This window comes from Streptomyces sp. NPDC041124 (assembly GCF_055592385.1).
The window spans coordinates 300,024-356,861 of the sequence record NZ_JBVIYR010000001.1; the positions used below are offsets into that span (position 1 = coordinate 300,024).

Sequence of the window (56,838 nt, forward strand, 5' to 3'; positions counted from 1 at the left end):
TCGGCCTTGATTGGACTGGTCATCGTGTTCGTCCCCCGGGGGGTTGGAGAGTTGAGCGCAGCACAGATACCGGCAGGTTCTGTGGTTTGGGGGAACTTTCGCCAAGACGGTCAACGCGCGTCAAGGGCGGAAGACATAGGGATCTCCCTACCGTCCATATTTTGAGCAAAAATTGCAAAGATTGACACCTGCGCGCGCTTGACACACTCGGGGACGAACCGGCAATTCGGACATTTAGGCGCACCATTTTGTTTACATGTCCGAAACGTGTTTCCGTGCACACCGATATCCGAACGGCTCTACCCGCTTCCCGTGAACCGTCGGGGGCGCAACGGCTCGCGACGGCGCACCCCGCCGCGCACCCGTACCATGGAGTGAGGCCGAGGCATGTACAGCCCGGCAGGGCCCGCACACCACAGACGCTCGTGCGGGGCATTCCTCAGCACTCCGGGAGTACGCCTTTTATGGCACCGTCCGCAACACGCCACGACATCCGCAACGTCGCCATCGTCGCTCACGTCGACCACGGTAAGACCACCATCGTCGACGGCATGCTCAAGCAGGCCGGCGCCTTCGCCGCGCACCAGCTCGACCAGGTCGACGACCGCATGATGGACTCCAACGACCTGGAGCGTGAGAAGGGCATCACGATCCTCGCCAAGAACACGGCGGTGAAGTACCACCCCAAGGACGGCGGGGAGCCCATCACGATCAACATCATCGACACCCCCGGCCACGCCGACTTCGGCGGCGAGGTCGAGCGCGGCCTGTCGATGGTCGACGGTGTGGTGCTGCTGGTGGACGCCTCCGAGGGCCCGCTGCCGCAGACCCGCTTCGTGCTGCGCAAGGCGCTGCAGCAGCGGCTGCCGATCATCCTGTGCATCAACAAGACGGACCGTCCGGACGCCCGCATCGACGAGGTCGTCAACGAGACCTACGACCTCTTCCTCGACCTGGACGCCGACGAGGAGCAGATCGAGTTCCCGATCGTCTACGCCTGCGGCCGCGACGGCGTCGCCTCGCTGACCAAGCCGGACGACGGCACGGTCCCCTCCGACTCCACCAGCCTGGAGCCGTTCTTCTCGACGATCCTGGAGCACATCCCGGCTCCCACCTACGACGAGGACGCCCCCCTCCAGGCCCACGTCACCAACCTCGACGCCGACAACTTCCTCGGCCGCATCGCCCTGCTCCGCGTCCACCAGGGCGAGCTGAAGAAGGGCCAGACGGTCGCCTGGATGAAGCGCGACGGCACCGTCAGCAACGTGCGCATCTCCGAGCTGATGATGACCGAGGCGCTCACCCGAAAGCCCGCGGAGAAGGCCGGCCCCGGTGACATCTGCGCCGTCGCCGGCATCCCCGAGATCATGATCGGCGAGACCCTGGCCGACCCGGAGAACCCCGTCGCGCTGCCGCTGATCACGGTGGACGAGCCGGCGATCTCCATGACCATCGGCACCAACACCTCCCCGCTGGTCGGCCGCGGCGGCACCGGCAAGGGCGCGAACAACAAGGCGGCCGTCAAGGACCGCAAGGTCACCGCCCGCCAGGTCAAGGACCGCCTGGACCGCGAGCTGATCGGCAACGTCTCGCTCCGCGTCCTGGACACCGACCGCCCCGACGCCTGGGAGGTGCAGGGCCGCGGCGAGCTGGCGCTGGCCATCCTGGTCGAGCAGATGCGCCGTGAGGGCTTCGAGCTCACGATCGGCAAGCCGCAGGTGGTCACCAAGCTCGTCGACGGCAAGGTCTACGAGCCGGTCGAGCGCATGACCATCGACGTCCCCGAGGAGCACATGGGCGCGGTCACGCAGCTCATGGGCGTCCGCAAGGGCCGGATGGACAACATGTCCAACCACGGCTCCGGCTGGGTGCGCATGGAGTTCGTGGTGCCCTCCCGCGGCCTGATCGGCTTCCGTACGGAGTTCCTCACCCAGACCCGCGGCACGGGCATCGGCCACTCCATCCACGAGGGCCACGAGCCCTGGTTCGGGACGCTCACGACCCGCAACAACGGCTCCCTGGTCGCCGACCGCGCCGGTGCGGTCACCGCGTTCGCGATGACCAACCTCCAGGAGCGGGGCGTGCTGTTCACCGACCCCGGCACCGAGGTGTACGAGGGCATGATCGTCGGTGAGAACTCCCGCTCCGACGACATGGACGTCAACATCACCAAGGAGAAGAAGCTCACCAACATGCGGTCGTCCTCGGCCGACTCGTTCGAGGCGATCGTTCCCCCGCGCAAGCTGTCGCTGGAGCAGTCCCTGGAGTTCTGCCGCGACGACGAGTGCGTGGAGGTCACCCCGGAGGCCATCCGCATCCGCAAGGTGAACCTGGACGCCCGCGAGCGCGCCCGCGCCACGAGCCGCGCCAAGCACGGCTGACCCCGGCACGTACGCATGAGGCGGCGGCCCACCCCCGGCGGGGGTGGGCCGCTTCCGTACGCACCCGGGGCGTCAGTCCCCGGCCGGCGACCCGGAGGCCGTGGCGGCCGGTGAGCCCGACGGGCCCTGCGCGGACTTCTTCAGGAAGCCGATGTCCTGGAACACCGGCGTGCGCAGGCCGAAGGCGCCGGCGTTGGCCAGGTTCCTGCGGACCGCGGTGAGCTCGGGGCGCTGGAAGAGGGGGATCGAGCCGGCCGCCGCCCAGATGCGGGAGTCGGCCTTGCGGATCAGGGCGTGGCGCTCGGCGTCGTCGAGGGTGCCGATCGCCTGGTCGAAGAGCTGGTCGACCTGGTCGGTGCCGACGCGGGTGTAGTTCTGCTCCACGTTCAGGGAGCCGTCGGCCCCGACGACCGGCTTGGAGTAGACGGGACGGGCGTCGGTGGCGGGGAAGGCGGTCGCGGGCCACGAGTACAGGGCGAGGTCGTACTCGCCGGAGGCGATGTGGTCCTTGAAGTAGCTGTCGTCGTCGACCTTGGAGACGTCGGTGCGGATGCCGATCCTCTCCAGCATCGCCGAGATCCGGCCGGCCACGGTGGACAGCGTGTCCGACCCCGGCCCCGACGGCAGGACGAAGCGGAGGGTGAGCGCCTTGCCGTTCTTGGCGACGGGTGCGTTGTCGGCGCGGGCCGGGGCCGCGGTGCCCTTGGGGGCGTAGGCGCCGGGCGCGCTGCCCTGGTTGAGCTGCTGGGTGCCGGGGCCGGAGTCGCGGGGGGCCTTGTTGTCGCCGTCGTCCCCGTCGTCGTCCTGGCCGACGATGTACGTGCCGTCGTCGCCGCCCTCGGAGTCGGTCCCGCCGTCCTCGTCGCCGCCGTCCTCGTCGCTGCCGTCCTCGTCGCCGCCGGAACCCTCGTCGTTCTCGGAGCCCGCCGCCTTCTCCTCCTCCTTCTTCTTCTCCTCGACCGGGCCCCCCTGCACCCAGCCGGCGTCCGCGAGCAGCGCCCGGGCCTCCTTGGCGTCCTGCTCGCCGAGGGCACCGCTGCCGTCGGCGTAGGCGGCCTGGCCGGCCAGCGCCAGGTGGCTGCCGACGGGCTCGGCGGGCAGGCCCAGCGGCTTCAGTACGGCCGCGGCGATGGCGTCCCGGTCCAGGGCTCGGGCCACGGCCCTGCGGACCCGCTCGTCGGCGAGGGGGCCGTCGGCGCCGTTGAGGGCGAGCTGGGTGTAGGCGGGCTCCAGGGACGTGCGCACCTCGAAGCCCGCGAGGGCCTTCTGCTGGCGTGCGTACTTCTCGGCCTTCTTGCGGAGCTTCTTGCGGGCGGAGATCTCCTCGCCGGCGGCGTCCTCGTCGGAGCCGTTGGCGACCGCCCAGGAGCGCAGCGCGTCCGCGGCGGAGCGGTCCGCGCCGGGGCCCATGAGAGGAGGGCTCCCGCTCTCGCCGCGCGCGGGCGCGGCGGCGGCGCTGACACGGCCGGCCGCGGTGGCGTCGATCTCGGCCAGGTCGAGGGTGCCGGCGCTGAGCGCGGAGATCCGCTTGTCGCGGGGCACCGAGCGCAGCACGATCGTCGAGAGCTTCGCCGGGTCCCCCCACCAGCGGGTGTTGCGGGTGAGGGTCACCTCGTCCTCGTCTGTGTCGATCTTCTCCACCGTGAAGGGGCCGGCGGTGACCTTCAGCTCCTTGCGCGCCCCGTCGTTGAAGGAGTCCGGGGTGCCCATGACCTCCTTGGGGTAGAGCGGGGTGAACAGCGACTTCCAGTCGGCGTAGGGGCGGTCGAAGGTGACCTTGACCTCGAGGTCGTTCCTGCCCCGCTCGATCTTCCCGATGCGGTCGTAGCCCGCGTTGCGGGCGGTCCAGTAGGCGGTGTCCCTGCCGGACAGGGCGCGCCACTGGGCCGCGAAGTCGGCGGCGCCGATCTCGCGGCCGTCGCTCCAGACGGCCTGCTGGTCGAGCTGGTAGAGGACCACCTGTTTGGGCTCGGTGTCGACGACCCTGGCGGACTCCAGGTAGTCGGGGTTGGGCACCACCCGGCCGTTGCCGTCCGTCCGGTACAGGGAGGGCAGGACGGCCTGGGCGATCCGGGAGGTGGTGGAGTCGGCGTCCGCCTGGAAGGTGTTCAGGGTGGCCGGGACGGTGTCCACGGCCCAGCGCAGGGTGCCCCCGTCGGCGAGCTTCGCCCGGTCGGCGCGCGCGATGTCCGCCCCGGCGAGCGGCTCGCCCGCGGGGTCGTGGTCGGAGCCGCATCCGGCCAGCGCGGGTACCGCGAGGATGCCGGCGGTGAGGAGGGCGACCGAGCGCGGAGCCGCGCGGGGGCCGACGCCGTCGTGGGACATCTCTGAGTACCTCCGGGAAGCCGCGGGCGTTACGATCACTTTTGGTGGTATTTGGAGCTCATCCGATGTATGCGGCCCACTGAAGAGGAAAGGGTTCAGCAACTCAGGGCGACACGACGGCCATGGGTGGCAAGCCCACCCGTGCGGCGCAACGCACCGGACGATGCACCCGTACGCCTCGGCCAATCGATGCACATCCCTTCACAGCGCAAGGTGTGACGCGCGACACTCTCAGGCGCATGAGCGTTGCCGCCTTGGGCCCGAAGGACCCGTGGAAGTGAGGTCACGTCATGTCCGTGCACGACGAACTGACAGCCGTCCAGCGCTGTCTCGACGACCTGGTCCGGTCGGTGGGGCGCCTGGAGAAGCAGATGGGCAGCCGCGGCCTGGAGATGCGCCGCGTCCGCTCCGACACCGATCACCTGCGCGAGAGCATCGCGCTGCTGCGGGAGACGGCGGTCACCACCGCGGCCCCCCAGAAGCGGCCCGACCTGGTGACCATCTCCGACACGCCGTACGACCCCTCGCTGTGGGTGGACACGGACGACGAAGGGCTCGGTGCCCGCGGCCGTCACGCCCCCTGACCACCGCCGATCGCGGCGCCCTGACCCCTACCGGAGTGGACACGTGGCCACTGGCACGGAACCCCCTGCCACCGAACCCCATCCCCCGACCGGCGGTGTGCGCACCGGCACGCGCGCCGCGATCACCGCCCCGCACCTGCGGACCGACCGCTGGTGGCTGGCCCCGGCCGCCACCGCGGCCGGACTGCTCGCCTTCGTCGTCTACTCGGCCTGGCGGGCCCTGGCCAACGCCGACTACTACGCGGCCCCCTACGTCTCGCCGTTCTACTCGCCGTGCCTGGCGGAGAACTGCGAGCCGATGAAGGCCGGACCCAACTGGGAGCTCTTCGGCAGCTGGTGGGGCCTCTCACCGGCGATCATCATCCTGATCTTCCCGCTCGGCTTCCGCCTGACCTGCTACTACTACCGCAAGGCCTACTACCGGGGCTTCTGGGCGTCCCCGCCGGCCTGCGCGGTGGCCGAACCGCACGCGACGTACACCGGGGAGACCCGCTTCCCGCTGATCCTGCAGAACATCCACCGGTACTTCTTCTACGCGGCGCTGCTGGTCGCCTGCGTCCTGACCTACGACACCGTGCTCGCCTTCCGGGACGAGAACTACCACTGGGGCCACATGGGGCTCGGCACCCTGGTGTTCCTGATCAACATCGCCCTCATCTGGGCGTACACGATCTCCTGCCACTCCTGCCGGCACATCGTCGGCGGGAAGCTGAAGCACTTCTCCAAGCACCCGGTGCGCTACCGGATGTGGCAGTGGGTCGGCCGGCTGAACGCCCGGCACATGCAGCTCGCCTGGGCGTCGCTGCTGAGCGTGGCGGTCGCCGACCTCTACGTCTACCTCGTCGCGACCGGTGTCTTCGACGATCCGCGCTTCTTCTAGCTGGGGGCCTTCACCATGTCCGTGGTCGACCGACAGGAGTGGGACGTCGTCGTGGTCGGGGCCGGCGGCGCGGGCCTGCGCGCCGCCGTCGAGGCACGCGAGCGGGGCGCCCGTACGGCCGTGATCTGCAAGTCGCTGTTCGGCAAGGCGCACACCGTGATGGCCGAGGGCGGCATCGCGGCGGCGATGGGCAACGTCAACTCCGGCGACAACTGGCAGGTGCACTTCCGCGACACCATGCGCGGGGGCAAGTTCCTCAACCAGTGGCGGATGGCCGAGCTGCACGCCCAGGAGGCGCCGCAGCGGGTGTGGGAGCTGGAGACCTGGGGCGCGCTGTTCGACCGGACGAAGGACGGCCGGATCTCGCAGCGCAACTTCGGCGGCCACGAGTACCCGCGCCTGGCCCATGTGGGCGACCGCACGGGCCTCGAACTGATCCGCACCCTCCAGCAGAAGGTCGTCGCCCTCCAGCAGGAGGACTTCCGGGAGACCGGGGACTACGAGTCCCGGCTGAAGGTCTTCCAGGAGTGCACGGTCACCCGCGTGCTGAAGGAGGGGCCCCGGGTCTCCGGCGTCTTCGGCTACGAGCGGGAGACCGGACGCTTCTTCGTCCTCCAGGCGCCCGCCGTGGTGATCGCGACCGGCGGGATCGGCAAGTCGTTCAAGGTGACGTCCAACTCGTGGGAGTACACCGGGGACGGGCACGCGCTGGCGCTGCTGGCCGGGGCGCCGCTGCTGAACATGGAGTTCGTGCAGTTCCACCCGACCGGCATGGTCTGGCCGCCCTCGGTGAAGGGCATCCTCGTCACCGAGTCGGTGCGCGGGGACGGCGGGGTGCTGCGCAACTCCGAGGGCAGGCGGTTCATGTTCGACTACGTCCCGGACGTCTTCAAGGACAAGTACGCCGAGTCCGAGGAGGAGGGCGACCGCTGGTACGAGGACCCGGACCACAACCGGCGCCCGCCCGAACTGCTCCCCCGCGACGAGGTGGCCCGCGCCATCAACGCGGAGGTCAAGGCGGGCCGCGGCTCCCCGCACGGCGGGGTCTTCCTGGACGTCTCCACGCGCATGCCCGCCGAGGTCGTCAAGCGCCGGCTGCCGTCGATGTACCACCAGTTCAAGGAGCTGGCGGACGTCGACATCACGGCGGAGGCCATGGAGGTCGGGCCGACCTGCCACTACGTGATGGGCGGCATCGCCGTCGACTCCGACACCGCCGCGGCACGCGGCGTGCCGGGGCTGTTCGCGGCCGGTGAGGTCGCCGGCGGCATGCACGGCTCCAACCGGCTCGGCGGCAACTCGCTCTCCGACCTGCTGGTGTTCGGGCGCCGGGCCGGCCGGCACGCGGCCGAGTACGCGAGCGCCGCGGGCGACGCGCGGCCCCGGGTGGACGACGTACAGGTCGACACGGCCGCCGCGGAGGCGCTGCGCCCCTTCTCGGCGGAGGGGGAGCCGCCGGCCGAGGGCCCGCCGGAGAACCCGTACACCGTGCACCAGGAGCTCCAGCAGACGATGAACGACCTGGTCGGGATCATCCGCCGCGCGCCCGAGATGGAGCAGGCCCTCGACAAGCTCGCCGAGCTGCGGGTGCGGGCCGGCCGCGCCGGGGTCGAGGGGCACCGGCAGTTCAATCCGGGCTGGCACCTCGCCCTCGACCTCAGGAACATGCTGCTGGTCAGCGAGTGCGTGGCCCGGGCCGCGCTGGAACGCACCGAGTCGCGCGGCGGGCACACCCGCGAGGACCACCCCGGCATGGACCGCGCCTGGCGGGGCGTCAACCTGCTGTGCGCGCTCGCCGACCCCGGGGACGCTCTCCCGGTCGGCGAGGCGGCACCCGGCCGGATCGCCCTCACCCGGGAGACCACCGAACCCATCCGCCCCGACCTGCTCGCCCTCTTCGAGAAGGAGGAGCTGGTCAAGTACCTAGCCGAAGAGGAGCTCCACGAGTGAGCAGCTACGAGGCCCGCTTCAAGGTGTGGCGGGGGGACGTGCGGGGCGGCGGCCTGGAGGACTTCCGGGTCGAGGTGAACGACGGCGAGGTGGTGCTCGACATCATCCACCGCCTCCAGGCCACCCAGGCCCCCGACCTCGCCGTGCGCTGGAACTGCAAGGCCGGCAAGTGCGGCTCGTGCTCGGCGGAGATCAACGGGCGTCCCCGGCTGCTGTGCATGACCCGCATGTCGGTCTTCGAGCGGGACGAGACGGTCACCGTGACCCCGCTGCGGGCCTTCCCGGTGGTCCGCGACCTGGTGACCGACGTCGGCTTCAACTACACCAAGGCCCGGCAGGTGCCGGCGTTCGTGCCGCCGGAGGGGGTCGGGGCGGGCGAGTACCGGATGATGCAGGAGGACGTGGACCGCCCGCAGGAGTTCCGCAAGTGCATCGAGTGCTTCCTGTGCCAGGACGTCTGCCACGTGGTCCGCGACCACGAGGAGAACAAGCCGGCCTTCGCCGGGCCGCGCTTCCTGATGCGGGTCGCGGAGCTCGACATGCATCCGCTGGACGCCGCCGGGGAGTCCGGCCTGGACCGGGGGCGCACGGCCCAGGACGAACACGGTCTCGGCTACTGCAACATCACCAAGTGCTGCACGGAGGTATGCCCCGAAGGCATCAAGATCACGGACAACGCGCTGATCCCGCTGAAGGAACGGGCGGTGGACCGCAAGTACGACCCGCTGGTGTGGCTGGGGTCGAAGATCAGGAGGCGGTAGGGCGCAGCCAGCCCTCCCGGTACTCCTTCCAGTTCGTCTCCGTCGCCGCGAAGTCGATGTACGGGGCGACGCCGAACAGTTCACGGTCGGGGTCGGTGCGCGAGAGGCCGAGTCGGGCGCCGCGGACGGCGGCGGCGACGGTCTCGGCGTGGCCCCAGTGGCTGAAGTTGCTCTCGTAGTAGAAGGGCAGGCCCATCAGCAGGTGGGTGGTGGGCGGGGTGACCTCCAGGGCGAGGGAGGTCTGCTGGGCCACGTAGCCGCCGTAGGTGCTCTCCAGGGGCCGTGCGGTGTCGTACGACATCACGGCGATCTGGTCGACGCGCCGGGCCACCTGGCCGAAGAACTTCTGGGACCACCACTTGGGGTGGTCGGCGAAGAGACCGGCGACGGAGTGCAGACCCGGGAGCGGGTCGATCTGGTGGGCGGCGACGCTGAGTCGCGCGTCCTCGGCACGGGTGAGGGCGCGCAGGTCGTCGAGGAGGGTGAGGTAGTCCGGGTCGCCGGAGTGCAGCGGCTCCAGGTCGAGGTGCACGCCGTCGTAGCCGGTGTCCAGGACCTGACCGGCGCTGCGGACGACTTCCGCGCGGGTGGCGGCGCGGTCCAGGTGCAGCCCTTCGGGGCCTCCGTTGGCGAGGACGTCGCCGAGGAAGGCCTGGACCCGGACGCCGGGGAGCTCGCGGTGCACGGAGTCGATGAACCAGCGGGCGCGCGGGTAGGCCGACTTCGGCAGGGTGCCGTCGTGCTCCAGCGGGCCGGAGTGGACGTAGAGGTCTCGGATGCCGGTGCCCTGCAGGCGGCGGGCGAGGGCGGTGACGTCGGCGTCCTTCTTCCGCCCGTCGACCCAGGCGTGCCCGAGCCACATGGCGTCCCGGTCACGGCTGTACGTCCCCTCCGCCGGGTCCCCCGAGTAGTTGATCCGCAGGGCGGTCTCGACGGCGAGGACCGGCACGACCAGGAGCAGGACGAGGGTGAGCGCGGTGAGCCTGACCCGGCGGACCCAGGGTCTGCGGCGCTTGCCGGGGTGCCCGCCGGGGACCGCGGGTGGCGCACCCCCGGCCGGCGCTCCGGTCGTGGGCTCCGCGGACCCCTGCGCCGCGTCGGGCGTCGGTTCCCGGGGCGGGGCGTCCGGCGTGTCCGCCGGTTCCTGTGCGTCCGACGTGTCCGCCGGTTCCTGTGCGTCCGCGCGGTCCATGTCGGCGCCCCTCACCGGCCGACTCCCGCCGTCGGCCCCGTAGTCGATGTTGCGGGGGAGGACGAGGGGAACGGGTGTTCCGGTTGCGGTCAACCGGCGGCCGGTGGCCGCCGTATGTGCCGGTGACCGTCGAGGGGGAAGGCGGGCGGCGCCGCGGGGAGCACACCGGACAGGACGAAGCCGCTCTTCTCCGCGACCCGGCAGGAGGCCGTGTTGTCGACCTGGTGCAGCAGCTCCAGGCGGACCAGGCCCTTCCGGGCGAAGGTGGCGAACGCCCAGTCGGTCAGGGCCGCCAGGGCGCGCGGAGCCACTCCCCTGCCCCGTGCGTGGGCCGCCGTCCAGTAGCCGACCTCGGCCGAGGCGGAGCCCTTGGCCGGGCCCTTGAGGACGACGTTGCCCGCCGGCCGGGCGTCGGCCGCGCCCGTCTCCTCCACGGCGAACGCGAACCGCTCACCCGTCTCCCAGCCCCGCCGCTGCTCGGCCACCCAGCGTTCCGCGCTCGCCGTGTCGTGCACGGGCGCGGCCGCCCAGCGGCGCAGGGCCTCGTCGGCGTACAGTTCGGCCAGGGCTGCCGCGTCGTCCGGCGTCCAGGGGCGCAGGGTGAGCGGGCCGGCCGTCAGACGCAGCGGGCGGGTGTTCGGGGTGCCGGGCATGGCGTGAGCGTACGCGCCGGTGGCCGGCCTGCCGTCAGAACAGGCTCAGCAGGGCCTCCGCGGGGTCGGTGAGGGCGGTGTCGGTGCCGGGGAGGGGCAGTTCGAACCAGACCGTCTTGCCCCGGTGCGTACGGCGGGAGCCCCAGGCGGCGCTGAGCAGCCCGACGAGCTGGAGTCCCCGGCCGCCCTCGTCGGTGTCACGGGCCCGCCGCCGGCGCGGCTGGACCAGGCCGGAGTCCCAGACCTCGCAGACCAGGGAGCGGTCGAGGAGCAGCCGGAGCCGGATCTCGCCCTCGCCGTACCGCAGGGCGTTGGTGACCAGTTCGCTGACCAGGAGCTCCGTGGTGTCGACCAGGGGCTCCATGTCCCAGGCGAGCAGCCGCGCCCGGGCGAACTCCCGGGCCCGGCCCACGCTGCGGGGCTCGCGGGGCAGGGTCCAGTCGCCCACGGAGTCGGCGGGCAGCCCCTGGACGCGGGCCATCAGCAGAGCGATGTCGTCCTCGCCGTGGTGGGTGTCGAGGGTGTTGAGGACGTGGTCGCAGACGTCCTCCAGGGGGGCGGAGGGGTCCGTGAGGGCACCCACGAAGGCCTGCAGGCCCTCGTCGAGGGGGTGATCGCGGCTTTCGACCAGTCCATCCGTGTAGAGCGCGAGCAGGGCGCCTTCGGGCAGTTCGACCTCCACCTCCTCGAAGGGCTCCCCGCCGACGCCGAGCGGCATGCCGGGCGGCACGTCCAGCATCAGCGCGCTCTCACCCGGTTCGACCAGGACGGGCGGTAGATGGCCCGCGTTGGCGAAGGTGCAGCGCCTGGTCACCGAGTCGTAGACGGCGTAGACGCAGGTCGCCAGGTAGACCTCGGAGAGGTCCGCCTCGCGGGGGCGGCGGGCGGCTCGGGTGGCCTGCTGGACGCCTCCCGCGAAGGCCGGGGTGCCGAGGCCCCGGGCGATCTCGTCCAACTGGGAGAGCACCTCGGCGGGTTCCAGGTCGAGCTGGGCCAGGGTGCGTATGGCGGTGCGCAGTTCGCCCATGGCGACGGCCGCGCGCAGTCCGCGTCCCATGACGTCGCCGACGACCAGCGCGGTGCGGTGGCCCGGCAGTTCGATGACGTCGAACCAGTCGCCGCCGACCTCGCTGGGCCGTCCCGTCGCCGCGTTGCCCGGCAGGTAGCGGCAGGCGATGTCGAGGCCGGAGGCCTCCGGGTCGCCGGGCGGGAGCAGGGACCGCTGGAGTATCAGCGCGCGTTCGTGCTCGCGCCGGTACAGACGGGCGTTGTCGATGCAGACGGCGGCCCGGGCGGCCAGTTCGACGGCGAGTTCGCGGTCGCGGTCGCCGAACGGCTCGCTGCCCTTGGTGCGGGCGAACTGGGCGAGGCCCACCACGGTGTCGTGGGCGACCATCGGCACGGCGAGCGTGGACTGCACCAGGCCGCCGTCGTCGCCGGGCACCTTCTGCGGGCGGGCGGTGCGCAGGGCGTCCGCGCAGGGCGAGTTGAACGGGTAGTGGTGGACGGCGCCCAGCTTGACGGGCTCCCCGGTGCCGCTGAACGGCGCGTCGGAGACCGCGCTGGCGAAGGCGACCCTGCGCACTTCGGCGCTGCCGTCGGCGAGCCCCGGCGGGGTCTCGTCACCGGCCAGCAGCCCTTGGTACAGGTCGACGGTGGCGAGGTCGCAGAAGCCGGGGACGACGACGTCGAGCAGTTCGCGGGCGGTGGTCTCCAGGTCCAGGGAGTTGCCGATCCGGGCGCCCGCCTCGTTGAGGAGGGCGAGATTGCGCCGTGCGGCGGCGGCCTCGCGGGCGGCGGCACGGCGGGCGGTGATGTCCGTTCCGAGCCAGGCGACGCCGATGGGCCGGCCGCTCCCGCTGTGCACGCGGTAGAGGTTGACGGACCAGTGGCGGCGCTCGTCGGAGCCCGGGACGAAGCCCGTGACGTGCATGTCCGTGATGGAGTCGCCGGACTCCAGGACCCGGCGCAGGGTCGCCGCGACCCGCTCGGCCTCCCCGCGCGGCAGGTAGTCGTGCACGCCCTTGCCGCGGTGGTCGTCGACGGTGCCGCCGAAGACGGAGGCGAACCGCTGGTTGGCGCGGCGGACCCGCAGGTCGGGGTCGATCAGCAGGAAACCGAACGGAGATTGGCCGAATATGGCCTGCGAGGCGGCGAGGTCGGTCTCGATACGGCGCAGGGTGCGCACGTCGACGACGATGCAGACGGCGGCCTTCTCACCCTCCTCGGTGCGGGTCGGCATGACGTAGACCTCGGCGAGGCCCTCCCGGTCCCGAGCGTCCGCCGCCGACGACTCCGGCAGCCGGAAGGGCACCACACCGGTCCACTCCCGGCCGTCGAGGATCTCGGCCATCTTGCGCTGGCCCCGCTCCCGGCGGACCGGTTCGATGAACGCCTCTATGGGGTCCAGGCCGACGGCGCGCTCCGCGGGGATACCGAAGATCTGCTCGGCGCGCAGGCTCCACTGGTCGACCAGCCCGTCCGGGCCGATGGAGAAGGAGGCGACCTTGATGTAGTCGTACATGGAGCCGGGCGGACTGCTCTGCCACATCCCGTCGCCGGACGGAGCATCGCCTGGGACGGGGCCGTCGACGGCCCCTCTCCTCGCGCCGCCCGACGAGTCCTCGGACCCCGTGGCCTTCGCTGGTATCTCGCTCACGCGAACCGTCCCCTCCAGCTCACCGCGTCCGGCACCGGTCACCGGGGGCGGCTGCCCACAGTATCCAGCACTACGGCGCCGCACAACACGGTGTTCACGATCACAGCACGGTCCCGATGCTTTTCGGTCCGCGCCGTGAGAACACTCCCAGTCTTCTAACCAGCGGACACGTCGTCGAATCCCCCTCGTCGGCAACCACCACGGGCCCGAACCGGTCACTCGACGGAAGGCCCCGGTGCGTACACCGGCGCACGGCCGTGCGAGGGCTCATCCGGGCAGCGTGAGTTCGAACCACACGGTCTTGCCGCCGGCCCCCGGGCGGGTGCCCCAGCGGCGGGAGGCGGAGGCCAGGAGCTGCAGTCCGCGCCCGTCCTCGTCCTCGGGCCGTGCGGCGCGTGCGCGCGGGGGCCGCGGAAGCGGGTCGGAGACCTCGACCAGGAGGACTTCGGCGTGGGGGGCGGGGCGCACCAGGCGGACGCCGATGGGCGCGGTGGCGTGTTGCAGGGCGTTGGTGACGAGTTCGCTGACCAGCAGGGCCGCGAGGTCACCGACGCTGTCGAGGTCCCACAGGCGCAGCTGGTCCCGGACGGCGGAGCGGGCGGCGCGCACGGCCCCCGGGTCGGCGGAGAAGGTCCACGCGGCCCATTCGCCGTCGGTGCCGGTCACGCGGACCACCTCCCGCCGGGGAGTGAGGGAGCGAGGGGAGCGAGGGAAACCACCCATGTCCCTTTTCATGGGGTCAATGGGCACATACCCGGTATCCCGGACGGAGTACCGCGGACGACGGCGCATCGTGGTGTGCGCGGCACGGAAAGGCGCCCACACGTCGTCATGCCCGCGCCCCCGCGCCGGAATCGCGCCTCAGATGACCTCGTGCGCTCCGAGGTGGGCCAGGGTGTCGCGGACGGCGGGCACGTCGTGGTCGAGCCAGTCGACGTCCCAGATCCGGTCGGGGGTGAGCCAGCACAGTTCGTCATGGTCCTCGAGGGGGCGGGGCGGAGCGGATCCGGGGCGCAGGCGGGCGGTCCACACCTGCATCACGTACGGCGTCCGCAGCGGCCACTCGCCCGGTACGCGGCCCGTCGCCTCTGCGTCGACGCCGAGTTCCTCGCGCAACTCCCGTACGACGGCCGCGTCCGGGGCCTCCTCCGGTTCGACCTTGCCGCCGGGCAGCTCCCAGCGCCCGGCCAGTTCGGCGGGCGCGCTCCTGCGGGCGGCGAGCAGCCGGCCCTCGTGCCACAGGGCGGCACCCACCACCACGATCCGCTCACTCATGCGCCGGAGCCTACGGGAGGCGGTCAGCCGGACGGCGTTCCGCTCTGACTGATCCGCTCGACCCAGTAGAGCTGTCTGTGCCCGCGCCCGTCGAGGCTGTCCGCGATGCGTTCCGCCTCGGCGCGGGTCGCGTACCTGCCCACCCGGTAGCGATTGCCGTTGTCGTCCTGACGCACGACGAGCCAGGGGAGAGTCACCGTGCTGTCGTTCATCGCTCCCCTCCGCTGCCCGCCCGCGGTCCGCGTCGCGCCCCGCCCGATAAGGAAACTCCAGTCCGCATATGCCCGAGCGTACGCCTTACCTTCACTGAGCGAATACGCCTTTTCACAAAGAGGCACGCAACCGGCCAGGACGCGGGGGGCGCACGGGGGCGGACGCGCCGTGCGCGGGGGTCTGCGTATCCGGTCAGCGGCCTGCCACCGGGTGCGCTCCGCTCCGGGGGCGACCTGCGAGAACGGCCAGATTGCTACGGCGGCGGAGCTCCGGTGCCCCGCGGGGCACGCCGGAGCGGAGCCGGGCGCGGGGCGCGGAAAGGAGCGCGCGGGAGTGATGGGGCGGGAGTGCGGTGCGGGGTGAGGAGCGCGAGGGCCGGAACCGCGCTATCTCACCGGCAGGTGGTAGGCGGCCCGGTAGCGGTCGGCGGGGATGACCACGTCGGCGGTCTCCACCGGGCGGCCCGAGGCGAAGTAGGTGCGCTGGATGACCAGGACCACATGTCCGGGGACACCGCCGAGCAGCACCAGCTCCTCGGCGAGGCCGGGGCGGGCGCCGACCTCCTCCGTGACGTTGTCCACGACCACGTCGATGGCGCGCATGCGCTCGACGACGCCCATGCCGCCGAGCGGGCCCTCCTCGGGCAGCATCACGGGGGTCCGGCCGGTCAGGGCGAGCGGCTCCCAGGAGGTGGAGAGCATCATCGGCTCACCGGCCTCGCGGAAGAGGTACCGGGTGCGCATCACGCGGTCGCCGGGCTGGATCCCGAGCCGCTCCGCGAGGGCGGCACAGGCGTCCGTCTGCTCGCTGCCGGACTCCCAGGTGCCGCGGACGCCCGTGTCGGCCTGCTCCTGGCGGAACGGCGTGGCGCCGCGCTCCGGGCGGAACCCGGAGCGGGCGACCCTGCGCGGCACGGGACGCTCGCGCACGTACGTGCCCGAGCCGGAGCGGCCCTCCACGAGCCCCTCCGCCATCAGCACCTTGCGCGCCTCCAGCGCGACCGTGTCCGAGACGCCGTACTCCTCGCGGATCCTCGCCTGGGAGGGGAGCCGGGTGTGCGGGGGCAGCCTTCCGTCGACGATCTGCTTGCGGAGATCACCCGCGACGCGCAGGTACGCCGGCTGCTCACCGAATGTCACGGGCCACTCCCATCAGGTTGTACAGACAGCTACAGCGTGGCAACCGTAGGTTGTGCCAGGCAAGTGAAGGCCAAGGATTCACTCGATGTGATGACATCCGCCGGGTGAGGGCTTTACGCAGGCACTTTCTCCCCGCTATGGAGCGCGTCACACCTTCATGTCACCGCTTTCGGGGGCGTCTTCCCCCTCCTCCTCGTAGCGCGGCGGGGAGGTGGCCAGGCCCAGAGCCTTGCGTGCGGTGACCGATCGCTGCGGATCGATGAGGGTCAGTCCCCGGTCGGAGTGCTCGTAGTAGGCGTCCGCGTCGGCCGCGTCGGCGGCCCGCGCCCACGCCTTCTCCGCCTCGGCCAGTCCGGCGGCGAGTTCGCCCAGCGGCTCGTCCGCTCCGGCGGGCCAGTCGTGCGCGCGCAGCATCCGGGTCTGCTCGGCGAGCGCCGTCGCGACCTCGTCCGCCCAGGCCGTGTGCCCCGGCAGGTCGTCCTCCGCGAGCTCGTCGCCCGGCGCGTCGTCCAGGGCCGCGTTGAGCACCCCGGCGGCCTTCAGATAGGCCACCTGGTGCTCGTCCAGCGTGGTCTCGTCCCGGCGCAGCGAGCCGGTGAGGCGGGACCGGCCGTCCCGCTCGCCGAGGACGCAGGTGATCCCGCGGTCGCCGAAGCGCCAGCTCTCCCCGGTCGGGATGTAGTAGTACACGTCGACGGTGTCGGGCAGCGCCCAGCGGTCCATGACGTAGCCCTCCACCAGGTCGTAACACCGCTCGTCGGCCGTGTCGGTGAGGGAGTCCTCGCCGGGGTAGGCGCCGCCGGGCAGGGTGACGACGGCGAAGACCTCCCCGTCGTGCTCCCGCGCGCAAGGCACCTTGGTGGCCTCGTCGGCCCAGCCCTCCAGCCCGGTGGGCGAGTTGAAGCAGTCGCCCTCGCGCAGCGCGAGGACGCTCTCGGCGCGCGCTCCGTCCTTCACGCCCTCCCAGAAGTCGGCCGCGGCCCCGGTGGCGAGCATCAGCGTCCACAGGGCGAGCCCGACCGACGACAGCACGGCGCCCGCGACGGCCATCCCCCGGCCGCGCTCCCCGCGCCGCTTGACCTGCCGCAGCGCGATCAGTCCCAGCACCAGCCCGACGGCCGGCACGAAGCACAGCACGCCGAGGACCAGGGCGGCGACGGCGACCCCGTTGACCGCGGCGGGCGGCCGGGGACCGTAGGGGCCGTAGAGCCCGTAGGGCGCGAACCCGGGCTGTCCCCCGTAGGGGTGGTGCGGCGGCGGCTGGGCGCCCTGGGGCGGGCCTGCGGGGTGCGGGCCCGGGGGGTACGGGCCCGAGGGGTCCTGCGGGCCGTGGGAGTGCGGGGGCCCGTAGGGCGGAGGTATGGACACGAGCCGCATCGTAAGCGCCGGGTCACGGGTCTCACCCCCGGGGATGCCTCCCCCGGGGGTGAGCGTGCCGGTCGGCGGGGCGGGTCCGGGTCAGAACTGCAGGGCCCACCCGTTGACGCGGCCGGTGTCCCACGTGGCGTTGTCGCTGACGCGCAGCTTCCAGACGCCGTTCGCGGCCTCCGCGGAGGCGTTGACGGTGTAGGTGGTCCTGATGTCGTCCGCGCTGCCGCCGGTGCCGTACGACTTCAGCGTGTACGCCGTGCCGTCGGGGGCGATCAGCTGGACCTGGAGGTCACCGATGTAGGTGTGGGTGATGTCCACCTCGACGGACAGGTTCGAGGGCGCGTTGCCCGAGACGCCGGAGACGGTCACCGGGGACTCGACGGTGGCGCGGTCCGCGATGGTGTAGTCGGTGGTGTTCTCGAAGCGGTCACCGGTCGGGGGCGTGTCGTCCCCCTCGCCCGTGAACAGCAGGCGGTTGGGCGATCCGCTGCCCGGGTTGCCGACGACGCCGGTGGTGGCGGCTGAGGTCAGCGCGGCGGAGACCTGGGCGGGGGTGGCGGAGGGGTTGGCGGCCAGGTGGAGGGCGGCGGCGCCGGCGACGTGCGGGCTCGCCATGGACGTACCGGAGATGGTGTTGGTGGCCGTGTCGCTGGTGCGCCAGGCGGAGGTGATGGAGGAGCCGGGCGCGAACAGGTCCACCACCGTGCCGTAGTTGGAGTAGCTGGCGCGGGCGTCGCCGGAGGTGGTGGCGCCGACGGTGATCGCCTCGGTGACGCGGGCCGGGGACTTGGTGCCGGCGTTGGTGGACTCGTTGCCGGCCGCGACGACGAAGGTGACGCCGGAGGCGACGGCGTTGCGGACCGCCGTGTCGAGGGCGCTGTCGGCGCCGCCGCCGAGGGACATGTTGGCCACGGCCGGCTTGACCGCGTTGCGCGCCACCCAGTCGATGCCTGCGACGACCTGGGCGGTGGTACCGGAGCCGGAGTTGTTGAGCACCCGGACGCCGACGACCTTCGCCTTCTTCGCCACACCGTAGGAGCTGCCCGCGACGGTGCCGGCGACATGGGTGCCGTGGCCGTGGCCGTCCTGGGAGGTGTTGTCGTTGTCGATGGCGTCGTAGCCGTCGGAGGCACGGCCGCCGAAGTCGCTGTGGCTGACGCGGACGCCGGTGTCGATGACGTACGCCGTCACGCCCTGGCCGGCCGAATCCGGGTAGGTGTAGGAGCTGTTGAGCGGAAGGTTCCGCTGGTCGATCCGGTCCAGGCCCCAGGAGGGCGGGCTGGGCTGGGTGCCGGTGACGTGGAAGGTGCGGTTCTGGACCACGGAGGCGACGGCCGGGTCGGCGGCCAGACGCTTCGCCTCGGTCTCGGAGGCCTCGACCTCGTAGCCGTTGAGGGCCTTGGTGTACGTGCGCTCGATCTCGGCGCCGTGCTTCGCGGCGACGGCCCGGCCCTCGGCGGTGCCGGATCGGGCCTCGTCCGCCTTCAGGGTCACGATGTAGCTGCCGGCGACCGCGTTCGCGTCGCCCGCGTACTGGATGCGGCCTTCGGGGGCGGCCGGGGCCGCGCCCGCGGGGAGAGCGGAGACGAGACCCGCGACGAGCGCCACGGAGGCCGCGGCACCGAGGGTGGCCAGTCTTCGCCGGGGATGACGCATCACTGCCATATGAGGGTTCCTCCTCAGTCGGTGGTGCGTGTGCTGTGGGGGGTGGTGCGGTCGACGCACGTGCCGCGCGTGTGGCGGCACCGACCAGTCGCTGACGCGATCATGTCAATGTCGGCGGCCGGGTCCGTGCGTCAGCCGAAAGATTGAGGGTTCCACAGGAATTGCACAAGGGCCCCTGCACGACGTAATGGTCCACACCCGCGACAACCGGCCTCACCGGCGCCTGCGGGAGGAAGCCGGGAGCGGCGGCACACCCGCCTCACGGACCCCGCCCGCCCCAGGGACCGCGCCGGGCCCAGGGATCCCGCCCGCCCCGGAGGCTCCGCCGGGCCCACCACCGAGGCGACGACGCCCGCCCCGCCGCCCGGAACGGGAACAGCTCGGGCATCCGGCCGGCCGCGCGGGGCACCGCGGTCCTCGCCGCGTCCCCCGTGCCGCTCCGCGCGCCGCGCGCCGCCCGCCGCCCGCGGACATGGCCGAACTCCCTTGGGTGCCCCCGCGGTGCGGGCCTCGACGCCCGCACCTGACCGAGACCGGGTCGAGACCGGGCCGGCGGGCGGGGTCACGCGGCGGGACGCCGCGGTCGTGACCGTCCTACGGCCGGCCGGGGCGGCCGCCGTCGCCCGGCGACCGCCCGAGCAGGTGCCGGCCACGCGGTGTCAGCCGGTGGGTGACGTGCGCTCCGGCGCGTTCGCTGGCGACGAGTCCGGCGTTCCGCAACACGGTCAGGTGACCGCTGACCGACGACGCCGGAAGGGCGAGGCATGCCGCCACGCCTCCCGTGGTGCGGGTGGTCGCCAGGGCCGTGAGCACCCGTGCGCGGTTCGCCCCGAGCAGCCGTGCTAGGGCGGCCTCGTGGCGGGCTCCGTTCGGGACCCCGTGCGGGTGGTCGGTGTGCAGGGGGTACACCACGACGGGAGGCAGCCGGGGGTCGGCGATCGCCACGGGCCGCGTGTGGCAGAAGAAGGACGGGATCAGGCTCAGCCCGCGCCCCTGCAGGCGAAGGGTGACGTCCTTGGGGTAGGCGGCGCTGAGCACCGGCTCCCGCCACACGAAGGGCGTGAACGAGGCGAACACCGCCCCGAGTCCCCCTTCGAGCGCTTCCATCCGGCGCGCCCGGTCGGCCGCGCCGGCGGCCTCGACCTCGCTCCAGTCGGGTGCGAGCAGGCCGCCGTGGACCGTGGAGACGGCGGTCGCGACGTCGTCGAGCACCGCGCGGTCACCGGCGGCCAGGCGTCGGGTCCAGGCGGGCAGGGCCCTGTGGCGCGACGCCTCGCGCACCTCACGCTCCAGCCGGGCCCGCGAGGTCTCGCGCAGCACGCGCAGCCCGGCGGCGAGCCCCTCCTCCGACTCGGCGGGGGTGAGGAAGTCCGGCCAGTAGGAGGCGTCGGACGGGGCGAGATCGTGCAGCAGGCGGAACGCGTCCCGCACGTCCGGCCGTCGGGCACGCTCACGCACCCGGCTGCGCCAGTGGCGCAGCCGCGCCGGGAGCCGGTCCACCGGGGTGGTCAGCACGTGCAGCCCGAGGACGGCCTCCCACATCGGGTCCGGTGAGCGGGCGAAGCGCACGCGGAGGAAGTCGGCGGGGGTGAAGTGGATGCGCAGCGTTCCGGCCATGTCCGGGATGAAACAGCGTCCGGGCGTCCGGCGGAACCCCGCCCCCGGCTTCCCGCAGCCGGACTGCCTGCGCTTTTCGGCTGGCACGGAAAAGCTCCCCGGCTCTGGCATGGACACGCTCATACACTCGCTCCGCGACGCGATCCATCCCGCGTGCGCACGCGTCCTGCGGCCGCCGCTCTCCCGAGCCGCCGGCCCACCCTCCCCGGAAGGGCCCCGTGCCATGTCATTCAGACGCCTTCTGTCCGTCCTCCTCACCAGCGCCCTCGGGGCCATGGGCCTGGTCGGCCTCACCGCCGCACCGGCGCAGGCGGCACCCAACTTCAAGGCGCCCTACCCCTGCGGCCAGCAGTGGACCTACAGCCATCACTCCGCCGAGGTCCGCCTCGCCCTGGACTTCGTACGCTCCGACGGGGGCGCCACCTCGGGAGCCCCCGTGCTGGCCTCGGCCTCCGGCACGGCCTACCGCTACTACGAGGCCGGCGGTGCCGGCAACTACGTGGTCGTCGACCACGGCGGCGGCTGGAAGACGTACTACTTCCACCTGTCCGCCTACTCCATCAGCCACGGCCAGGGCGTGTCCCAGGGCCAGCGGATCGGCACGACCGGCTCCACCGGCGCGAGCAGCGGGGCCCACCTCCACTACGAGCAGCTCTACAACGGCGTCGGGCAGACCATCCGGATCAACGGCGCGTCCCTCTCCCCGTACCCCGGCTCGTACTACCAGAAGTACCTGACCAGCGACAACGGCTGCTCCGGCGGCGGCACCTACTGGGTCGACACCTTCGCCGACGCACCCGGCTACGCCTCGCCCACCAGCACCACCCGGACGGGCACGCTCTACGCGGGCACCCACTACGTGTTCTGCAAGGTCTGGGGCCGGGAGATCCGCGACGCCGCCGGCAACTACAACCACTGGTGGCTGCGCACCGACCTCGACGTCGGCCCCGGGAACCAGTACGTCTCCGCGTACTACCTCTCACGGTGGGGCAACGACCAGGCCCGGGACAACAACGGAACCGTCATCCGCGACTGCTGACCCCGGCCGGCGCCGACGCGGGCACCGCCTCCACGACGCCCCGCCGCCCAGTGGTGCACCCCAACTCGCCGTGTAGCGACGGAGATACACTCCTGCGACGAAAAGGATCACGGGGGGTGATCGAGGTGGCGGAGGCGCTCGCGGAACCCGGCCTGCCGCGCCGGTGGCTGCCGCGCGGCAGGCGCGGCCGGCTGTTGCCGGCATCCGCGCTGGTGCTCGTGCTCGCGGGTACCGGGCTCGGTACGCGGGCGGCGGACACGTGGCCGTGGCCCGAGGACCGCTACTGCTGGGGCGCGTGGGAGGAGGACAGCGGTCCGGGCTTCCTCGCCGACGATGACGACGTGTCACGCGGCGGCAGCGAGACGCTGCCCACCCGCGAGCGCCCGGCCGGCAGCTGCGAGATCACCATATCCCAGGCGTACACGAGCAGTTACGACGGCGACGAGGTCACGATCGACCAGACGGTGTCCGTCGAGTACGGTCCGGTCCCAAAGGCCCCCGAGGCCCGGCTCGCGATGATCCAGGACCGTTTCCTGGGCGGTGACGTGGTCCCGCTCCCGGACGGCCTGCCGGGCACGGTGAACGGGCGCGGCGGCCTGCTGGTGCTCCCCGAGTCCTGCGATGCGCGAGACGGCAGGCCGACCGTCGTCACTCTCCGCGCGTCCGGCACGTACACCAGCGGCTCCTCGTACACGCGGAGCGATCCGGCCGGTCTGGGCGGCGCCCGGCAGGCGGCGGTGCTGCTCGTCGAGGCGGCCAACCGGGGGATGACGGCAGCCGGTTGCGCACCGGACGAGCCGCTGAGGGTCAGCTCGCCGCTCTACGACGTACCGGGCAGCAGGGAGCGCGTCCTCGGCGCCTCCGGCGACGTCTGCGGCATCCGTGGCCTGAGCCTCGGCATGGAGGACGTCGAGGACCAGATCGGCGCGGTCACCCGCGACCTCCAGACGTGCAGTGTCCGGGGCGATCGCGACGGCGCACCGTACCTGGACCTGGCGATGGTCGCACAGCCCCGGCTGGCCGCGGTGTTCGACGGCATGACGGGCGAGCGGCCCGCGGCCCGCGGCTGGCGCGGCACGGGCACCCTCGGCAAGAAGCACTCGATCGCACGGGCCGACTGCGCGGGCCGGCCCCTCACCTTCCTGATGGGCGCCTCCGCCGACCCCGGCCACCTCGCCGTCTTCGCCAACGCGGTCGCCGCCCGCCTGGGCTGCGCCCCCGTCGCCCCCGAGGGAGCCGACCGGTGAGCAGCACCCCGGACGAGTCGAACGACGTCGCACAGCCCCTGCCCGCCGGGCGGGAACCGCTCGGCGAACGGCACCCGCGCCGGTGGCACTGGCGCCGGCTGCCGCGCGGCCGGATCCGGCCGCTGCTGGCCGCCACTCTCGCCGGGACACTGCTCGGCGCCGGCGGCACGGCCTGGCAGACGCAGGCCGGGCCGTTCGCGCCGGACGAGGTGTGCTGGGGCGCCCTGTCCCGCGACGACCTCGCCGCGACGTTCCGCGAGCCGGAGGACGTCAAGGCGGTCGAGGCTCCCGTGCTCCACAGTGAGCGGTCCAAGGACGGCCCCACCGGCAGTTGCCAGTTGACGAACAGCGACGGTGACGCGTGGGCGCTCACCGCCCGGGTGCACCGGCTGGACGACCGCCGTGGCGACCACCGCGAGTGGGCCGACGAGTTCCTCTCCGCCCGTCTCACCCCGCTCGGCGGCGGCCTGCTGGGCATGGCCTCGGACAACCGCGCCTGGCTCGCCATCCCGGACGGATGCCTGGGGCGCCCCGGCGACTTCACGGGGCCGACCGTCGTGGACATCGCTCAGGGCAACTGGATCAGCGACATGGAGCCTCGGACCAAGGAGCGGGACGGCATGGCCCGCATGGTCGTGAAGCTCGTCAACAAGGTCAGCGCGGACCTGGGTTGCACCGGCACGATCGCCGATCCGGTCGGACGCCTGCCGAAGGCCGTCCGCTACACCCGCACGGAGAAGCCGGACGCGTACTGCGGCATCAAGGGGCTGAGCCTGGACACGAAGCGCCGGCCGCACCACGCCCCCATGATCACCGACGGGCCCGGCCCGGTGCGCACCTGCGACCGGGACATCACCGGCTCACAGCCGAAGCAGCGCCTGATGACCGTCGAGGACCCGAGGCTGGCCGGGATCTTCACACGCATGGCACTGCACGAGGGCGACCGGGTGCGCGCCGCTGTCGGCTTCGGCGGAATCGGCCCCAACCTCGGCGTCTTCCAGGCCCGTTGCCAGGCGGGCGAGACGGTGTTCGTCGTACAGGTCAACGAGTCCGGGGCGAGCGCGGACCTGCGCACCCTCTTCCCACGCTACGTCGAGGCCGAGGCGGCCCGCCTCGGATGCGGCCCTCTGAAGCCGGAACTGCCACGGCCGGGCGAGGGCCGCTGACCCGCCCCCTCCCGGCCTCCCGGCCCCGTGCCGTGAGTCGCCGCAGGTGCCCGGGCAGCGGGGCCGCCCCCACCTGGACCGACCGTACCGACCTGTACCCCGAGAGGTGACCAATGCCGTTCCAGCACCCCGAGGAGATCGGCTACGGCTACGTGATCGAGCGCTACGTGACGAGGAAGGACTCGGGCCACGCGCGCTACCTCGTCCTGAGAAGTGGTCGATTCCTGCGGCCCGAGTGGCCTCACGGCGAACGTTTCGCCCATCACCTCATCGACGACGCGGCCACGATCACCGATGCCGAGTTGGAAGCCCTTCTCGGCTACGAGTGGCGCTCACGCCTCACGGCCGGCTGGCTGATCGGCGTCGACCGCCGCGAACGGTTCCGGGCACGAATCGGCGACCTGCTCCTGGCCAGCGAGGTCTGCTTCTCCGGCCGGGCCTACTGCTTCGCCCTGGCCCGATTCGGCACCCACGCCGACGCCGAGATCCTCACCGCCTACCTCGACCGCTGCCTCCCCCGCACCGACCTCCGCTACGACCAGCCCGCAGCGCTCGGTGCCCTCCTCCGCCTCGACGCCCACCTCGGCACCCACCACGCCGACCGCTTCACCCCGCCCGACGGCCTCTGGGACCAGTGGGTCAACGCCCTGGCCCACCTCCGCGACCACCCCGGCTACACCCCCGCCGAGCAGCGCCGCTGGACGAACCTCCAGTGCGACTTCGCCGACGGACGGACACGTCCATGACGTCGAGGAGCGCTGCGAGACGCGCCGAGGATTGTTGCTTTGCCGGTGCCTGTGGTCCCCCTGACTGTCTTTCTCCTCACAGGTTCGCCAGAGTGGACCTCGCGTCCGAGGGCGCTGTCACCTTCCGCCCATGACCGCATCAGACGCTCTGCTCCGCCGCATCGAGCAAGACCCGCCACTGGCTGCCGCGCTCGCCTGGCCAGACGACTTCGACACCGACCGCCGAGACCCTCTCGAGGACCTTGTCCTGCCGACGGGAAGGCCGCTGCATCCGACAGCCGGCTGCGGTGCCGGAGGCACGTACTTCCTCTGCGGGGAACGCGGGGCCGAGGACCGCACTCCAGCCCTTGGCCCGGCAGGCGGTACGTGCCAGTTTCACCACCTGTACCGGATGGCCGACGGAGCACCCCAAGAGGCAGACCGGGATACCCGTCCGGGCGAACAGAGCCTTGGCCGACGCCCGGTCGTGCTCTCCGAGGGGTTCACCGATCAGGGACAGCGTCAAGGGCCACCCAGCCCTTGACGCGTGCCGGTGCCGACCGGCCGCGCCCGCACCAACGCCACCTGTTCCGTCCCGACCGAGGGAACTGGCTCAGTGACGACACCGAGAACTCAGTAGTGATAGCGGGCCGCGAGGATCACGATCTCCTTGTCCGTGACCAGGTAGACCAGGCGGTGCTCGTCGTCGATCCGCCGCGACCAAGCACCTGGCAAGTGGTACTTGAGCGGCTCGGGCTTACCGATTCCGGTGAAGGGGTCGCGTTTGACGTCCTCGATGAGCTTGTTGATCCGAGCGAGCATCTTGCGGTCGTTCCTGAGCCAGGACGTGTAGTCCTCCCAGCCCTGATCTTCGAAGACGAGCCTCACTCAACACCTTCACTGGCCGCATCCGGCGAGTCGGGGTCGATCAGCTCTCGCTCTGCCACATTGATGTTGGCCAGGGCGTTCTCGTACGCCTTGAGCAACCGGCGAGCGTTCGCCGGCGAGCGCAGCAGGTACGAGCCCTCACGCAATGCCGCATAGTCCTCGGCCGAGACGAGCACGGCGTTGCCGTGCTTGGAAACGATCTCGATGGCCTCGTGGTTGTCGTTGACCTTCTTGATCAGCGGAAAGAGAGCCTTGCGGGCTTCACTCGCAGTTATGGACACGACCTCACCCTCTCCGATAGCGGTACCGGATAACGTACCACTCTCGCTGCTCATGGCCAGAGCAGACGCCCGGCGAAGGACCGGGCGACGGGAATGGCGTCGAGCTCCCGCTTCACCGCCGCGTCGTGGATCGGCTTCAGCGCCGCCCGTACCGCCTCCACTGCCCTTCCGTGGTCACCGACCACGGCCTGCGCCGCCTCGTACAGTCGCGCTCCCCTCGCGACTGTGTCCCGCTCTCCACGCCCCACGCTTCCGCCCCTCTCCCCGATCCTTCCCGCATCTTCCCACCGCCCCACACGGGCCTCGACGGGCCTTCGCAGCTCCCTTCGGATCGAACGGACCTCGGGGCAGTCATTCACACCCCCAGACTTACGACCACAGGTAGGATCAGCACCATGAGCGGTAGCAGGAAGTACTCGATCAGCCTGCCCGAGGATCTCGCCGAGGCCGTACGGGCCCATGTCGGGCCCGGCGGTTTCTCCGCCTACGTCGCCGAGGCTCTGGAACAGAGGGTCGCCATGGACAAGCTGCGGGAGATCGTCACCGACTTCGAGACCGACAACGAAGCTCTCACCCGCGAGGAGGTCGAGGCCGCCCGGGCACTGCTGCGCCACGACCACCGACAGGCCGGCGGGGCCGCCGCCTGATGCCCGGCACCCTCCTGCTCGACAGCGAAGGACTCTCGAAGCTCTACCGCAAGGACCGCACCGTCGTGGCTCTGGTCCAGGCGGCGTCGGAGGAGGGCGTCCGCGTCGCCACCAGCGCCATGACCACGCTTGAGGCCGACTACGAGCGCATCCACCCGGCCCGCATCAAGTGGGTCCTCTCCCGCGTCGACGTTCACGACGTCACCAAGGAGATCACCGACCAGGCCGCCGCGCTTCTGCGCACCCATCACCTCCACAGCCACAAGTACGCCATCGACGCTGCCTTCGCCGTCATCTCCCGCAACGCATCCCGGCCGGTCACGGTCCTCACGTCCGACCCCGAGGATCTGACACTCCTGTGCGGCCCTTCCGTGGAGGTCGTCAAGGTCTGAGGCGACCTGACGCCGACCAGACCTGCCGCTGCCCCGCATCGCGGGGCAAAGACTCCACACGGACAGACGCCTGTACCCGACCCGCCAACAGGCGGGTCGAGCAAGGTTTTGACGAGACGTCACACGTTGAAGCGGAATGTCTGCGGCCCGATCCTGACCTGCGACGGAGCCTCGCATAGGGACCTGAGGGATTTCCTCGTTGGCATGCGTTGGCTCCCGACAGCCGTTTACGGGTGTCCCGCGGACTGGATGCGGACTGGCCGGGCGGGCGGAGGCCGAGAAATCCATGGCGCACCGGCGGGACCGGCAAGGAGACTGCCCAGGTGAGCGACCGCTACCCCTGCCCATGCTGCGGGCACCGCGTGCTGGGCGAGACGCCCGGCTCGTACGAGATCTGCCCCGTCTGCTTCTGGGAGGACGAGGGGTCCAGTTCCGCTGGCCGGCCATGAGCGGCGGCGCGAACAAGGTCTCCCTGATCGAGGCCCAGCGGAACTACCAGGACTTCGGCGCCTGCGACGAGCACGGCCAGCGGTTCGTCCGCCCACCGGCCGAGGACGAGCCGCTCGACCCAGCCTGGCGCCCTATCGATCTGACCCGGGACTCCTTCGAGGACTGGGCAGCCGAGGACCGCGCCCCGTGGCCCGACGACAACTCGGTTCTCTGCTGGTGGCTCCCCACTTTCTGGCGCCGGGACCACTCCGCGTCATGACCTCCCACATCGAGACACTCGTCCAGCAGCTCGACGGCAAGGCCGACGAGTCCTACGACGCCCGCGCGGAGCTGATCTGGATCGGCGCCGACGCCATACCCGCCATCATCGACGGCCTGCCTTCCCTCGGGGGCTTCGGTCAGCTGACCGCCATCGAGGTCTTCGAGGAGGTGGGCGATCCCCGTTGCGGCCCCGCTCTCATCGGCCTGCTGGACAGCGACAACCTGACCGTCCGCGAATGGGCGGCCGTGGCCCTGGCGAGCCTGGGGATCGACGGCGCGGTCGAGCCCGTGCGCCGCGCCTATCGCGCCTGCCTGGAACGGGCGACGCCACCGGACTGGAGCGAGCCGGGAGGCATCCGCTGGGCCCTGACCGAACTCGGCGCCCGCGTCCCTGTCGTCCCGCCGCTCACGGCACGCCTACGAGCCACCGTGTCGGACGACGCCCCTGGCTGGCCCTCAACCCACTTCACCGAGATCATCAACGACCTGGCCGACCACGCCCAGGTGATCCTCTACTCCCAGTTCTGGCGAGTGGACGCCGGCCGCACGTACGGCGTCTCCGGCCCCGACCTGAACTGGGAACTCGACTGGACCGCGCCCTGGGAGCACCTGGTCGAGGGGTCCCGCACCTGGTCCCTACTGGAAGCCTCCAAAGCCCCCGCCAGCGACGACATCTTCGTCGCCCTCACCTGGATCGACCGTAGCGACCTGCACCCGGAGAGGTGACCGATGCCGTCCCAGCACCCCGAGGAAGTCGGCTACGGCCATGTGGTCGAGAGCTACGTGACGAGGATGTACGGCGGCCTCCCGCGCTATCTCGTACTGAACGGCGGGCGGTTCCTGGGCCCCCGGTGGTGGCACACCACCCGCTTCACCCGACACCTGATCGCTGACGCCGCCGCGATCAACAACGAGGAGCTGGAAGCCCTCCTCGGGTACGAATGGCGCTCGCGTCTCACCGCCGGCTGGCTGATCGGCGTCGACCGCCGCGAACGGTTCCGCGCACGAATCGGCGACCTGCTCCTCGCCAGCGAGGTCTGCTACTCCGGCCGTGCCTACTGCTTCGCCCTGGCCCGATTCGGCACCCACGCCGACGCCGAGATCCTCACCACCTACCTCGACCGCTACCTCCCCCGCACCGACCTCCACTACGACCAGCCCGCCGCCCTAGGCGCCCTCCTCCGCCTCGACGCCCTCCTCGGCACTCGCCATGCCGACCGCTTCACTGAGCCCGACGGCCTCTGGGACGCGTGGGTCAAGGGCGTGGGACGCCTCGGCTACCCCAGCCACACCCTCGCCGAGCTTCGCCGCTGGACAGACCTCCACTGCGACTTCGCCAACGGCTGGACCCGCACGTAGTGAGGATGTAGCCCGCTCACTGGGAACTGCCCGCCTCTCAACTCTGTAGGTGGCGAAGACGAGTGCGAGGAAGCCTTTGGTGGCTTCGACGCCCCAGGCGCCGTAGGGGATGTGAGGCAGCGAGCCCGTGGACAAGAGCTGGGAAGGACCGCCAACGTACACACGGGATGACATCTTCCTCGCCAGTAGTCTTAACGGATCCGCCCGGCGAGCCTCCGGAGACAGCATGCTGACCCGCCTGGAAGTCCACGGGTTCAAGAACCTTTTGGACCTATCCATCGACTTCGGCCCCTTCACCTGCATCGCAGGGGAGAACGGCACCGGCAAGTCGAATGTTTTCGATGCCATCCAGTTCCTTTCCCTACTCGCCGACCAATCGATGATGGAGGCGGCCCAGGAGGTCCGGGGCGTGCACGGTGAGCGTCATGGTGACCCTCGTGACCTGTTCTGGAAGGGCTTCGCGCCTGGCCGTCACCGGATGCGGTTCGCCGCCGAGATGATCGTCCCGCCTCACACTCAGGACGACTTTGGCCGAGCCGCCAAGGCCACAACCACGTTTCTGCGGTATGAGCTTGAAGTCGGCTACCAGGAGCCGTCCGGCCTGGACCGTTTCGGCCGCCTCACCCTCCTCCACGAGACGCTGAGCCACATCACCAAGGGCAAGGCCGCCCGGCACCTCCTCTTCCCCCACAGCGCGAAGGAGTTCCGCAACACCGTCATTCAGGGCCACCGCAGCGGCGCCCCTTTCATCTCGACGACGACTGAATCCGGCGAGTCGGTCGTCAAAATCCACCAGGACGGTGGCAGCCGAGGTCAGCCCAAGCCAGCCGCAGCGTCCCGGGCACCCGCAACCGTCGTCTCCACCATCACCAGCAGCGACGACCCGACCATCCTCGCCGCTCGCCGTGAGATGCAGTCCTGGCGACGGCTCGCTCTTGAGCCGTCAGCTCTGCGCAGGTCCGATCGGTACGTCGACCCGCAGGTGATGGGCGCCGACGGCTCCCACCTGCCCGCGACACTCTTCCGCGTGGCCCACGACACTCCAGGCGCGGATCCCAGCCAGGTCTACGCCAGGGTGGCGGGGCGTCTCTCGGACCTGACGGGAATCCATATCCGTGATCTGGATGTCGATCAGGACGAGGTCCGGCAGCTCCTCACGGTCAACGTGCGTGAGGTGGCCGGCATTACCCTGCCTGCCCGCAGCCTCTCTGAAGGAACCCTGCGTTTCCTGGCCCTGTGCGTCCTACTCGAGGATGCGTCCGTGCGCGGTCTGATCTGCATGGAGGAGCCCGAGAACGGCATCCACCCCGCCAACCTCAACGCCATGGTCGCCCTTGTCCAAGACCTTGCCGTCGACCCGTCGGAGGAACCTGGCACGGACAATCCGTTCCGACAGGTTCTGATCAACACACACTCACCAGGGGTCGTGCAGCTCGTCAATCCTGACGACCTCTTGTTCGCCGACACCGCGATCCACAAGGCGGAAGACGGCTCCCTGAATCGAGTACTGCGTTTGCGTCCGCTCGCCGAGACATGGCGCGCCACAAAGACGGGCGCCGACTTCGTGACTAAGGCCGACGTCCTGCCGTACCTCACCACACCTGCCGGAGCGCAGCTCACGCTGGACTGGGGGGCCGCGTGACCACTCGTATTCTCTTCATCGGCGAAGGCAGCAGCGACAACGGCCTCGTACGGCACGTCGAATCCATTGCCGCGCGCAAGGGGCTCGACGCCTCGATAACCGTTCCCGACTTCGGTCTGCTTCGGCCGCCACCTGGCCATTCCGTCCGGGACAAGCTGCGGGCAGCCCGTAAGCTCCACGGGACATACGACTTGGTAGTGGTCCAACGGGATGCCGACCGGGGTCCCGCCCAGGACCGCAGGGACGAGATCGCGGAGGCAGTACACGCCGAGTGGCCCGACCTCCAGCACGTCGCTGTAGTGCCTGTCCGCATGTTGGAAGCGTGGCTGCTTCTCGATGAGGCGTGTCTGCGTCAGGTCGCTGAAAACCCGCGCGGCCGCGTCAGACTTGATCTCCCCAAGGGCACTGCAGCGGAAACGGTCGCCGACCCTAAGCAGCTCCTCAAGGACTCGCTGGCGCGGGCAAGCGAGTACAAAGGACGTCGCCTCGTCCAGTTCCAGAAGCGTTTCTCGCAGCACCGGCTGCGCATGCTCGAACTCCTGGATCCGGAAGGCCCGGTGGCCTGTCTTCCATCTTGGCAGGATTTCGTCAGGGATCTCGACGAGGCATTCGACACTCTCCACGGATGAGTAATCAAGGCAGCGCGGCCCTTGGTGGACAATCGTCGAAGCGAGCAGTCCCGCTCACGCGGTCCTCGACGTACGCCACGACATGCCCCAGTCGGAGAGCACTGTCAACCTTGCGCCCCCATCCATGGAGAAGTCATGCCTGACGGAGCAATCATCTGGGTTCTTTCGACGAAACTCGAGAATTCTTTGGATGCCGCGAACAACATCAGCTACGGGAAGGTCGTTAGATACGATCAAGGGACACCCGGAAGTAACGTCTAGGCCGACAGTGCAACGCCCAGCAAGGTTCTCAATCACGAGAACTCCGCTCTCCACGCCAGTAGAACCGGAGGCGACCATTGCCCAAAAATTTGAGCAGTTGATTGACTCCGGTTCATGTGGACTATCTGCAGTGACACGCACACAATCTGATGCACAAGCGTCCAATAGATCAGACTGCGCAAATGCGAGCACTGGACGCAGCGCACCATCTTGCCATAGTTCTAGCCTGGCCTCGTCTTCAGCGATCCCCTCTCCCTCTACGATGAAGCGCCATGGATTCACAACCAGCCCCGCCACCTCCTCCTGAGGAAGCAGATTAAGACAAGCGATCAATACACGCGCTGCAGCCGCGGTGCCGCGAATGGTATCCAGCGGGCGAGGAAGGTCACCACGCGATGCCTTAGCTGGCAGGTTAACGAGGCACTCCACCAACGCTACAGGGAAGTCTCCTTTTTGGAGCAGTTGCCACCACAGCCTACGGCGCGGGATTGGAACCCCCTCCGCGTAAAGGAACATCAGGACGGCCGCAACAGCCACCTGCGCCTCCTGCCTCATAACCTACTCACGCCGCTCCCAAAAGAAATCAAGATCGGCTTGCGTCGGCTCTTCACCAAGCTCATCAAAGCGACTAATAAGCAGCCGAAGCCTTTCCTCTTCCGAGAGCATCGCAGGTAAGATTCGCGCTGCAACCGTGGGGTGCCGTCGGACGAGTCTATCCAGGTTGTCGCGATCCCATAGTTTGATTAGAGGGTGCGGATGAACATGCAAGCGCTCCTCAAGCCAGTCACGCGTTGGGTTGCTGAATCGACTGTTTGTCGCTACGACGAGGACGTCGACGTCTGTACGAGCACACGCGTCCAGCACCGCTTGCTGAACCGCACCCCGCTCAACCGTGCCGCTCCTACCCTTGCACTCGATCCACCAGCGCTGCCTGTCGAGCTCCCCGTCCGGACTGGGCCTATCGAAGACAGCCTCCAAATCGCGGCCGCTATCGGATGCAGTTACCCCTCTTTCCGACCCGGCACGCCAGACTAGGTTTTGCGCACCCATCGCCTCCAAGAGACCGAATAACAGCTCTTCGAGCTGACTTCCGGATACTTCTTTCCATAGAACTTTTGTGACAGTCGCATCGAACCCACTAGTCACTTCTCCCACCCCTGCCTATTCCATCTGACCTAACGGAGCCCGTGGCGTTCCCCATTCCCAGGCTCCGATCACACCAAATTCGAGAACCTCAGCGGCATCGCGCGATGGTCACAACGCTGACCAACCATCCAACGAGACATCCGCCCCTTTGTTCAGATAGTGATGCAAGGCACTGGCCGTGGTTTCAACAAAGGCTTCAGGGATGGCGTTGCCATCAACCCAGCGGACCTGGGAGTGCTTGCGGGGTTCGCGGTTTTCGGGTTCACCGGTCCATTCGTGGGCGGCGAACACAACCGTGAGGAAGCCGTTGGGGGCTTCGACGCCCCAGGCGCCGTGGATGATGTGGGCGACTTTGAGGGACTCGGGTTTCACGGTCAGGCCGGTCTCCTCGTAGAGCTCGCGGACCGCGGTTTCGGTGATGGGCTCGCCCGGTTCGCTCTTGCCGACGGGGAGATCCCACATGCCCTGGGCGAACTTGGCGTTCCCGCTGCGCTGGAGGAGGACGACGCGGTTGGTGGCCTTGTCGTGGACGATGACAGCGGCAACCAGCAGGGTCATCGATTCGAGCGCCGGCTTGAGAGCCTTCGGCTGGTCGTCGGTCTGCTGGGTCACGGTGTTCCCTTCGTCGGGCGGGTTGTTGGGCATGTTAGGCGAGGGCCTCGCGGGCGCGGCGGGCGAGATCGGCGGCGCCGGGAACGCGACGGCGCTGGTAGACCGTGAGGGTGGAGCGGATCGAGGTGATCGCCTTGCGGGTGCGGTCGGAGGTCATGCCTTCCATGAGGACCAGGGCTTGGGTCCAGGCGGCGACGGCCTCGTCGGCGCGGGCCTGGGCGGCGAGGCTGTCGCCAAGGTCGGCGTGAGTGAGGGCGTGGACGCGCTTGTACTTCTCGGGGTCCCAGCGGGTGAGGGCATCTCGGTGCTGCTGCTCAGTGCCAATGTGGTCTGCGAGGTCGGTCAGGGTGCGGGCGGTGTGGCTGGCTACGGTGCCGGCGGCGGGGCCGCTTACGCGGGAGTAGCTGGGTTGGGGGCCGTCGTCCCGTAGGAGGGCGTTCTCGGCGGCGAGTAGGGCGCGCGCGGCCAAGGGGTTCTCGTTGACTGCGGCGTAGGCGCGGGCGTGCGTGATGTGGAGGAGCGCTTCGGTCTGGCCGTCGATGTGGCCGAGACCTGTGCGGAGGGCGCCTTCGACGAGGTCGACGCAGTGGTGGGGTTGCTTGACGCTCAGGGCTTGGTGGGCGAGGGCGCGCATCATCCAGGCGGCGTGGCCGTGGGGGTCGGCTTCGCAGGCGAGTTTGTAGCCGACCTGGTAGTAGCGCTGGGCGGCGCCTTCCTGGCCGAGGTCGTGGTGCTTCCAGCCTGCGAGGTAAGCAAGTTCGGCGGCGGCGCCGAAGGCGGCCCGGCGTAAGGCTTCGCTGGGGAAGCGTCCGCGCAGCATGGGGGCGGCGGTGTCGGCGAGGTACGCGGTGACGGTGGTCAGGCCGTGCCCGCCGCCGAGGCGCTCGTCGGCGGCGCTGAAGGCCGCGGTGATCTGGCGTACGACGTCCACGTCCTCCGTCCCGACCATGGACGTGCCGGTGCGGGCGCGGAGCATGCGGGCGGTGGCTTCGTGGTCGTATCCGAGCGGCATGGCGACGCCGGCGGTGGTGAAGGCCGCGATGGCGAGGAAGCGGCGGCGCTCGACGTCGGCGCGGCCCAGGTCGGTGGCGGCGAGGACAGGGTCGGATTCCGCCGGCGCTTCGTCATCGCTGGTCTGGAGGCCGATCTCGGTCTGGGTGACCGTGCGCCCCGCTCGGCGGGACAGCGCCTCGGCCAGGTACTGACCTACCCGGCCCGACGGGGCGCGGGTGCCGTTCACCCAGTGCGAGATGGCCGACTTGTTGGTCTGGAGGATCTCGCCGTTCTCGGCCGCGATGCGCCGCACGTCTCTGGCGAGGGCCTCGTAGGTGCAGTCGACAGCCGCGATGACGTCGCGCAGACAGGAGTTGGGTTCTCTCTGCGCCGCCACGATCGCCTCCACTCCGGAGCTGTAAACCGCGTATACCGCTTCAACTGCCTTCCACCGTACCCACTGAGCGTGACCACCGGTTCACTTATCAGCAGCCGCCCGGAACGGCGCGACCGTGATCCAGGCTCCCCTTGGTCCGGGCGGCACCCCAAAGTTCCGTACGCCCACACCAGGCTCGGGCATTCCTGTGCCCGAGCCCGGCCGATCAGAGACGGAGACACGGTGACCACCATCGACACCACGGCCATCACGGTCGAGTTGCCCGAGGCGTTCGACCCGCGCTGGAGCCGCCTGCCCGGCATCCGGGTCGACGGCCGACGCATCACCATGGACCCGGCCGAGTACTTCTTCCGCTTCGAGTCCAACACCTGGCTCGTCGCCGACTGGGAGCTGGTCAAGGCCCAGCTCCTGGACGTGGACGAGACGACCGAGAACGCGGTCGAGCAGCACGCGCTCGACTTCATCAAGCAGCACGGCGAGTCCACGTCCGACGCGACCCGCGTTCTGGCCACCGCGTACAAGGTGTACGCCTACCTGTTCCGCGACGAGCACCTGGCCGGTCTCGGCCTGCCGCAGATCACCGCCGACCACCTGCGGATGCTCCGCGAGGCGGCCACGCTCATGGCGCTCAACAAGGTCGAGCTGGACGGGCACATCTCCAACGTCGGCCCGTGCTGGTTCTTCCCCGCCGCCACGTCCGTCGTCTTCGACCTGGACGACAGGATGGGCGGGATGCTCGACGAGGTCTACCACGGCGGCTGGTTCAACGAGCACCGCCGGATCGAGTCCATCAAGGCACACGCCGCGCTCGGCGGCCGGCTCGTGCACGGCTGCCAGTCCGTGCCGGACCAGACCGGAGGCGTGGTCGCGCCCTACGGTGCCTCGATGGCGAACTTCCGTGACGACCTCGCCGCGTTCAAGGCGGGCTGGATCAAGCAGGTCTACGCCCACCGCGTGAACCCCGCCACCTAACCCCACCCGATCAGGCTCCGGGGCGGGCCGGTATCTCTCGCCCGCCCCGGACGCCACCATCTCCCCGGAGCCCTCCTGTGACCACGAACCCCAGCGCCGAACTCCTGGACAACCTGCTCACCGCGACCGGCCAGACCACCGCCGTACGGGAGGAGGTACGCGTGTGGTCCATGTCCGGCGTCGAGCGCGTGACCTTCCCCGACGGTGCCACCGCCATCTTCAAGTACGCCGAGAAGCCCTTCGACAGCGAGGACCAGGCCCTCCGCCTGGCCCACACCCTCGGCGTACCCGTCCCCCAGGTCCACGCCTCCGCCGTCCTGGACGGCTGGCTCGGCATGCTCATGGAAGACCTCGGACCGTCCGTCCGCGAGGCCGACGACCTCGACGGCGTCGCCGCGGCCGTGGTCCTGCACGGCACCCGTACGGCTCCGCCTTTGCCCGTCCTCGACCAGGAGCAGCTGCGGACGCTGCCGGCCCGGGCGATGGAGCGTCTCGAACGGCTGCGCAAGGCCGACCGGTGGCAGGACGCCGACGACGTCGAGGACGCGCTCGACCGGATCGCCCAGGCCGCCGAGGCACGCTCGGCCGGAGCGACGCTGGACCCGTTCGGATGGGTGCACTCCGAGTTCCATCTCACCAGCCTCCACATCGGCGAGCGCGGCTGGCGGCTGCTCGACTTCGCCCGCGCCTTCACCGGCCCCGGCCTGCTCGACCTCGCCAGCTGGCACGGCACCATCGAGCCCCCGCACCCCGTGCGCCTGCGCGTCTTCCTGGAGCAGTACGTCACCGCCGGCGGCACCCCCGACGCCCTCGCCCCGCGCGGCGGGCTCACCGCCGAGAACTGGGCCCTGGGCTGGCACCGCATGTGGGCCGTCGAGTGGTTCATGGAGCAGTCGATCCGCTGGATCAACGACCCGGCCACCGACCCCGCCTACATCAAGGTCGTCCGCCGCCACCTCACCGACGTCCTCCACCTCCTGGAGATCTGACGTGCTCGCCCAGGTATCCCCATGGCACGCCCACGCCGCCCAGCGCACCGCCGCCGGACACGCCGAACCTCTCTCCGTACCCGCCCGGATGGAATGGACCACGAGACCCGGCCAAGGTCCCGGCGCCGAGATCCTCGGCCCGGACATGCGCGGCAAGCGACTCCTAGAACTCGGCTGCGGCCCCGGCCACAACGCCGCCCACCTCGCCACCCGCCACGGCGCCGCTGTCACCGGCGTCGACCTGGTCGGCCTCCAAGTCCGCCGCGCCCGCTCCCACTACGGACGGCTGAACAACCTCACCTTCGTCGCCGGCCACGCCCTGCACTACCTGCACGCCTCCGACGAGCAGTTCGACGCGATCTACTCCGTCTTCGGCGCCGTCGGCCTCGTCGCCCCCGAGCTCCTCCTCCCGGCCATCGCCCAGCGCCTCACGCCCGGACGAGTGCTCGCCTTCTCCGTCCCGCACCCGGCGCGCGGCGGTCGAAGCCCTTGCGGCGACGACCGGCCCCGCCGCGACCACGTCACCCTTCCCGACCGCACTCGGCTCCCCATCGCCCGATGGGAGTTCGATACCGACCGTTTGGAGAGGCACCTCAGCCGGGCGGGCTTCTGGCTCACTTCGGCCCAGGAGTTCAACGGCCCCCGCATGGGCCACTGGCCCACCACCCTGCTGATCCGCGCCCGCAAGCTCTGACCAGCCATTCGCCCCGGCTTCCCCCCGGAGGAACCGATGCGCCCGCCTTACCTGCTCCTCGACATCGACGGCGTCCTCATACCCTTCCCCAACGCGGACGGCTCGACCCCGGCCACCCACGCCCGCCACGACGTCGTCCCCACCGGCCGGAGCGCCGACAACCCGGTCACCGTCTGGCTCGACCCTGCCCATGGCCCCATGCTCATGGACGTGATCCGCACCGGCCTGATCACCCCGGTCTGGTGCACCAGCTGGCGCCAGGACGCCACCGCCCTCATCGGCCCGCTCCTCGGCCTTCCAACCCTGTCGTACGTCGCTCTCCCGCGTCCGCAGATCACCACCAGCCACCCCAACGGCTACCTGTGGAAGCGTGACCACGTCGACGCCTGGCTGGGCGACACTCCCGCCATCTGGATCGACGACGACTTCACCGGCCTCGACCATGAATGGGCGGCGGAGCGCACTGCGAAGGGAACGTCGACCCTCCTCATTCAGCCCGACCCACACCACGGGCTGCAGCCCGAGCACCTGACCGGGCTCACGACGTGGGTCTCGCAGTTACCCACAGCCCGCGCCGCCTGACGCCCTGATGCCCTCGCTGCCACGAGCAGAGAGGGCATCAGAGTGTTGCTCGAGCGTGAGCCGCCTGCGGTCTGTGGCACGTATCGGCGGCGCTGATGTCAGAGTCGGCTGGAACACTGCGGTCGTGATCAACGAGATGACCCCAGACCTTTCTGGTGCTCCCGCCAGCTCCCTGCCACCCAGAGCACAGGCAGAGCTCGCCGGCACCGCCTGGGAAGAGTTGCCGCACGTCTGTACGGGCCGGCACGGTGTGCCTGACACACCGGACATCCTCGGCGCTGTGCTCGCCGCCGACCCGGCCCGCCGGGTACGGGCGGTAGGCGATCTGTATCGGCTGCTCCTCAATCAGGAGCAGGTGTTTCCGGCGACCGCTCCGGCAGCCTTGGTCCTGGCCGGGCTTCTCGACGATCCGCGCACCCTCGCCGAAGACCGGTGGGAGCGCAGGTCCGGTCGGCGGTCGCTTCGCGCCGAACTGCTGAACTGGCTGGCTTCGTTCGCCGACATCGCCCGCCTGGACGTCGAGGGCGGCGTCGGCACGGCGCAGAATCTGGCCGCCGCCCGAATGGCAAGGCCAACACTCCACGACCGCATCGCGGACTTCTGCGACGCCGACGATCCACTGGTGAAGGAGGCCGCGCTCGCGGCCACCGCCCTGCTCCTGGCCGACCCCGCCCTCGCCTCGTCCGTACCCCGGTACGCGCCCGCCGTTCGCGAGGTCCTTGCCGTGAGCGCGGACTCCTACTACCGGTGGATCGTCCGAGAACGGCTGGCTGCCTGGGGGGAGGATGTCACTGGTCTCGTCATTGCGGAGAAGGAGCGCCGCGCGGCCCTGGACCGGGCAGGCGAGTTGGCGGAGGACCCGTTCGGCGGCCAGGAGCAGGAGCAGGCGATCCGCTGGCTGGAAGATCAACCCGAGGACACCGCTGCTCCGGAACGACTCGGCCGCCGACGTGAGGACCGGACTGCGCCCATACCGGCCGCCCTGCACGAGCCAGCACCCGAGCCGCCCGTGGCCGCCGCGGGAAGCGAGGCGGGGTACCGCGGCCCGTGGCGGATCGCCTGGGAGGAGGAGCGCGCCAAGTGGACGTTCACGCCGTACGTAGGAGTCGGCCCCCTGCACTTCGGGATGACCTTGGAGGAGATCACCCGCGTCCTCGGCGAAGGACCGGCCGTCTCGTCCTACTCCCACCACGGCGAAAACCAGCAGCTCAACTACGCCGACTTCACTGAGATCGGGATCAGGGCCCTCTTTCACGACGGCCGCCTGGGGTGCGTCGCCGCAGACGCCCTCACCGGCCCTCAGGTGAGACTGGACGCAGCCCCGCTGACCGGCTGCGCGCCTTCCCACGTGGAGGACTGGCTGGTCCACCGCACAACACGGCCTGGCAGGCTGGCGTACAGCATCGCCGGCGATCCGGTCTTCGCCGACCTCGGCCTGGCGATCCGCTCCCAGCGGGCTGGCGACATCGTCCTGACCCGCCCCCTCTTCCTGCTCCACGACTGGCTCGACCTGTGGCACGCGTTGCCCAGCGAGGAGTGGAACTGCTCGTGAAGCGTTGTTCGCCGCTCGGCCCGCCGACGCCCAGCCACAGGTCGACGAAGCAGCGTAGCCGCTACCCCGCGCGCTGACCGAAGTCAGCCCATTGCGGACTCTGTGCGGACCGCAAAGGCCGCCCAACCCACTCCACCGCAGGTCAGACGGCCTTTCGCCGAACGGATTAGACGTTGAAGCGGAACTCCACCACGTCCCCGTCCTGCATGACGTACTCCTTGCCCTCCATGCGGGCCTTGCCCTTGGCGCGGGCTTCGGCGACGGAGCCGGTGTCGACCAGGTCGGCGAAGGAGATGACCTCGGCCTTGATGAAGCCCTTCTGGAAGTCGGTGTGGATGACACCGGCGGCCTCGGGGGCGGTGGCGCCCTTCTTGATGGTCCAGGCGCGGGATTCCTTGGGGCCGGCCGTCAGGTAGGTCTGCAGGCCGAGGGTGCGGAAGCCGACGTGGGCGAGGGTGGCGAGGCCGGGCTCCTCCTGGCCGACGGACTGGAGGAGTTCGAGGGCCTCGTCCTCGTCCAGCTCGGCGAGGTCCGCCTCCAGCTTGGCGTTGAGGAAGATCGCCTCGGCGGGGGCGACGAGGGCGCGCTGCTCGTTCTTGAAGTCCTCGTCGGTCAGCTCGTCCTCGTCGACGTTGAAGACGTAGAGGAAGGGCTTGGTCGTGAGGAGGTGCAGGTCGTGCAGGAGCTCGTTGCGCTCGGTGCCCTGGACGATGCCGTGGGCGAAGAGGGTGTCGCCCTTCTCCAGGATTTCCTTGGCCTCCTCGACCGCCTTGACCTTGGGCGCGATGTCCTTCTTGATCCGCGACTCCTTCTGGAGGCGGGGCAGGACCTTCTCGATGGTCTGGAGGTCGGCGAGGATCAGCTCGGTGTTGATCGTCTCGATGTCGTCCTTCGGCGAGACCTTGCCGTCGACGTGGACGACGTTCTCGTCCTTGAAGGCGCGGATGACCTGGCAGATCGCGTCGGACTCGCGGATGTTCGCGAGGAACTTGTTGCCCAGGCCCTCACCCTCCGAGGCGCCGCGGACGATGCCGGCGATGTCGACGAAGTCGACCGTGGCCGGGAGGATCCGCTGGGAGCCGAAGATCTCCGCCAGCCTGGTCAGGCGGGGGTCGGGGACGCCGACCACGCCGACGTTCGGCTCGATCGTGGCGAACGGGTAGTTGGCCGCCAGCACGTCGTTCTTGGTCAGGGCGTTGAACAGGGTCGACTTGCCGACATTCGGCAGACCGACGATTCCGATCGTGAGCGACACGTTGCGACTTCCCGTACGTGAGGATGAGGGGCGAGGACCGGCCCTACGGGGCTGAGTGGGCCGATCCACCAGTCTACGGCGTGCCCGCGCCCGCCCGGCCGGTGCACCGGACGCCCGGCCGGGCTTCGGATCCCGGCGTGTCTCACGGACTGTTCGGCACATAAAACGACCTAAGTTGGTCCGGTGGAGCAACACAGGACGCGACCCACGCAGCAGGGACCACGACGTGACACCGCGCCGGGGCCACCCCGGCAGCCCCGGCCGGGCAAGCCGCCGCTGCCTCCGCAGGCGGGGCGGGCGGCGGGGGGCGGGGTCGTACGGTCCCCGCGGCCGGCCCGGACCGGGCGGGTGCCGCAGCGGCGGCCCGCTCCCCCGGCCGCGGTCCGGCGTCCGCCCCGGCCGCGGCTGACCGGGCTGGGCGGGGGCTTGTTCTGCGCGGCGGTGATGCTGGTGCTCGGGCTGCTCACCGAGACGCTGTTCGGGGCGTCCCAGACGGTGTACGGCGTGCTGTTCCTGCCCGTGAGCGTGCTGACCGCGCTGTGGCTGCGCGAGGGGGACGTGCTCATCGGGCCCGTGGTCGTGCCGATCGCCTTCGCCGTGGGGCTGGTGCCGGTCGCCGACACCGGTGGCGGGGGCACCGGCGACCGGCTGATGGGCATGGTGACGGGCCTCGCCACCCAGGCGGGGTGGCTCTACGGCGGGACGCTCGTCGCGGGGGTGATCGTGCTCGTGCGCAGGGTGCGGTGGGTGCGGCGGCTCCGGGAGGCCGGCCGTCGCCCGGCGGGCCGCCCGGCCGTGAGGGACCGCTAGCCGCCCGTCGCCGCCCGCATCGCCGCCCCCACGATGCCCGCGTTGTTCTGCAGCTGGGCCGGGACGATCTCCGCCCTGATGCCCTTGATGTGGTGGAGGTACTTGTCGGACTTGCGGCTGACGCCGCCGCCGATGATGAACAACTCCGGCGAGAACAGCATCTCCACGTGCGCCAGGTACTTCTGCACCCGGTGCGCCCACTGCTCCCACGACAGGTCGTGGTCGTCCCTGGCCTTGCTGGAGGCCCGCTTCTCCGCCTCGTGGCCGTCCAGCTCGAGGTGGCCCAGCTCGCTGTTGGGGACGAGGACGCCGTCCGCGAAGACCGCGCTGCCGATGCCGGTGCCGAAGGTCAGCAGGACGACCGTGCCCCTGCGGTACCGTCCGGCGCCGAAGTGCATCTCGGCGATGCCCGCCGCGTCCGCGTCGTTGACCACCGTCACCGGCAGGCCGCCCAGACGGCCGCCGAGCAGCACACGGGCGTCGGTGTCGACCCAGCTCTTGTCGACGTTGGCCGCCGAGCGGACCGTGGTGCCGTCGGTGACCACTCCGGGGAAGGTGACGCCGACCGGGCCGGTCCAGCCGAAGTGGTCGACGACCTCCTTCACGCCGTCGGCCACCGCGTCCGGGGTCGACGGTTGCGGGGTGAGGACCTTGTGGCGCTCCTGCGCCAGGTCCCCCTTGTCCAGGTCGACCGGGGCACCCTTGATCCCGGATCCGCCGATGTCCACGCCGAAGATCTGCATGTCTCCACGTTACGACGTACGACGGACGGTCACGGGGCCGACCACCGCGACCGCCACCGCCGCACCACGGTCACTTCGCGGAATCCGCACCGGTCCCGGTGCCGCCGCGCTCGGCCACCAGGGCGGCGGCCTCGTCGCGCAGATCGCGGCGGAGTTCCTTCGGCAGGGAGAAGATGATGGACTCCTCGGCCGCCTTGACGATCTCGACGTCCTCGAAGCCGCGCTGCGACAGCCACTCGAGGACCTGCTCGACCAGGATCTCCGGCACCGAGGCGCCCGAGGTCACACCGACCGTGGAGACGCCCTCCAGCCAGGCCTCGTCGATCTCGTCGGCGAAGTCCACCAGGTACGCCGCGCGGGCGCCGGCGATCTTGGCGACCTCGACCAGCCGCTTGGAGTTGGAGGAGTTGCGCGAGCCGACCACGATCACCAGGTCCGCCTCGGCGCCCATCTGCTTGACCGCGAGCTGACGGTTCTGCGTGGCGTAGCAGATGTCGTCGCTGGGCGGGGAGATCAGCTGGGGGAACTTCTCCTTGAGGGCGTCGACGGTCTCCATGGTCTCGTCGACGGAGAGCGTGGTCTGGGACAGCCAGACGACCTTGGAGGGGTCGCGGACCTCGACCTTGGCGACGTCGCCGGGCCCGTCGACGAGCTGGATGTGGTCGGGGGCCTCGCCGGAGGTGCCGATGACCTCCTCGTGGCCCTCGTGGCCGATCAGGAGGATGTCGTAGTCGTCATTGGCGAAGCGGACGGCCTCCTTGTGGACCTTGGTGACCAGCGGGCAGGTGGCGTCGATGGTGGCGAGCCGGCCGCGCTCGGCCTCCTCGTGGACGACGGGGGCGACGCCGTGCGCGGAGAACATCACGATGTTGCCCGGGGGGACCTCCTCCGTCCGTTCGACGAAGATCGCGCCCTTCTTCTCCAGGGTCTGCACGACGTACTTGTTGTGCACGATCTCGTGCCGGACGTAGACGGGGGCCCCGTACTGCTCCAGGGCCTTCTCGACGGCGATCACGGCGCGGTCCACACCCGCGCAGTAGCCACGGGGGGCGGCGAGCAGGACACGGCGGCCAGGCGAAGCGGTCATGCCTCCCATCGTAAGGGCCGGGTCCGGGGGGTTCGGTCACGGTGCGTTGTCGGTGGGGCGCACTACTCTCGCGGGCATGGCTGTCAACACGTCTGCGGAAGCTCCCATCCCGGTCGGGGAGGTGTCGCGGCTCATCGGCGGGTGGATCGACCGGCTCGGGGCGGTCTGGGTGGAGGGGCAGATCACCCAGCTGTCGCGGCGGCCCGGTGCCGGGGTGGTGTTCCTGACCCTGCGCGACCCCTCGTACGACATCTCGGTGGGCGTGACCTGCTATCGGCAGGTGTTCGACGCCGTCGCCGACGTGGTGAGCGAGGGCGCGCGGGTGGTGGTGCACTGCAAGCCGGAGTGGTACGCGCCGCGCGGGCAGCTGTCGCTGCGCGCCGCCGAGATCAAGCCGGTGGGGGTGGGTGAGCTGCTGGCGCGCCTCGAGCAGCTCAAGAAGTCCCTCGCGCGGGAGGGGCTCTTCGCGCCGGAGCGCAAGAAGCCGCTGCCGTTCCTGCCGCAGCTGATCGGCCTGGTGTGCGGGCGGGCCTCGGCGGCCGAGCGGGACGTGCTGGAGAACGCGCGGCACCGCTGGCCGGCCGTCCGCTTCGAGGTGCGCAATGTGGCCGTGCAGGGGGTGCACGCGGTGCCGCAGGTCGTCCAGGCCGTGAAGGAGCTGGACGCGATCGACGACGTGGACGTGATCGTCGTCGCGCGGGGCGGCGGCAGCGTGGAGGACCTGCTGCCGTTCTCCGACGAGCAGCTGGTGCGGGCGGTGGCGGCGTGCCGTACGCCGGTCGTCTCGGCGATCGGGCACGAGCCGGACAATCCGCTCCTGGACCACGTCGCCGACCTGCGCGCCTCGACGCCGACGGACGCCGCGAAGAAGGTGGTGCCGGACGTGGGGGAGGAGTACGAGCGGGTGCGGATGCTGCGCGACCGCGCGCGGCGCTGCGTGGGGGCGCTGCTGGAGCGGGAGGAGCGCGGGCTGGCGCAGGCGCTGGCCCGGCCCTCGATACAGGACCCGCACCGGATGATCGACGCGCGGGCCGAGGAGGTCACGGCACTGCTGGAGCGGGGGCGGCGCTCACTGCGGCACCAGCTGGACCGGGCCGAGTCCGAGCTGACGCACACCCGTGCGCGGGTGGTGGCCCTCTCCCCCGCCGCGACCCTGAAGCGCGGGTACGCGGTGCTCCAGCGGCCGGACGGGCACGCGGTGCGCGCTCCGGGCGAGGTGGAGGCCGGTGAGGTGCTGCGGGCGCGGGTGTCCGAGGGCGAGTTCACTGTCCGGGTCGATGCGTAGGGTGGGCGGAATGACGAGCAAGACGGAGACGGAGTCCGGGCAGGTGGCGGACGAGGCGCTCGGGTACGAGCAGGCGCGGGACGAGCTGATCGACGTCGTACGGCGCCTCGAGGCGGGCGGTACGACGCTGGAGGAGTCCCTCGCGCTCTGGGAGCGCGGCGAGGAACTGGCCAGGGTGTGCCGGCGCTGGCTGGAGGGGGCGCGGGCGCGGCTGGACGCGGCGCTGGCGGAGGAGGCCGGGGAGGACGGCGACGGGAGGGGCGGCCGCGAGGGCTGATCCGTGAAATGGATCACCGCCCTCCGGGTTTAGTTGAAGATTGAACCTCACGGGCGTACGGTCGAGTGCGTCATCAGGTTCGTGGTGCCCGCACGGGGCCCCGGGCCGACGCACCCCCGCAAGAGGTTCACGTATGTCTCTCCTTCTCGACGCCGCCGCCCAGGACCTGCTGTTCCGCGAGGCACGCACCGCCAACACGTTCACCGACGAGCCGGTGACCGACGAGCAGGTGCGGGCGATCTACGACCTGGTCAAGTACGGCCCCACGTCCATGAACCAGTCGCCGCTGCGCGTCACGCTGGTGCGCTCCCCCGAGGCCCGTGAGCGTCTCGTCCAGCACCTGGCCGAGGGCAACCGGTCCAAGACGGCCGCCGCCCCGCTGGTCGCTATCCTGTCCGCGGACAACGAGTTCCACGAGGAGCTGCCGCAGCTCTTCCCGCACTTCCCGCAGGCCAAGGACGCCTTCTTCGGTGAGCGCCCGGTCCGGGAGGGCTCCGCCGCCCTGAACGCCGCCCTTCAGGCCGCGTACTTCATCATCGGCGTCCGCGCCGCCGGCCTGGCCGCCGGACCGATGACCGGCCTCGACTTCGAGGGCCTGCGCAAGGAGTTCCTGGACGACGACCACACCCCGCTGATGGTCGTCAACATCGGCCGCCCCGGCCCCGACGCCTGGTTCCCGCGCAGCCCGCGTCTGGAGTTCGAGCAGGTCGTCACCACGGTCTGACCCCGTACACGGCGCACGAGGGGCGGGGTTCCGCCGGATCGGTCGATCCGGCGGAACCCCGCCCCTCGGTCACGCGCTCACTCGGTGCGCAGCGCCCCGGCCATCTTCGTCAGCTGCCCGAACGACCCGGTTCCCGTCACGAGGGTGGTCGAGCCCTCGGTTCCCTCCAGGACGAGCGCGTCGTAGTGGTCGCCCTCGTACCGCGTCCACGTCTCGCCGTCGATCTGCTGGGTGACGTCGGTCTTCTCGGCACCCTGCGTCTTGCTCCTGATGAACGCCGCCCGCTTGTCCGTGGACTGCTCCACCGCCACGTACTGCCCGTCCGGGGCGTGGTAGCCGAGGTGCCAGGCGTCGGCGTCGACGCCCCGGAAGCGCACGGAGGTGGGCTTCCACTCCTCCGGCAGACCGACGGGAGCGGCCACGGGATACGGGGCGGCCCGGCGGGCGGTGAGCAGGTCGACCCGGTAGTCGACCCGCTTGAGGTCGGGGTCGCCGTCCTCCTGCGTGTTGAGCAGCCAGACCACTCCCGCCACGAGCACGATGACAGCCAGGGAAAGGATCATGTCCCTGGCCGTTTTCTGCATGCTGTTCGTTCCTGCCACGCCCCCTATCGTCGCAGGTGCCCGGAGCGCTCATCCGTGGGGGCCCCTGCTCATTTTGTCTGCCTGGCGATAGAGTCGTGGCCCATACCCTCATCCGGCCGTCGTCGTACAGAAAGGTGCGCTCCGATGACCGAACACCATCACCTGCCGTCCGAGCTCGATGTTCCCTCCGAGGCCCCCGACCGCAACCTCGCCCTGGAGCTCGTACGGGTCACCGAGGCCGCGGCGATGGCCGCCGGCCGTTGGGTGGGGCGCGGCGACAAGAACGGCGCCGACGGCGCCGCGGTGCGCGCCATGCGCACGCTCGTCTCCACCGTCTCGATGAACGGCGTCGTCGTCATCGGCGAGGGCGAGAAGGACGAAGCCCCGATGCTCTTCAACGGGGAGCGCGTGGGCGACGGGACCGGACCGGAGTGCGACATCGCCGTCGACCCGATCGACGGCACCACGCTGACCGCCAAGGGCATGACGAACGCCATCGCGGTGCTGGCCGCCGCCGAGCGCGGCTCGATGTTCGACCCCTCGGCCGTGTTCTACATGGACAAGCTGGTCACCGGACCGGAGGCGGCCGACTTCGTCGACATCAACGCGCCGGTGAACGTGAACATCCGGCGGGTCGCCAAGGCCAAGCGGGTCACCCCCGAGGACGTCACCGTGGTGATCCTGGACCGGCCGCGGCACGAGGGCATCATCAAGGAGATCCGCGAGACCGGCGCACGCATCAAGCTGATCTCCGACGGCGACGTGGCCGGCTCGATCCTGGCACTGCGCGAGGGCACCGGCATCGACCTGCTGCTCGGTGTCGGCGGCACCCCCGAGGGCATCATCTCGGCCTGCGCGGTGAAGTGCCTGGGCGGCACGATCCAGGGCAAGCTGTGGCCCAAGGACGAGGAGGAGCGGCAGCGGGCGGTCGACGCCGGGCACGACCTCGACCGGGTGCTGACCACGGAGGACCTGGTCACCGGGGACAACGTGTTCTTCGTGGCGACGGGGATCACCGACGGTGAGCTGCTGCGCGGTGTGCGGTACCGGTCGGAGACGGCGACGACGGACTCGATCGTGATGCGGTCGAAGTCGGGGACGGTGCGGAGGATCGACTCCGAGCACCGGCTCAGCAAGCTGCGGGCTTACAGCGCCGTGGACTTCGACCGGGCGCAGTGAGACTCCGTCGGGTGCGGGTGGGTTGTGGCTGAGCGCGCAGTTCCCCGCGCCCCTGGGGGAGTCGCCCGGAAGGTGTGAGGGAGGGGGCGGCCTCTGTGCGGAGAGGGCGCCCCTTCTCGGGTGCGGGGGTCAGCCCGCCGCGGGTATGCGGCTCTGGCGGGCCGTCTTCTTCAGTTCCATGTCGCGGCGCCTGCGGCGGGCGAGGACCACGCGGCGTTCGGCGGCGGTGAGGCCGCCCCAGACGCCGTACGGTTCCGGCTGGAGCAGGGCGTGCTCGCGGCACTCGACCATGACCGGACAGCGGGCGCAGACCCGCTTGGCCGCGTCCTCACGGGAGAGCCGGGCGGCGGTGGGCTCTTTCGACGGTGCGAAGAACAGCCCCGCCTCGTCGCGCCGGCACACCGCCTCGGTGTGCCAGGGCGCGTCCTGGTCCCTGTCCCGCGCTGCTGCTCGCCGGTCCGGAACGGCGGCGACCTGCAGGGACGAATGCGGCGGTTGCAGCACGGTCTACTCCTGACGACGGCTTCGCAAGCGAGACACGATGCAGCAAGGCTTACCCGATGTGCGCGAGCCTATGCACTGAGTCCCCAACGGGCTCCGCCCGCACCGGAGTCAGTGCCCGAGGTGCTTGCGCATGCTCTTGCCGACCGTGCGGTGCACCCGGTCCAGGATGTCCGCGACGAGCTTCCCCCGCCGGGGCCGCGCCTCCACGCTGCCCAGCACCGCCCATCCGTCGACGAAGACCACCGGCGCCTCCTCGTCGGTCGCGTCCAGCGTGTCCACCTCGAAGGAACCGAGCACACCACCGCCCGTGCCGCGCAGCGACACGTTCTCCGGGACGCGGATCTCGACGCTGCCGAAGACGGCGAACGCCTTGATCATGACCTGCTGGTGGTCGAACATGGCCTCGCTGAGGTCGATCTCGACGCTGCCGAAGATCGCGTAGGCGTGGATGCGGCGGCCGGTCCGCCAGCGGCCCTTGCGGGTGGCGGCGCTGAACACCGCGACCACGCTGTCGTCGGGGTCCATCGGGATCGCGCCGGCGGTGGGCCGGTGGGGCGCGGGGGCGTGCGCCGCTCCTCGCCGGTGGGCTATCGGCAGGTCCCGGACGAACACGTCCAGCTCCCCCACCGTCTTGGCGGCCAGCACGCCCTCCACGCGCTCCGCGTGCTCGTCGGCGGTCAGGCGGCCCTCGGCGAGGGCCTCGCGCAGGAGGTCGGCGATACGGTCCCGGTCGGCGTCGGAGGCGCGCAGCTCGGCCGTCCGCGGTGCCGTGTCCGGCTGCTGGGCGTGCTTCTGAAGGTCCACGACAGCAGCGTAGCCAAACGCGATAGATCGCGACTACCCTCTGGAGCGGACAACTGAGGACAACCTCACAGGTTCGCCGCCGACGGCAGGTCCTAGGCTGGTCGGCGCCCGCCGACGGAGGCGGGCGGTCTTCCGTCGAGTGAGGAATGGGCGAGATGCCTGAGTTCGAGTACGCCGATCTGCTCCCCATGGGAGAGGACACCACCCCCTACCGGCTGGTGACCTCCGAGGGTGTGTCCACCTTCGAGGCCGACGGCCGGACGTTCCTCAAGGTGGAGCCGGAGGCGCTGCGCAAGCTCGCCGAGGAGGCCATCCGCGACATCCAGCACTACCTGCGCCCCGCGCACCTGGCGCAGCTGCGCCGGATCATCGACGACCCGGAGGCGTCCGGCAACGACAAGTTCGTCGCCCTGGACCTGCTGAAGAACGCGAACATCGCGGCGGCGGGCGTGCTGCCGATGTGCCAGGACACCGGTACGGCGATCGTCATGGGCAAGCGCGGGCAGAACGTGCTCACCGCGGGGCGTGACGAGGAGGCCCTGAGCAAGGGCATCTACGACGCGTACCAGAACCTCAACCTGCGGTACTCGCAGATGGCTCCGCTCACCATGTGGGAGGAGAAGAACACCGGCTCCAACCTTCCGGCGCAGATCGAGCTGTACGCCACGGACGGCGACGCGTACAAGTTCCTGTTCATGGCCAAGGGCGGCGGGTCGGCCAACAAGAGCTTCCTGTACCAGGAGACCAAGGCCGTCCTGAACGAGGCCTCCATGATGAAGTTCCTGGAGGAGAAGATCCGTTCGCTGGGCACGGCCGCCTGCCCGCCGTACCACCTGGCGATCGTGGTCGGCGGCACGTCGGCCGAGTACGCGCTGAAGACCGCGAAGTACGCCTCCGCGCACTACCTGGACGAGATCCCGAGCGAGGGTTCACCGCTCGGGCACGGCTTCCGGGACAAGCAGCTGGAGGAGAAGGTCTTCGAGCTGACGCAGAAGATCGGCATCGGCGCGCAGTTCGGCGGCAAGTACTTCTGCCACGACGTGCGCGTGGTGCGGCTGCCCCGGCACGGGGCGTCCTGCCCGGTCGCGATCGCGGTGTCCTGCTCGGCGGACCGGCAGGCGGTCGCGAAGATCACCGCCGAGGGCGTCTTCCTGGAGCAGCTGGAGACGGACCCGGCGCGGTTCCTGCCCGAGACCACCGACGAGCAGCTGGACGAGTCGGGCTCCGTGGTGAAGGTCGACCTGAACCAGCCGATGGACGCGATCCTCGCGGAGCTGACCAAGCACCCGGTCAAGACGCGGCTCTCGCTGACCGGACCGCTGGTCGTGGCGCGGGACATCGCGCACGCGAAGATCAAGGAGCGGCTGGACGCCGGCGAGGAGATGCCGCAGTACCTGAAGGACCACCCGGTGTACTACGCCGGCCCGGCGAAGACGCCCGAGGGGTACGCGTCGGGGTCGTTCGGACCGACGACGGCCGGGCGCATGGACTCCTACGTCGAGCAGTTCCAGGCGGCCGGCGGGTCCAAGGTGATGCTGGCCAAGGGCAACCGGAGCAAGCAGGTCACGGACGCGTGCGGCACGCACGGGGGCTTCTACCTGGGTTCGATCGGCGGGCCCGCGGCCCGGCTGGCACAGGACTGCATCAAGAAGGTCGAGGTCGTCGAGTACGAGGAGCTCGGGATGGAGGCGGTCTGGAAGATCGAGGTCGAGGACTTCCCGGCGTTCGTCGTCGTTGACGACAAGGGCAATAACTTCTTCCAGGACCCGACTCCGCAGCCGACGTTCACGTCGATTCCGGTGCGGGGGCCCGGACTGGCATAGCGCCTGGCCGGCGGGGCAGGGCGTTCCGGGGCGGCGGGAGGGCGTTCTTCGCCCCCGCCGCCCCTTCCCGTTGCCATCCCCCGGGGGCGGAGCCCCAGGTTCGGGACGGGAAGGGGCGGCGGGGCGGGTCAACTGGCCAACGCGTCCGCATAGCGGACCTCGCGTGCTGCTTTCGGACAATCTGGCGCCGGCCACGCCCGTTCCGTTGACGGGATCAACCAACGCTGTGAGTCTTCTCGGCGCTCAGGCATGCACATGCCATGTCAATCCTTGCGTGGCTCACCCCACAGCCACCTCCCGAGGAGACCAGGTGAAACGAAGATTCGCCGTGGCGAGCGTCTCGCTCGCCGTCGTGCTGGGCTGCGGAACACTCCCCGCCGCGGCAGCCGATTCCACGAGCACCGCGCCCGCCGCGACCGCCGCCGCACCCGACGTCGACGTCAACAAGGTCAAGGCGCACCTCAGCGAACTGAGCGCCATCGCCGCACGCAACGGCGGGAACCGCCGCTCCACCGGACAGGGGTACCGCGACTCCGTCACCTACGTGAAGGGCAAGCTCCAGGCCGCCGGTTACACCGTCACCGAGCAGCCCTGCACCTCCGGCTGCACCAGCGGGGCCGGACCCAACCTGATCGCCGAATGGCCCAAGGGCGACGCCAACAACGTCTACATGTTCGGCGCCCACCTCGACGGCGTCTCCGCCGGCCCCGGCATGAACGACAACGGCTCCGGGTCCGCCGCGCTGCTCGAGAACGCCCTGACGCTGGCCCAGCAGAACCCGGACATGCGCAACCGGGTCCGCTTCGCCTGGTGGACCGACGAGGAGCAGGGGCTCAACGGGTCCGACTTCTACGTGCGTTCGCTGTCCTCCACCGAGCGCGCGAAGATCAAGGCGTACTACAACTTCGACATGATCGCCTCCACCAACGGCGGCTACTTCATCAACCACATCACCTCCGCCGCCGCCGCGCCGATGAAGGCGTACTGGGACTCCCTCGGCCTCCAGCCGGAGGAGAACACCGAGGGCGCCGGCCGCAGCGACGACTACCCCTTCGAGCAGTACGGCATCCCGACCTCCGGGTACGCCATGGGCGCGAGCGCCCGCAAGACCTCCGCGCAGGCCGCCAAGTGGGGCGGCACCTCGGGGTCCGCGTACGACCCGTGCTACCACCGGTCCTGCGACACCCTCACCAACATCAACACCACCGGTCTCGACCGCGCGTCCGACGGGATCGCGTACACCCTGTGGCAGCGGGCCGTGAACACCGGCACCGGCGGCACGTGCGACCCCGCCGGCGCCGTCGGCAACGGCGGGTTCGAGAGCGGGACCTCGCCGTGGACCGGGAGCACCGCCACCATCGGCGCCCACTCCGGCCAGGCGCCCCACGGCGGCACCCGGTTCGCCTGGCTCGGCGGGAACGGGTCCACGAGCACCGAGTCGATCAGCCAGACGGTGACCGTCCCGTCCGGGTGCACCCAGGCGTCGCTCGCCTACTGGCTGCACGTCGACACCGACGAGTCCACCTCGCGCGCCTACGACCGGTTCACCGTGAAGGCCGGCGGCACCACCCTCGCCACCCTGTCCAACGTCGACGCCGGCAGCGGTTACGTGCAGCGGTCGGTCGACCTGTCGGCGTACGCCGGGCAGACGGTGACCCTGACCTTCACCGCCACCGAGGACTACTCCCTGCAGACCGGCTTCCTGCTGGACGACGTGGCCCTGCGCAACGGCTGACCGTCCCGCCACGGGCGGCTCCGCCCCGCCGCGCCCCCGCGCGGCGGGGCGGACGCGGCCCACGGGAATACGCTCGTCCGGGACCACTGCTGTGCATCTTCGGAGGTACGACGATGACGACCACGGACGACGACCGCGACTACCGCGTCGAGCACGACTCCATGGGAGAGGTGAGGGTCCCCGCCGACGCCAAGTGGCGCGCGCAGACCCAGCGCGCCGTGGAGAACTTCCCCGTCTCCGGACAGCGCCTGGAGCGCGCCCACATCGAGGCCCTGGCCCGCATCAAGGGCGCCGCCGCCGAGGTCAACGCCCGCCTCGGGGTGCTGGACGAGGACATCGCCGAGGCGATCAGGGAGGCGGCCGGCGAGGTCGCCGAGGGCCGGTGGGACGAGCACTTCCCCGTCGACGTGTTCCAGACCGGGTCCGGGACCTCGTCCAACATGAACACCAACGAGGTCCTCGCCACCCTCGCCACCGAGCGGCTCGGCCGGGACGTCCACCCCAACGACCACGTCAACGCCTCGCAGTCGTCCAACGACGTCTTCCCGTCGTCGATCCACATCGCCGCGACCGCCGCCGTCACCCGGGACCTGATCCCGGCCCTCGACCACCTCGCCGTCTCCCTGGAGCGCAAGGCCGCGGAGTTCGGCGACGTGGTGAAGTCCGGGCGCACGCACCTGATGGACGCCACCCCGGTGACGCTGGGCCAGGAGTTCGGCGGGTACGCGGCCCAGGTGCGGTACGGCATCGAGCGGCTGAACGCGTCCCTGCCGCGCCTCGCGGAGCTGCCGCTGGGCGGGACCGCCGTCGGCACCGGCATCAACACCCCGCCGGGTTTCTCCGCCGCCGTCATCGAGGAGGTCGCCCGCGCGACCGGGCTGCCGCTGACCGAGGCGCGCGACCACTTCGAGGCGCAGGGCGCCCGGGACGGCATCGTGGAGACCAGCGGGCAGCTGCGGACCATCGCCGTCGGACTGACGAAGATCGCCAACGACCTGCGGTGGATGGCGTCGGGGCCGCGCACGGGCCTCGCGGAGATCGCCCTGCCCGACCTCCAGCCCGGCTCCTCGATCATGCCCGGCAAGGTCAACCCGGTGATCCCGGAGGCCGTGCTCATGGTCTGCGCGCAGGTCACCGGCAACGACGCGACGGTCGCCGCCGCCGGCGCCTCGGGCAACTTCGAGCTCAACGTGATGCTTCCGGTCATCGCCAAGAACGTGCTGGAGTCGGTGCGGCTGCTCGCGAACGTCTCCCGGCTCCTCGCCGACCGCACCGTCGACGGCATCGTCGCGGACCGCGAACGGGCGCGGGAGTACGCCGAGTCCTCGCCCTCCGTGGTCACCCCGCTCAACAAGTACATCGGCTACGAGGAGGCCGCCAAGGTCGCCAAGAAGTCCCTCGCCGAGCGGAAGACCATCCGTCAGGTGGTGCTGGAGGGCGGCTACGTCGAGCGCGGCGACCTGACCGTCGGGCAACTCGACGAGGCGCTGGACGTGCTGAGGATGACACGGCCGTAAAGCCGCACATGCCGGGCGTGAACCGTGACGGGCACCGCAGCGTCGTAAGCCCGGGGCACCTGACATCTGCGCATGGCGGAGGGCGGAGCGACGATGGGCGAGCGAGCGGGCAGAACGTCCGGCCACTGGGCACCCGGGACGCGGATCCTGTGGCGCTACCGGGAGAACGGCGGCGCGCGCATCCACATCGCGCGCCCCGTCACGGTCGTGCGCGACGACCCCGCGCTGCTCGCGGTGTGGCTGGCGCCCGGCACCGAGTGCGTGAAGCCGGTGCTCGCCGATGGCACCCCCGTCCACCAGGAGCCGCTCGGCACCCGGTACACCAAGCCGCGCACGGTGGTGCGGGACCGCTGGTTCGGCACCGGTGTGCTGAAGCTGGCCCGGCCCGGGGACCCCTGGTCGGTGTGGCTGTTCTGGGACCCGGGCTGGCGGTTCAAGAACTGGTACGTCAACCTGGAGGAGCCGCTGGCCCGCTGGGCGGGCGGAGTGGACTCCGAGGACCACTTCCTGGACATCTCGGTGCAGCCGGACCGGAGCCGGCACTGGCGGGACGAGGACGAGTTCGCCCAGGCCCGGCGGGACGGTCTGGTGGACTCCGCGCTGGCCGGGCGGGTGCGGGCGGCCGGGCGGGCCGCGGTCGACGTGATCGACGCCTGGGGGCCGCCGTTCTCGGACGGCTGGGAGAACTGGCGCCCGGATCCGTCCTGGGCGGTACCGTCGCTGCCACGGGACTGGGACCGCACTCATGCCCACGCGTCCTCGTGAGACCCTTGCTGCGCCCCCGGGCGGGAAACGTAGGATCGTCGTCCGCACGGCGCGGGGCAGGAACTACCGGAGCGCGCGCTGGGCTTGACCGGACGTCACCGAGGGGCGGCAGGACGTGAGCGAGGGGTACGGAAACACCGGTACCGGCCGGGGACGGCCGGACGGTGGCGCAGCAACATCCTCTGACCACGAGCGAAATCCGTTCCGGGGCCACCTGTTCCGGGTATCGGAGTTTCGGCGGGACGAACCGCGCGCACGGCGTGCGCCGGACGGATGGACTCGACACGCGTGACGGAGCAGCCGACCTCCTTCGAACGCCCGCAGCCGGGCGTGGACCCCGCGGATCCCCGCGGGGCGCTCCTGCGTACCCCGACACCGGCCCGCGTGCCGGGCACCGGGGCCGCCTTACCGGTACAGGGCCGCTCGGGCGGTGAGCCGCCCGCGTCCGGGGCCACGTCACCGGGCACGGTCACGCCGGGCGGCACCGGGCAGGACCCTGCGGCCGTCGACCCCGGATCGGAGCACTCCCAGCCGGGCGCCGGACAGGGCGCCGGGCCGGACACGCCCCGGCCGCGTCCGGCGCCCGAGGGCATTCCGGTGCAGCCCGCCGCGGGGCAGGACCGGGCGGGGCACGCGCCGGACGGCACGGAGCGCCGCAGCGGGCAGGTGACGCCGCCCGGGCGGCCGACGCCGATGCGGCGGGACGGGGACCGGCTGCGCTTCGTCGGCGCCGCGACCCGGCGGATCGCCCGCGGCATCGACCTGGACGAGATCGTGATGGGGCTGTGCCGGGCCACCGTGCCCACCTTCTCCGACGCGATCCTGGTCTATCTGCGCGACCCGCTGCCGGTCGGTGACGAACGGCCCACCGGTCCGCTGGTGCTGCGGCTGCGCCGCACCGACCGGATCCCGGCCGAACGGGACACCGAGGGCGGTTTCCTGCCGGTCGCCGCGCCGCCGGAGCCGTCCGAGCTGGACTCGGTCGGTGAGGAACTGTGCACGGTGCGGCCCGGCAGCGCGCTCGCCGAGGTGCTGCGCGGCGTGCGTCCGGTGTTCACGGACGCGCCCGCCGCCCGGGCCGCGCTGCCCGAACTCCTCGGCGAGGACGGCGCGTCGGTCGTGCCGGACGGGCAGCGGGCGATCCTCGCGCCGCTGCGCGGCCGGCGCCGGGTGATCGGTGCGGCGCTGTTCCTGCGCCGTCCGGAACGCATCCCGTTCGAGGCCGACGACCTGCTGGTCGCGGCGCAGCTCGCCACGCACAGCGCCCTCGGCATCGACAAGGCGGTGCTCTACGGGCGGGAGGCGTACATCGCGGACGAGCTGCAGCGCACGATGCTGCCGGAGACCCTGCCGCGCTGCACCGGCGTACGGCTGGCGTCGCGGTACCTGCCGGCCGCGGAGACCGCGCGGGTGGGCGGTGACTGGTACGACGCGATCCCGCTGCCGGGCAGCCGGGTGGCGCTGGTGGTCGGCGACGTGATGGGGCACTCCATGACGTCGGCGGCGATCATGGGCCAGCTGCGCACCACCGCGCAGACCCTGGCCGGGCTCGACCTGCCCCCGCAGGAGGTGCTGCACCACCTCGACGAGCAGGCGCAGCGGCTCGGCGTGGACCGCATGGCGACCTGCCTGTACGCGGTGTACGACCCGGTATCGCACCGGATCACCATCGCCAACGCCGGTCATCCGCCGCCGGTCCTGCTGGAGCTGGGCGGCCGGGCCGAGGTGCTGCGGGTGCCCGCGGGAGCGCCGATCGGTGTGGGCGGGGTGGACTTCGAGGCCGTGGAGCTGGACGCGCCCGCCGGGGCGACCCTGCTGCTGTACACCGACGGCCTGGTGGAGTCCCGGCTGCGGGACGTGTGGACGGGCATCGAGCAGCTGCGGGAGAAGCTCGCCGCGACCGCCCAGCTGACCGGTCCGGATCATCCGCCGCCGCTGGAGGCGCTGTGCGACGAGGTGCTCGACATGCTCGGTCCGGGTGACCGGGACGACGACATCGCGCTGCTCGCCGCCCGTTTCGACGGGATCGCGCCGAACGACGTGGCGTACTGGTTCCTGGAGCCGGAGGACGCGGCCCCCGGCCGGGCCCGCCGCCTCGCCCGGCGGGCGCTGACCCGCTGGGGTCTGGAGGAGCTGAGCGACTCCGTGGAGCTGCTG

54 protein-coding genes and 1 pseudogene (2 of these 55 running past the window's edge) are annotated in these 56,838 nt (G+C 70.9%); 31 read left to right on the forward strand and 24 right to left on the reverse strand.

Annotated features, from left to right (window positions below; translation table 11 throughout):
* Positions 1-23, reverse strand: the start of a protein-coding gene (locus tag ACZ6A9_RS01420) for an ABC transporter permease (RefSeq protein WP_468976231.1). Its footprint begins 1,024 nt before the window's first position; 23 of the gene's 1,047 nt are visible here — the first part of the coding sequence; its start codon is at positions 21-23; the stop codon falls past the left edge of the window.
* A gap of 441 nt (positions 24-464) precedes the next feature.
* Between ACZ6A9_RS01420 and typA the strand changes: the two genes are divergently transcribed.
* Positions 465-2,381: a translational GTPase TypA gene (gene typA, locus ACZ6A9_RS01425; RefSeq protein ID WP_228967922.1), complete on the forward strand. Its 1,917-nt coding sequence runs from the start codon at positions 465-467 to the stop codon at positions 2,379-2,381.
* A 72-nt stretch (positions 2,382-2,453) separates the two neighbouring features.
* On the opposite strand, the gene ACZ6A9_RS01430 is transcribed toward typA, so the two are convergent.
* The gene (locus ACZ6A9_RS01430; RefSeq protein ID WP_468976234.1) at positions 2,454-4,706 is read right to left on the reverse strand and encodes an ABC transporter family substrate-binding protein; all 2,253 of its coding nucleotides are present in this window, start codon (positions 4,704-4,706) and stop codon (positions 2,454-2,456) included.
* A 290-nt stretch (positions 4,707-4,996) separates the two neighbouring features.
* Between ACZ6A9_RS01430 and ACZ6A9_RS01435 the strand changes: the two genes are divergently transcribed.
* The 4 genes from ACZ6A9_RS01435 to ACZ6A9_RS01450 are packed head-to-tail and all read left to right on the forward strand — an operon-like array spanning position 4,997 to position 8,881.
* Positions 4,997-5,290 (forward strand): hypothetical protein, encoded by a 294-nt coding sequence (locus ACZ6A9_RS01435; RefSeq protein ID WP_468976236.1) that lies wholly within the window; start codon positions 4,997-4,999, stop codon positions 5,288-5,290.
* Positions 5,291-5,333: 43 nt separating this feature from the next.
* Positions 5,334-6,170: a hypothetical protein gene (locus ACZ6A9_RS01440; RefSeq protein WP_468976239.1), complete on the forward strand. Its 837-nt coding sequence runs from the start codon at positions 5,334-5,336 to the stop codon at positions 6,168-6,170.
* A gap of 15 nt (positions 6,171-6,185) precedes the next feature.
* Positions 6,186-8,120 (forward strand): fumarate reductase/succinate dehydrogenase flavoprotein subunit, encoded by a 1,935-nt coding sequence (locus ACZ6A9_RS01445; protein WP_468976241.1) that lies wholly within the window; start codon positions 6,186-6,188, stop codon positions 8,118-8,120.
* Positions 8,117-8,881 (forward strand): succinate dehydrogenase/fumarate reductase iron-sulfur subunit, encoded by a 765-nt coding sequence (locus ACZ6A9_RS01450; protein ID WP_468976243.1) that lies wholly within the window; start codon positions 8,117-8,119, stop codon positions 8,879-8,881. Before ACZ6A9_RS01445 ends, ACZ6A9_RS01450 begins: the two co-directional genes overlap by 4 nt.
* Here ACZ6A9_RS01450 and ACZ6A9_RS01455 read toward each other — a convergent pair.
* From ACZ6A9_RS01455 to ACZ6A9_RS01500, 10 genes are all read right to left on the reverse strand, one after another.
* Positions 8,868-10,073, reverse strand: a complete 1,206-nt coding sequence (locus ACZ6A9_RS01455; RefSeq protein ID WP_468976246.1) for a glycoside hydrolase family 18 protein — start codon at positions 10,071-10,073, stop codon at positions 8,868-8,870. The two genes, ACZ6A9_RS01450 and ACZ6A9_RS01455, sit on opposite strands and share 14 nt — an antisense overlap.
* Positions 10,074-10,162: 89 nt before the next feature.
* On the reverse strand, positions 10,163-10,726 hold the full coding sequence (locus tag ACZ6A9_RS01460; protein WP_468976249.1) for a GNAT family N-acetyltransferase: 564 nt from the start codon (positions 10,724-10,726) through the stop codon (positions 10,163-10,165).
* 34 nt (positions 10,727-10,760) lie between these two features.
* The gene (locus ACZ6A9_RS01465; protein WP_468976252.1) at positions 10,761-13,385 is read right to left on the reverse strand and encodes a SpoIIE family protein phosphatase; all 2,625 of its coding nucleotides are present in this window, start codon (positions 13,383-13,385) and stop codon (positions 10,761-10,763) included.
* 267 nt (positions 13,386-13,652) lie between these two features.
* Positions 13,653-14,120, reverse strand: a complete 468-nt coding sequence (locus tag ACZ6A9_RS01470; RefSeq protein WP_468976254.1) for an ATP-binding protein — start codon at positions 14,118-14,120, stop codon at positions 13,653-13,655.
* A 126-nt stretch (positions 14,121-14,246) separates the two neighbouring features.
* Positions 14,247-14,660 (reverse strand): (deoxy)nucleoside triphosphate pyrophosphohydrolase, encoded by a 414-nt coding sequence (locus tag ACZ6A9_RS01475; protein WP_468976257.1) that lies wholly within the window; start codon positions 14,658-14,660, stop codon positions 14,247-14,249.
* 23 nt (positions 14,661-14,683) lie between these two features.
* Positions 14,684-14,872 carry an SPOR domain-containing protein gene (locus ACZ6A9_RS01480; protein WP_468976260.1) on the reverse strand — a complete coding sequence of 63 codons (189 nt, stop codon included), beginning with the start codon at positions 14,870-14,872 and terminating at the stop codon, positions 14,684-14,686.
* Positions 14,873-15,259: 387 nt separating this feature from the next.
* Positions 15,260-16,012, reverse strand: coding sequence for a GntR family transcriptional regulator (locus ACZ6A9_RS01485; protein ID WP_468976263.1), 753 nt, complete (start codon positions 16,010-16,012; stop codon positions 15,260-15,262).
* Between the two features lie 147 nt (positions 16,013-16,159).
* Entirely contained in the window at positions 16,160-17,380 is a 1,221-nt protein-coding gene (locus ACZ6A9_RS01490; RefSeq protein ID WP_468976266.1) for a DUF4190 domain-containing protein, read from the reverse strand.
* A gap of 90 nt (positions 17,381-17,470) precedes the next feature.
* Positions 17,471-19,048, reverse strand: a complete 1,578-nt coding sequence (locus ACZ6A9_RS01495) for a S8 family peptidase (protein ID WP_468976268.1) — start codon at positions 19,046-19,048, stop codon at positions 17,471-17,473.
* A 594-nt stretch (positions 19,049-19,642) separates the two neighbouring features.
* Entirely contained in the window at positions 19,643-20,665 is a 1,023-nt protein-coding gene (locus ACZ6A9_RS01500) for an ArsR/SmtB family transcription factor (RefSeq protein ID WP_468976271.1), read from the reverse strand.
* Between the two features lie 223 nt (positions 20,666-20,888).
* On the opposite strand from ACZ6A9_RS01500, the gene ACZ6A9_RS01505 reads away from it, so the two are divergent.
* The 4 genes from ACZ6A9_RS01505 to ACZ6A9_RS01520 all read left to right on the forward strand — a co-directional run bounded on the left by ACZ6A9_RS01505 (position 20,889) and on the right by ACZ6A9_RS01520 (position 24,863).
* Positions 20,889-21,704 (forward strand): M23 family metallopeptidase, encoded by an 816-nt coding sequence (locus ACZ6A9_RS01505; protein ID WP_468976273.1) that lies wholly within the window; start codon positions 20,889-20,891, stop codon positions 21,702-21,704.
* 116 nt (positions 21,705-21,820) lie between these two features.
* Positions 21,821-22,951, forward strand: coding sequence for a hypothetical protein (locus tag ACZ6A9_RS01510; protein ID WP_468976276.1), 1,131 nt, complete (start codon positions 21,821-21,823; stop codon positions 22,949-22,951).
* Positions 22,948-24,117 carry a hypothetical protein gene (locus ACZ6A9_RS01515; RefSeq protein WP_468976279.1) on the forward strand — a complete coding sequence of 390 codons (1,170 nt, stop codon included), beginning with the start codon at positions 22,948-22,950 and terminating at the stop codon, positions 24,115-24,117. The genes ACZ6A9_RS01510 and ACZ6A9_RS01515 overlap by 4 nt, the downstream gene beginning before the upstream one ends.
* Positions 24,118-24,230: 113 nt before the next feature.
* A complete protein-coding gene (locus ACZ6A9_RS01520) occupies positions 24,231-24,863 on the forward strand; it encodes a DUF6000 family protein (RefSeq protein ID WP_468976282.1) in 633 nt (210 codons plus the stop codon).
* A gap of 139 nt (positions 24,864-25,002) precedes the next feature.
* Here ACZ6A9_RS01520 and ACZ6A9_RS01525 read toward each other — a convergent pair whose 3' ends face one another.
* The 3 genes from ACZ6A9_RS01525 to ACZ6A9_RS01535 all read right to left on the reverse strand — a co-directional run bounded on the left by ACZ6A9_RS01525 (position 25,003) and on the right by ACZ6A9_RS01535 (position 26,011).
* Positions 25,003-25,368, reverse strand: a complete 366-nt coding sequence (locus tag ACZ6A9_RS01525) for a hypothetical protein (RefSeq protein WP_468976284.1) — start codon at positions 25,366-25,368, stop codon at positions 25,003-25,005.
* Positions 25,369-25,475: 107 nt separating this feature from the next.
* Positions 25,476-25,730, reverse strand: coding sequence for a Txe/YoeB family addiction module toxin (locus ACZ6A9_RS01530; RefSeq protein WP_468976287.1), 255 nt, complete (start codon positions 25,728-25,730; stop codon positions 25,476-25,478).
* Entirely contained in the window at positions 25,727-26,011 is a 285-nt protein-coding gene (locus ACZ6A9_RS01535; protein ID WP_468977925.1) for a type II toxin-antitoxin system Phd/YefM family antitoxin, read from the reverse strand. Before ACZ6A9_RS01535 ends, ACZ6A9_RS01530 begins: the two co-directional genes overlap by 4 nt.
* 395 nt (positions 26,012-26,406) lie before the next feature.
* Here ACZ6A9_RS01535 and ACZ6A9_RS01540 point away from each other — a divergent pair, with 395 nt between their 5' ends.
* From ACZ6A9_RS01540 to ACZ6A9_RS01570, 7 genes and pseudogenes are all read left to right on the forward strand, one after another.
* Positions 26,407-26,658, forward strand: a complete 252-nt coding sequence (locus tag ACZ6A9_RS01540) for a hypothetical protein (protein WP_355367704.1) — start codon at positions 26,407-26,409, stop codon at positions 26,656-26,658.
* Positions 26,658-27,050, forward strand: coding sequence for a DNA-binding protein (locus ACZ6A9_RS01545; protein WP_468976290.1), 393 nt, complete (start codon positions 26,658-26,660; stop codon positions 27,048-27,050). Before ACZ6A9_RS01540 ends, ACZ6A9_RS01545 begins: the two co-directional genes overlap by 1 nt.
* A 362-nt stretch (positions 27,051-27,412) precedes the next feature.
* A pseudogene (locus ACZ6A9_RS01550) lies at positions 27,413-27,759 on the forward strand (CPCC family cysteine-rich protein).
* Positions 27,756-28,487, forward strand: a complete 732-nt coding sequence (locus ACZ6A9_RS01555; protein WP_468976292.1) for a HEAT repeat domain-containing protein — start codon at positions 27,756-27,758, stop codon at positions 28,485-28,487. The pseudogene ACZ6A9_RS01550 and the gene ACZ6A9_RS01555 overlap by 4 nt, the downstream one beginning before the upstream one ends.
* A 3-nt stretch (positions 28,488-28,490) precedes the next feature.
* The gene (locus tag ACZ6A9_RS01560; protein ID WP_468976295.1) at positions 28,491-29,120 is read left to right on the forward strand and encodes a DUF6000 family protein; all 630 of its coding nucleotides are present in this window, start codon (positions 28,491-28,493) and stop codon (positions 29,118-29,120) included.
* Positions 29,121-29,346: 226 nt separating this feature from the next.
* Positions 29,347-30,762: an AAA family ATPase gene (locus ACZ6A9_RS01565; RefSeq protein ID WP_468976298.1), complete on the forward strand. Its 1,416-nt coding sequence runs from the start codon at positions 29,347-29,349 to the stop codon at positions 30,760-30,762.
* Positions 30,759-31,391, forward strand: coding sequence for a DUF4276 family protein (locus tag ACZ6A9_RS01570; RefSeq protein ID WP_137207950.1), 633 nt, complete (start codon positions 30,759-30,761; stop codon positions 31,389-31,391). The genes ACZ6A9_RS01565 and ACZ6A9_RS01570 overlap by 4 nt, the downstream gene beginning before the upstream one ends.
* An 819-nt stretch (positions 31,392-32,210) precedes the next feature.
* Here the strand turns inward: ACZ6A9_RS01570 and ACZ6A9_RS01575 are convergent.
* The 3 genes from ACZ6A9_RS01575 to ACZ6A9_RS01585 form a co-directional block, all read right to left on the reverse strand.
* On the reverse strand, positions 32,211-32,807 hold the full coding sequence (locus tag ACZ6A9_RS01575) for a restriction endonuclease (RefSeq protein WP_468976301.1): 597 nt from the start codon (positions 32,805-32,807) through the stop codon (positions 32,211-32,213).
* A 99-nt stretch (positions 32,808-32,906) separates the two neighbouring features.
* The gene (locus ACZ6A9_RS01580; RefSeq protein ID WP_468976304.1) at positions 32,907-33,443 is read right to left on the reverse strand and encodes an NUDIX domain-containing protein; all 537 of its coding nucleotides are present in this window, start codon (positions 33,441-33,443) and stop codon (positions 32,907-32,909) included.
* Position 33,444: 1 nt separating this feature from the next.
* Complete coding sequence (locus tag ACZ6A9_RS01585) at positions 33,445-34,800, reverse strand: tetratricopeptide repeat protein (RefSeq protein ID WP_468976307.1); 1,356 nt, start codon at positions 34,798-34,800, stop codon at positions 33,445-33,447.
* Positions 34,801-35,022: 222 nt separating this feature from the next.
* On the opposite strand from ACZ6A9_RS01585, the gene ACZ6A9_RS01590 reads away from it, so the two are divergent.
* The 5 genes from ACZ6A9_RS01590 (at position 35,023) to ACZ6A9_RS01610 (ending at position 39,589) form a co-directional block, all read left to right on the forward strand.
* On the forward strand, positions 35,023-35,772 hold the full coding sequence (locus ACZ6A9_RS01590) for a hypothetical protein (protein ID WP_468976311.1): 750 nt from the start codon (positions 35,023-35,025) through the stop codon (positions 35,770-35,772).
* A 77-nt stretch (positions 35,773-35,849) separates the two neighbouring features.
* The gene (locus ACZ6A9_RS01595; protein WP_468976314.1) at positions 35,850-36,761 is read left to right on the forward strand and encodes a phosphotransferase family protein; all 912 of its coding nucleotides are present in this window, start codon (positions 35,850-35,852) and stop codon (positions 36,759-36,761) included.
* A gap of 1 nt (position 36,762) precedes the next feature.
* On the forward strand, positions 36,763-37,455 hold the full coding sequence (locus ACZ6A9_RS01600) for a class I SAM-dependent methyltransferase (protein ID WP_468976318.1): 693 nt from the start codon (positions 36,763-36,765) through the stop codon (positions 37,453-37,455).
* A gap of 36 nt (positions 37,456-37,491) precedes the next feature.
* Positions 37,492-38,037 carry an HAD domain-containing protein gene (locus ACZ6A9_RS01605; RefSeq protein ID WP_468976322.1) on the forward strand — a complete coding sequence of 182 codons (546 nt, stop codon included), beginning with the start codon at positions 37,492-37,494 and terminating at the stop codon, positions 38,035-38,037.
* 73 nt (positions 38,038-38,110) lie between these two features.
* Positions 38,111-39,589 carry a hypothetical protein gene (locus ACZ6A9_RS01610; protein WP_468976325.1) on the forward strand — a complete coding sequence of 493 codons (1,479 nt, stop codon included), beginning with the start codon at positions 38,111-38,113 and terminating at the stop codon, positions 39,587-39,589.
* Between the two features lie 166 nt (positions 39,590-39,755).
* Here the strand turns inward: ACZ6A9_RS01610 and ychF are convergent, their stop codons facing one another.
* Entirely contained in the window at positions 39,756-40,844 is a 1,089-nt protein-coding gene (gene ychF, locus ACZ6A9_RS01615) for a redox-regulated ATPase YchF (RefSeq protein ID WP_468976328.1), read from the reverse strand.
* A 183-nt stretch (positions 40,845-41,027) separates the two neighbouring features.
* Here ychF and ACZ6A9_RS01620 point away from each other — a divergent pair, with 183 nt between their 5' ends.
* On the forward strand, positions 41,028-41,654 hold the full coding sequence (locus ACZ6A9_RS01620; RefSeq protein ID WP_468976330.1) for a DUF6542 domain-containing protein: 627 nt from the start codon (positions 41,028-41,030) through the stop codon (positions 41,652-41,654).
* Here the strand turns inward: ACZ6A9_RS01620 and ppgK are convergent.
* Positions 41,651-42,397, reverse strand: coding sequence for a polyphosphate--glucose phosphotransferase (ppgK, locus tag ACZ6A9_RS01625; protein WP_468976333.1), 747 nt, complete (start codon positions 42,395-42,397; stop codon positions 41,651-41,653). The genes ACZ6A9_RS01620 and ppgK overlap by 4 nt on opposite strands.
* 70 nt (positions 42,398-42,467) lie before the next feature.
* Entirely contained in the window at positions 42,468-43,493 is a 1,026-nt protein-coding gene (locus tag ACZ6A9_RS01630) for a 4-hydroxy-3-methylbut-2-enyl diphosphate reductase (RefSeq protein ID WP_190097238.1), read from the reverse strand.
* Between the two features lie 67 nt (positions 43,494-43,560).
* On the opposite strand from ACZ6A9_RS01630, the gene xseA reads away from it, so the two are divergent.
* From xseA to ACZ6A9_RS01645, 3 genes are all read left to right on the forward strand, one after another.
* Positions 43,561-44,769, forward strand: coding sequence for an exodeoxyribonuclease VII large subunit (gene xseA / locus ACZ6A9_RS01635; RefSeq protein ID WP_468976336.1), 1,209 nt, complete (start codon positions 43,561-43,563; stop codon positions 44,767-44,769).
* Positions 44,770-44,779: 10 nt separating this feature from the next.
* Positions 44,780-45,046 carry an exodeoxyribonuclease VII small subunit gene (locus tag ACZ6A9_RS01640; RefSeq protein WP_468976339.1) on the forward strand — a complete coding sequence of 89 codons (267 nt, stop codon included), beginning with the start codon at positions 44,780-44,782 and terminating at the stop codon, positions 45,044-45,046.
* Between the two features lie 133 nt (positions 45,047-45,179).
* Entirely contained in the window at positions 45,180-45,770 is a 591-nt protein-coding gene (locus ACZ6A9_RS01645) for a malonic semialdehyde reductase (protein ID WP_468976342.1), read from the forward strand.
* Between the two features lie 77 nt (positions 45,771-45,847).
* Here ACZ6A9_RS01645 and ACZ6A9_RS01650 read toward each other — a convergent pair whose 3' ends face one another.
* Complete coding sequence (locus tag ACZ6A9_RS01650) at positions 45,848-46,354, reverse strand: DUF4245 domain-containing protein (protein ID WP_468976344.1); 507 nt, start codon at positions 46,352-46,354, stop codon at positions 45,848-45,850.
* A 144-nt stretch (positions 46,355-46,498) separates the two neighbouring features.
* On the opposite strand from ACZ6A9_RS01650, the gene glpX reads away from it, so the two are divergent.
* Positions 46,499-47,533 carry a class II fructose-bisphosphatase gene (glpX, locus tag ACZ6A9_RS01655; RefSeq protein ID WP_228967895.1) on the forward strand — a complete coding sequence of 345 codons (1,035 nt, stop codon included), beginning with the start codon at positions 46,499-46,501 and terminating at the stop codon, positions 47,531-47,533.
* A gap of 129 nt (positions 47,534-47,662) precedes the next feature.
* On the opposite strand, the gene ACZ6A9_RS01660 is transcribed toward glpX, so the two are convergent.
* Both ACZ6A9_RS01660 and ACZ6A9_RS01665 read right to left on the reverse strand, forming a co-directional pair.
* Positions 47,663-48,037: a WhiB family transcriptional regulator gene (locus ACZ6A9_RS01660; RefSeq protein ID WP_468976346.1), complete on the reverse strand. Its 375-nt coding sequence runs from the start codon at positions 48,035-48,037 to the stop codon at positions 47,663-47,665.
* 108 nt (positions 48,038-48,145) lie between these two features.
* Positions 48,146-48,841, reverse strand: coding sequence for a DUF1707 SHOCT-like domain-containing protein (locus ACZ6A9_RS01665; RefSeq protein WP_468976349.1), 696 nt, complete (start codon positions 48,839-48,841; stop codon positions 48,146-48,148).
* A gap of 146 nt (positions 48,842-48,987) precedes the next feature.
* On the opposite strand from ACZ6A9_RS01665, the gene ACZ6A9_RS01670 reads away from it, so the two are divergent.
* From ACZ6A9_RS01670 to ACZ6A9_RS01690, 5 genes are all read left to right on the forward strand, one after another.
* A complete protein-coding gene (locus tag ACZ6A9_RS01670) occupies positions 48,988-50,664 on the forward strand; it encodes a fumarate hydratase (protein ID WP_468976351.1) in 1,677 nt (558 codons plus the stop codon).
* Between the two features lie 310 nt (positions 50,665-50,974).
* Positions 50,975-52,399, forward strand: a complete 1,425-nt coding sequence (locus tag ACZ6A9_RS01675) for a M28 family metallopeptidase (protein WP_468976353.1) — start codon at positions 50,975-50,977, stop codon at positions 52,397-52,399.
* A gap of 113 nt (positions 52,400-52,512) precedes the next feature.
* A complete protein-coding gene (locus tag ACZ6A9_RS01680) occupies positions 52,513-53,916 on the forward strand; it encodes a class II fumarate hydratase (protein WP_468976355.1) in 1,404 nt (467 codons plus the stop codon).
* A 72-nt stretch (positions 53,917-53,988) separates the two neighbouring features.
* Positions 53,989-54,681 (forward strand): cytidylyl-2-hydroxypropylphosphonate hydrolase, encoded by a 693-nt coding sequence (fomD, locus tag ACZ6A9_RS01685; protein WP_468976357.1) that lies wholly within the window; start codon positions 53,989-53,991, stop codon positions 54,679-54,681.
* A 273-nt stretch (positions 54,682-54,954) separates the two neighbouring features.
* Positions 54,955-56,838 carry the 5' portion of a SpoIIE family protein phosphatase gene (locus tag ACZ6A9_RS01690; RefSeq protein ID WP_468976359.1) on the forward strand. Its footprint extends 246 nt past the window's final position, so only the first 1,884 of its 2,130 coding nucleotides appear in the window; its start codon is at positions 54,955-54,957; its stop codon lies beyond the right edge, outside the window.

Coding starts and splice junctions, on each gene's coding strand:
- ACZ6A9_RS01565 (WP_468976298.1), top strand. CDS start 29,347: ATGCTGACCCGCCTGGAAGTCCACGGGTTCAAGAACCTTTTGGACCTA.
- ACZ6A9_RS01470 (WP_468976254.1), bottom strand. CDS start 14,120: ATGAAAAGGGACATGGGTGGTTTCCCTCGCTCCCCTCGCTCCCTCACT.
- ACZ6A9_RS01495 (WP_468976268.1), bottom strand. CDS start 19,048: ATGGCAGTGATGCGTCATCCCCGGCGAAGACTGGCCACCCTCGGTGCC.
- ACZ6A9_RS01560 (WP_468976295.1), top strand. CDS start 28,491: ATGCCGTCCCAGCACCCCGAGGAAGTCGGCTACGGCCATGTGGTCGAG.
- ACZ6A9_RS01455 (WP_468976246.1), bottom strand. CDS start 10,073: ATGGACCGCGCGGACGCACAGGAACCGGCGGACACGTCGGACGCACAG.
- ACZ6A9_RS01650 (WP_468976344.1), bottom strand. CDS start 46,354: ATGCAGAAAACGGCCAGGGACATGATCCTTTCCCTGGCTGTCATCGTG.
- ACZ6A9_RS01505 (WP_468976273.1), top strand. CDS start 20,889: ATGTCATTCAGACGCCTTCTGTCCGTCCTCCTCACCAGCGCCCTCGGG.
- typA (WP_228967922.1), top strand. CDS start 465: ATGGCACCGTCCGCAACACGCCACGACATCCGCAACGTCGCCATCGTC.
- glpX (WP_228967895.1), top strand. CDS start 46,499: ATGACCGAACACCATCACCTGCCGTCCGAGCTCGATGTTCCCTCCGAG.
- xseA (WP_468976336.1), top strand. CDS start 43,561: ATGGCTGTCAACACGTCTGCGGAAGCTCCCATCCCGGTCGGGGAGGTG.
- ACZ6A9_RS01430 (WP_468976234.1), bottom strand. CDS start 4,706: ATGTCCCACGACGGCGTCGGCCCCCGCGCGGCTCCGCGCTCGGTCGCC.
- ACZ6A9_RS01555 (WP_468976292.1), top strand. CDS start 27,756: ATGACCTCCCACATCGAGACACTCGTCCAGCAGCTCGACGGCAAGGCC.
- fomD (WP_468976357.1), top strand. CDS start 53,989: ATGGCGGAGGGCGGAGCGACGATGGGCGAGCGAGCGGGCAGAACGTCC.
- ACZ6A9_RS01545 (WP_468976290.1), top strand. CDS start 26,658: ATGCCCGGCACCCTCCTGCTCGACAGCGAAGGACTCTCGAAGCTCTAC.
- ACZ6A9_RS01605 (WP_468976322.1), top strand. CDS start 37,492: ATGCGCCCGCCTTACCTGCTCCTCGACATCGACGGCGTCCTCATACCC.
- ACZ6A9_RS01580 (WP_468976304.1), bottom strand. CDS start 33,443: ATGCCCAACAACCCGCCCGACGAAGGGAACACCGTGACCCAGCAGACC.
- ACZ6A9_RS01435 (WP_468976236.1), top strand. CDS start 4,997: ATGTCCGTGCACGACGAACTGACAGCCGTCCAGCGCTGTCTCGACGAC.
- ACZ6A9_RS01680 (WP_468976355.1), top strand. CDS start 52,513: ATGACGACCACGGACGACGACCGCGACTACCGCGTCGAGCACGACTCC.
- ACZ6A9_RS01445 (WP_468976241.1), top strand. CDS start 6,186: ATGTCCGTGGTCGACCGACAGGAGTGGGACGTCGTCGTGGTCGGGGCC.
- ACZ6A9_RS01500 (WP_468976271.1), bottom strand. CDS start 20,665: ATGGCCGGAACGCTGCGCATCCACTTCACCCCCGCCGACTTCCTCCGC.
- ppgK (WP_468976333.1), bottom strand. CDS start 42,397: ATGCAGATCTTCGGCGTGGACATCGGCGGATCCGGGATCAAGGGTGCC.
- ACZ6A9_RS01540 (WP_355367704.1), top strand. CDS start 26,407: ATGAGCGGTAGCAGGAAGTACTCGATCAGCCTGCCCGAGGATCTCGCC.
- ACZ6A9_RS01475 (WP_468976257.1), bottom strand. CDS start 14,660: ATGAGTGAGCGGATCGTGGTGGTGGGTGCCGCCCTGTGGCACGAGGGC.
- ACZ6A9_RS01670 (WP_468976351.1), top strand. CDS start 48,988: ATGGGCGAGATGCCTGAGTTCGAGTACGCCGATCTGCTCCCCATGGGA.
- ACZ6A9_RS01460 (WP_468976249.1), bottom strand. CDS start 10,726: ATGCCCGGCACCCCGAACACCCGCCCGCTGCGTCTGACGGCCGGCCCG.
- ACZ6A9_RS01640 (WP_468976339.1), top strand. CDS start 44,780: ATGACGAGCAAGACGGAGACGGAGTCCGGGCAGGTGGCGGACGAGGCG.
- ACZ6A9_RS01630 (WP_190097238.1), bottom strand. CDS start 43,493: ATGGGAGGCATGACCGCTTCGCCTGGCCGCCGTGTCCTGCTCGCCGCC.
- ACZ6A9_RS01520 (WP_468976282.1), top strand. CDS start 24,231: ATGCCGTTCCAGCACCCCGAGGAGATCGGCTACGGCTACGTGATCGAG.
- ACZ6A9_RS01645 (WP_468976342.1), top strand. CDS start 45,180: ATGTCTCTCCTTCTCGACGCCGCCGCCCAGGACCTGCTGTTCCGCGAG.
- ACZ6A9_RS01480 (WP_468976260.1), bottom strand. CDS start 14,872: ATGAACGACAGCACGGTGACTCTCCCCTGGCTCGTCGTGCGTCAGGAC.